This is a genomic window from Klebsiella sp. MBT K-1 (genome assembly GCF_002556465.1).
Taxonomy (GTDB): Bacteria; Pseudomonadota; Gammaproteobacteria; order Enterobacterales; family Enterobacteriaceae; genus Klebsiella; species Klebsiella grimontii.
In genome coordinates this window covers 115,344-173,014 of sequence record NZ_PDEL01000014.1, presented here as the reverse complement: position 1 = coordinate 173,014, position 57,671 = coordinate 115,344, and the positions used below count along the sequence as shown (strand labels likewise).

Annotated in this window: 54 protein-coding genes (2 of these 54 cut by a window edge); 18 read left to right on the top strand and 36 right to left on the bottom strand. The window is 55.9% G+C overall.

What is annotated here, in order from left to right:
- The 18 genes from tssA to CMQ96_RS28695 all read right to left on the bottom strand — a co-directional run.
- Positions 1–242: the 5' end (the start) of a type VI secretion system protein TssA gene (gene tssA / locus CMQ96_RS21105; RefSeq protein WP_098067291.1), read on the bottom strand. 1,366 nt of this gene lie to the left of the window's left edge; the window shows 242 of its 1,608 coding nt (coding positions 1–242); it begins with the start codon at positions 240–242; its stop codon lies off the left edge, out of view.
- A 15-nt stretch (positions 243–257) separates the two neighbouring features.
- On the bottom strand, positions 258–995 hold the full coding sequence (locus tag CMQ96_RS28700) for a hypothetical protein (protein ID WP_176519002.1): 738 nt from the start codon (positions 993–995) through the stop codon (positions 258–260).
- Between the two features lie 198 nt (positions 996–1,193).
- A complete protein-coding gene (locus tag CMQ96_RS21090) occupies positions 1,194–4,562 on the bottom strand; it encodes an ImcF-related family protein (RefSeq protein WP_098067289.1) in 3,369 nt (1,122 codons plus the stop codon).
- Positions 4,555–5,763 carry a membrane protein gene (locus tag CMQ96_RS21085; protein ID WP_049130585.1) on the bottom strand — a complete coding sequence of 403 codons (1,209 nt, stop codon included), beginning with the start codon at positions 5,761–5,763 and terminating at the stop codon, positions 4,555–4,557. Before CMQ96_RS21085 ends, CMQ96_RS21090 begins: the two co-directional genes overlap by 8 nt.
- 2 nt (positions 5,764–5,765) lie before the next feature.
- Positions 5,766–6,029: a PAAR domain-containing protein gene (locus tag CMQ96_RS21080; RefSeq protein ID WP_075210835.1), complete on the bottom strand. Its 264-nt coding sequence runs from the start codon at positions 6,027–6,029 to the stop codon at positions 5,766–5,768.
- Positions 6,030–6,088: 59 nt separating this feature from the next.
- On the bottom strand, positions 6,089–6,523 hold the full coding sequence (locus CMQ96_RS28425) for a hypothetical protein (protein WP_141522400.1): 435 nt from the start codon (positions 6,521–6,523) through the stop codon (positions 6,089–6,091).
- 2 nt (positions 6,524–6,525) lie between these two features.
- Positions 6,526–9,264 (bottom strand): hypothetical protein, encoded by a 2,739-nt coding sequence (locus tag CMQ96_RS28940; RefSeq protein ID WP_255256993.1) that lies wholly within the window; start codon positions 9,262–9,264, stop codon positions 6,526–6,528.
- Positions 9,265–9,276: 12 nt separating this feature from the next.
- Positions 9,277–9,759, bottom strand: coding sequence for a DUF3828 domain-containing protein (locus CMQ96_RS21070; RefSeq protein WP_098067288.1), 483 nt, complete (start codon positions 9,757–9,759; stop codon positions 9,277–9,279).
- A 30-nt stretch (positions 9,760–9,789) separates the two neighbouring features.
- Entirely contained in the window at positions 9,790–12,147 is a 2,358-nt protein-coding gene (locus CMQ96_RS21065) for a type VI secretion system Vgr family protein (protein ID WP_098067287.1), read from the bottom strand.
- A 35-nt stretch (positions 12,148–12,182) separates the two neighbouring features.
- Positions 12,183–13,004 (bottom strand): lysozyme inhibitor LprI family protein, encoded by an 822-nt coding sequence (locus tag CMQ96_RS21060; RefSeq protein ID WP_160183604.1) that lies wholly within the window; start codon positions 13,002–13,004, stop codon positions 12,183–12,185.
- A 66-nt stretch (positions 13,005–13,070) separates the two neighbouring features.
- Positions 13,071–15,731, bottom strand: coding sequence for a type VI secretion system ATPase TssH (tssH, locus tag CMQ96_RS21055; protein ID WP_098067285.1), 2,661 nt, complete (start codon positions 15,729–15,731; stop codon positions 13,071–13,073).
- A 165-nt stretch (positions 15,732–15,896) separates the two neighbouring features.
- A complete protein-coding gene (locus tag CMQ96_RS21050; protein ID WP_049130593.1) occupies positions 15,897–16,388 on the bottom strand; it encodes an Hcp family type VI secretion system effector in 492 nt (163 codons plus the stop codon).
- A gap of 2 nt (positions 16,389–16,390) precedes the next feature.
- Positions 16,391–18,070 carry an OmpA family protein gene (locus CMQ96_RS21045; protein WP_098067284.1) on the bottom strand — a complete coding sequence of 560 codons (1,680 nt, stop codon included), beginning with the start codon at positions 18,068–18,070 and terminating at the stop codon, positions 16,391–16,393.
- Positions 18,070–18,759 (bottom strand): type VI secretion system protein TssL, short form, encoded by a 690-nt coding sequence (gene tssL, locus CMQ96_RS21040; protein WP_064411484.1) that lies wholly within the window; start codon positions 18,757–18,759, stop codon positions 18,070–18,072. Before tssL ends, CMQ96_RS21045 begins: the two co-directional genes overlap by 1 nt.
- Positions 18,756–20,105 (bottom strand): type VI secretion system baseplate subunit TssK, encoded by a 1,350-nt coding sequence (gene tssK, locus CMQ96_RS21035; protein WP_064411485.1) that lies wholly within the window; start codon positions 20,103–20,105, stop codon positions 18,756–18,758. Before tssK ends, tssL begins: the two co-directional genes overlap by 4 nt.
- 17 nt (positions 20,106–20,122) lie before the next feature.
- A complete protein-coding gene (tssC, locus tag CMQ96_RS21030) occupies positions 20,123–21,658 on the bottom strand; it encodes a type VI secretion system contractile sheath large subunit (RefSeq protein WP_098067297.1) in 1,536 nt (511 codons plus the stop codon).
- 40 nt (positions 21,659–21,698) lie between these two features.
- On the bottom strand, positions 21,699–22,190 hold the full coding sequence (tssB, locus tag CMQ96_RS21025; protein ID WP_082236738.1) for a type VI secretion system contractile sheath small subunit: 492 nt from the start codon (positions 22,188–22,190) through the stop codon (positions 21,699–21,701).
- Positions 22,191–22,766: 576 nt separating this feature from the next.
- Positions 22,767–22,916: a hypothetical protein gene (locus CMQ96_RS28695; RefSeq protein WP_158414303.1), complete on the bottom strand. Its 150-nt coding sequence runs from the start codon at positions 22,914–22,916 to the stop codon at positions 22,767–22,769.
- A gap of 91 nt (positions 22,917–23,007) precedes the next feature.
- Between CMQ96_RS28695 and CMQ96_RS21020 the strand changes: the two genes are divergently transcribed.
- On the top strand, positions 23,008–23,571 hold the full coding sequence (locus CMQ96_RS21020) for a DJ-1/PfpI family protein (RefSeq protein ID WP_098067296.1): 564 nt from the start codon (positions 23,008–23,010) through the stop codon (positions 23,569–23,571).
- 92 nt (positions 23,572–23,663) lie between these two features.
- Here CMQ96_RS21020 and CMQ96_RS21015 read toward each other — a convergent pair whose 3' ends face one another.
- Entirely contained in the window at positions 23,664–25,280 is a 1,617-nt protein-coding gene (locus tag CMQ96_RS21015) for an ABC transporter substrate-binding protein (RefSeq protein WP_049085751.1), read from the bottom strand.
- A gap of 189 nt (positions 25,281–25,469) precedes the next feature.
- Between CMQ96_RS21015 and mpaA the strand changes: the two genes are divergently transcribed.
- Positions 25,470–26,183 (top strand): murein tripeptide amidase MpaA, encoded by a 714-nt coding sequence (gene mpaA, locus CMQ96_RS21010; protein ID WP_004139281.1) that lies wholly within the window; start codon positions 25,470–25,472, stop codon positions 26,181–26,183.
- Here the strand turns inward: mpaA and ycjG are convergent.
- Complete coding sequence (ycjG, locus tag CMQ96_RS21005) at positions 26,174–27,139, bottom strand: L-Ala-D/L-Glu epimerase (protein ID WP_004139282.1); 966 nt, start codon at positions 27,137–27,139, stop codon at positions 26,174–26,176. The genes mpaA and ycjG overlap by 10 nt on opposite strands.
- 101 nt (positions 27,140–27,240) lie before the next feature.
- Between ycjG and tpx the strand changes: the two genes are divergently transcribed.
- Entirely contained in the window at positions 27,241–27,747 is a 507-nt protein-coding gene (gene tpx, locus CMQ96_RS21000; RefSeq protein WP_004101479.1) for a thiol peroxidase, read from the top strand.
- A 44-nt stretch (positions 27,748–27,791) separates the two neighbouring features.
- Here tpx and CMQ96_RS20995 read toward each other — a convergent pair whose 3' ends face one another.
- The 9 genes from CMQ96_RS20995 to pspA all read right to left on the bottom strand — a co-directional run bounded on the left by CMQ96_RS20995 (position 27,792) and on the right by pspA (position 35,207).
- Positions 27,792–28,847, bottom strand: coding sequence for an AbrB family transcriptional regulator (locus CMQ96_RS20995; RefSeq protein WP_176519001.1), 1,056 nt, complete (start codon positions 28,845–28,847; stop codon positions 27,792–27,794).
- A 116-nt stretch (positions 28,848–28,963) separates the two neighbouring features.
- Positions 28,964–30,505: a transcriptional regulator TyrR gene (gene tyrR / locus CMQ96_RS20990; protein ID WP_004121199.1), complete on the bottom strand. Its 1,542-nt coding sequence runs from the start codon at positions 30,503–30,505 to the stop codon at positions 28,964–28,966.
- A gap of 244 nt (positions 30,506–30,749) precedes the next feature.
- Complete coding sequence (locus CMQ96_RS20985) at positions 30,750–31,811, bottom strand: YcjF family protein (RefSeq protein ID WP_098067283.1); 1,062 nt, start codon at positions 31,809–31,811, stop codon at positions 30,750–30,752.
- Complete coding sequence (locus CMQ96_RS20980; RefSeq protein ID WP_024360670.1) at positions 31,808–33,205, bottom strand: YcjX family protein; 1,398 nt, start codon at positions 33,203–33,205, stop codon at positions 31,808–31,810. The genes CMQ96_RS20985 and CMQ96_RS20980 overlap by 4 nt, the downstream gene beginning before the upstream one ends.
- Before the next feature lie 100 nt (positions 33,206–33,305).
- Positions 33,306–33,620, bottom strand: coding sequence for a thiosulfate sulfurtransferase PspE (pspE, locus tag CMQ96_RS20975; protein ID WP_064342514.1), 315 nt, complete (start codon positions 33,618–33,620; stop codon positions 33,306–33,308).
- A gap of 33 nt (positions 33,621–33,653) precedes the next feature.
- Complete coding sequence (gene pspD / locus CMQ96_RS20970) at positions 33,654–33,884, bottom strand: phage shock protein PspD (protein ID WP_004101464.1); 231 nt, start codon at positions 33,882–33,884, stop codon at positions 33,654–33,656.
- A gap of 19 nt (positions 33,885–33,903) precedes the next feature.
- On the bottom strand, positions 33,904–34,263 hold the full coding sequence (gene pspC / locus CMQ96_RS20965; protein ID WP_004101461.1) for an envelope stress response membrane protein PspC: 360 nt from the start codon (positions 34,261–34,263) through the stop codon (positions 33,904–33,906).
- Positions 34,263–34,487, bottom strand: coding sequence for an envelope stress response membrane protein PspB (gene pspB / locus CMQ96_RS20960; protein WP_004101459.1), 225 nt, complete (start codon positions 34,485–34,487; stop codon positions 34,263–34,265). Before pspB ends, pspC begins: the two co-directional genes overlap by 1 nt.
- Positions 34,488–34,538: 51 nt before the next feature.
- The gene (gene pspA / locus CMQ96_RS20955) at positions 34,539–35,207 is read right to left on the bottom strand and encodes a phage shock protein PspA (protein WP_004121203.1); all 669 of its coding nucleotides are present in this window, start codon (positions 35,205–35,207) and stop codon (positions 34,539–34,541) included.
- 152 nt (positions 35,208–35,359) lie between these two features.
- Here pspA and pspF point away from each other — a divergent pair, with 152 nt between their 5' ends.
- Positions 35,360–36,349: a phage shock protein operon transcriptional activator gene (gene pspF / locus CMQ96_RS20950; protein WP_024360673.1), complete on the top strand. Its 990-nt coding sequence runs from the start codon at positions 35,360–35,362 to the stop codon at positions 36,347–36,349.
- On the opposite strand, the gene CMQ96_RS20945 is transcribed toward pspF, so the two are convergent.
- On the bottom strand, positions 36,340–37,731 hold the full coding sequence (locus CMQ96_RS20945; RefSeq protein WP_004139300.1) for an MFS transporter: 1,392 nt from the start codon (positions 37,729–37,731) through the stop codon (positions 36,340–36,342). The genes pspF and CMQ96_RS20945 overlap by 10 nt on opposite strands.
- Before the next feature lie 25 nt (positions 37,732–37,756).
- Positions 37,757–38,926 (bottom strand): M20 aminoacylase family protein, encoded by a 1,170-nt coding sequence (locus CMQ96_RS20940; RefSeq protein WP_024360675.1) that lies wholly within the window; start codon positions 38,924–38,926, stop codon positions 37,757–37,759.
- Between the two features lie 169 nt (positions 38,927–39,095).
- Here CMQ96_RS20940 and CMQ96_RS20935 point away from each other — a divergent pair, with 169 nt between their 5' ends.
- The 14 genes from CMQ96_RS20935 to osmB all read left to right on the top strand — a co-directional run bounded on the left by CMQ96_RS20935 (position 39,096) and on the right by osmB (position 54,086).
- On the top strand, positions 39,096–41,402 hold the full coding sequence (locus CMQ96_RS20935; protein WP_098067282.1) for a helix-turn-helix domain-containing protein: 2,307 nt from the start codon (positions 39,096–39,098) through the stop codon (positions 41,400–41,402).
- Positions 41,403–41,571: 169 nt separating this feature from the next.
- Complete coding sequence (locus CMQ96_RS20930; RefSeq protein WP_004139305.1) at positions 41,572–41,856, top strand: hypothetical protein; 285 nt, start codon at positions 41,572–41,574, stop codon at positions 41,854–41,856.
- A gap of 363 nt (positions 41,857–42,219) precedes the next feature.
- Positions 42,220–43,863: an ABC transporter substrate-binding protein SapA gene (gene sapA, locus CMQ96_RS20925; RefSeq protein WP_004139307.1), complete on the top strand. Its 1,644-nt coding sequence runs from the start codon at positions 42,220–42,222 to the stop codon at positions 43,861–43,863.
- On the top strand, positions 43,860–44,825 hold the full coding sequence (gene sapB, locus CMQ96_RS20920; protein WP_098067281.1) for a putrescine export ABC transporter permease SapB: 966 nt from the start codon (positions 43,860–43,862) through the stop codon (positions 44,823–44,825). The genes sapA and sapB overlap by 4 nt, the downstream gene beginning before the upstream one ends.
- Entirely contained in the window at positions 44,812–45,702 is an 891-nt protein-coding gene (gene sapC, locus CMQ96_RS20915; RefSeq protein WP_004139490.1) for a putrescine export ABC transporter permease SapC, read from the top strand. The genes sapB and sapC overlap by 14 nt, the downstream gene beginning before the upstream one ends.
- Complete coding sequence (gene sapD / locus CMQ96_RS20910; RefSeq protein WP_004121219.1) at positions 45,702–46,694, top strand: putrescine export ABC transporter ATP-binding protein SapD; 993 nt, start codon at positions 45,702–45,704, stop codon at positions 46,692–46,694. Before sapC ends, sapD begins: the two co-directional genes overlap by 1 nt.
- Position 46,695: 1 nt before the next feature.
- Entirely contained in the window at positions 46,696–47,505 is an 810-nt protein-coding gene (gene sapF / locus CMQ96_RS20905) for a putrescine export ABC transporter ATP-binding protein SapF (protein WP_098067280.1), read from the top strand.
- Positions 47,506–47,523: 18 nt separating this feature from the next.
- The gene (locus CMQ96_RS20900; protein ID WP_098067279.1) at positions 47,524–48,066 is read left to right on the top strand and encodes a HutD family protein; all 543 of its coding nucleotides are present in this window, start codon (positions 47,524–47,526) and stop codon (positions 48,064–48,066) included.
- A 210-nt stretch (positions 48,067–48,276) separates the two neighbouring features.
- Positions 48,277–49,065, top strand: a complete 789-nt coding sequence (gene fabI, locus CMQ96_RS20895) for an enoyl-ACP reductase FabI (RefSeq protein ID WP_004139494.1) — start codon at positions 48,277–48,279, stop codon at positions 49,063–49,065.
- Positions 49,066–49,247: 182 nt separating this feature from the next.
- The gene (locus tag CMQ96_RS20890; protein ID WP_049085522.1) at positions 49,248–50,405 is read left to right on the top strand and encodes a carboxymuconolactone decarboxylase family protein; all 1,158 of its coding nucleotides are present in this window, start codon (positions 49,248–49,250) and stop codon (positions 50,403–50,405) included.
- Between the two features lie 81 nt (positions 50,406–50,486).
- Positions 50,487–52,421, top strand: a complete 1,935-nt coding sequence (locus CMQ96_RS20885; RefSeq protein WP_098067278.1) for an exoribonuclease II — start codon at positions 50,487–50,489, stop codon at positions 52,419–52,421.
- A gap of 177 nt (positions 52,422–52,598) precedes the next feature.
- Positions 52,599–52,781: a hypothetical protein gene (locus CMQ96_RS20880; protein ID WP_004121231.1), complete on the top strand. Its 183-nt coding sequence runs from the start codon at positions 52,599–52,601 to the stop codon at positions 52,779–52,781.
- A 72-nt stretch (positions 52,782–52,853) separates the two neighbouring features.
- Complete coding sequence (locus tag CMQ96_RS20875; RefSeq protein WP_024359422.1) at positions 52,854–53,603, top strand: DNA-binding transcriptional regulator YciT; 750 nt, start codon at positions 52,854–52,856, stop codon at positions 53,601–53,603.
- Positions 53,604–53,867: 264 nt separating this feature from the next.
- On the top strand, positions 53,868–54,086 hold the full coding sequence (gene osmB, locus CMQ96_RS20870) for an osmotically-inducible lipoprotein OsmB (protein WP_004139496.1): 219 nt from the start codon (positions 53,868–53,870) through the stop codon (positions 54,084–54,086).
- A gap of 97 nt (positions 54,087–54,183) precedes the next feature.
- On the opposite strand, the gene yciH is transcribed toward osmB, so the two are convergent.
- The 5 genes from yciH to pgpB all read right to left on the bottom strand — a co-directional run.
- Complete coding sequence (gene yciH / locus CMQ96_RS20865) at positions 54,184–54,510, bottom strand: stress response translation initiation inhibitor YciH (RefSeq protein WP_004139508.1); 327 nt, start codon at positions 54,508–54,510, stop codon at positions 54,184–54,186.
- Complete coding sequence (pyrF, locus tag CMQ96_RS20860; protein WP_098067277.1) at positions 54,510–55,247, bottom strand: orotidine-5'-phosphate decarboxylase; 738 nt, start codon at positions 55,245–55,247, stop codon at positions 54,510–54,512. The genes yciH and pyrF overlap by 1 nt, the downstream gene beginning before the upstream one ends.
- 192 nt (positions 55,248–55,439) lie before the next feature.
- Complete coding sequence (gene lapB, locus CMQ96_RS20855; RefSeq protein ID WP_004139516.1) at positions 55,440–56,609, bottom strand: lipopolysaccharide assembly protein LapB; 1,170 nt, start codon at positions 56,607–56,609, stop codon at positions 55,440–55,442.
- Between the two features lie 6 nt (positions 56,610–56,615).
- A complete protein-coding gene (locus CMQ96_RS20850; RefSeq protein ID WP_004139517.1) occupies positions 56,616–56,924 on the bottom strand; it encodes a LapA family protein in 309 nt (102 codons plus the stop codon).
- Between the two features lie 135 nt (positions 56,925–57,059).
- On the bottom strand, positions 57,060–57,671 hold the 3' portion of the coding sequence (pgpB, locus tag CMQ96_RS20845; protein ID WP_049086276.1) for a phosphatidylglycerophosphatase B. Its footprint extends 156 nt past the window's final position; the window shows 612 of its 768 coding nt (coding positions 157–768); its start codon lies beyond the right edge, outside the window; it ends in the stop codon at positions 57,060–57,062.

The following is a 57,671-nucleotide window of genomic DNA, read 5'->3' as shown; positions in this document are numbered from 1 at the left end:
AGACACTTCTGGGCCAGCTCGCACAACAGCGCTGAATCGGTACCTGAAAGTTTATTAATCTCTTCACGCATCAGCTGAAAATTATCATCGTATGCAGGATCGTCCCCCGCTTCCGTTTCAGGGTTGATGGGTTTTAACCAGTTATCCCAGAGTGTCAGGGCGTCATTTGCCCGGGAGATGAGGCGCTGCCTCTCTTCCAGGCTGGTGGCGCAGGCAGTTAACAGATCTTCCGGTGAACTCATTCTTTTTCCCGTTTGTTAGTTTCTTTCATAAACCTCACGACCGCTTCCAGACAATCGTCGTCCTTGCCATTGACGATTTGCGATGACTTCCATTTCAGCAGCATACTTTTCTCCTCCCCCTGAGTGGGTTTGCCAGTGGGCTTTTCTGACATGGGGGCGAAGGCGCTGATGGGCGTGGAGGGGCTGTCCCCTGAGGTACTGGCTTCCGGCGCTCGCGGTGCCTGCCTGAGCGCGGAACCGGCCCGGTCGCCCGCAAAAATCTGCACCGGCTTGTCCGGGGGATGAGGCGTTGATGCTTTTCGACGCCTCTTGGCGCTGGTCTCCGAGCAAAGCCAGAACAGCGCGCCAGAATCCACAGATCCCCTCCTCCTGCTGACTGATAGCCGTGGAGACAGGATCGGTTAACGCGAGATACTCCATCCCCATCGGAATGTGCTCCCGGAAAAGCGGATCCTGAGCGAGCGTCAGGGCGAGCAGCGCATCCGTCTGGTTATCATGATCGGCAAGGGTGAAAAATGCGCCCATCAGCGCACCCTGGCCTTCAGCAAAGACCGTGTCAGCCGGAAAATCGAGCCAGAATCCCCAGAATGGCAGGCGGCGAAGCATTTCTCCTGACAGTGCGTCGGTCTGGCGGGTTTCTCCCAGGATCCGAAAGAGAGACTCATCGCAGTGGAGAAGTGTTTTACCGGTTCGCCAGGCCGCAAGCGTCATATAAACGATATGCGGCGAGAAATCTTTCATGAGCGCGGACAAAGGAATCCTTCCTCAGACGCTGGATTATGCTTCAGCCAATCACTGAGCCAGGCCCGACACTACCGAAGGTCATAAACTACCTGGGGGCTGGTGATTCGTCCTCCCGCCACTTATCCACCATGTTGAAAATACCCGGAGACCAGCCTTCCACCTGTTTTGCGAAAGCGAGTGCCGGATGAAGTTTCCCGCCCATCGTTTTTAGCGCTCTTCTGCGCCAGGTGCGACGTTGAAGATAGTGTCAGGCAGCGTGAATCCCTGAAGCTTCAGTAACGCAAGAGGGCCGTTGCCGAGTTCACTGCGCATCACAAACTTCAGAGGATTGCCGTCGGCGGTGATCCACACCAGCTGTGTACGGCTGGCATCGAGTGGTGTGATCAGGGCTGTGTCCAGCAGGCGAATGAAGCCCCAGTTCCCCTGGTTACTGGCGTAGAGTTGCATACCACTGCTTACACTACGCCAGCGGAGGCTGACGCCCGGGTAGTACGTATTCCCCGGCCAGGTAAAGCTCTGCCAGCTTTCCATCTGGTTAAAGAAATCCAGATTTTGCTCGTCAAGCGTCAACTGCATACGGGCTATATCACGGGAAGGACGCGCCATCAGTTCAAAGTGAATACCCGCATCGCCCTGAGCAAAAACGATATCCGCCAGTTCAGCCAGCAGATTAATTGCCCGCAGGAAATCCGGGCTCACCTCCATCCCCTGACTTGCTGAAGGATCGACCACCCAGCGATTCCCCTCCTGGTGAAGGATCCCGCCAAGATTAGTTTTCAGGAAGCTAGTGATTCGCCCCGAATCACTGCGCAGGAACTGAGCCAGTAACGGCAGGGAGGCATCGCTGCCGGTAGCTTTAAACGGATAGCGACCGGCAAACGCTTTGTTCCATTGATCGACAATAGTTGTCTGCCAGCGGTTATTAAGGCTTCCTGCAGCCGGAGCAAGTATCTGTCTCCAGGCCAGATCCAGCGGTTGCACAAACAATGACTGGCCGAACCCGTTCCACTCCTGACCCAGGCTTGCCGCCACCAGACTGCTATAGTCACGCGTATCCGTCAGATCGATAGCTTTACCCTGGAACACAGTCTGGGCCAGCATCTGCGACATAGCCTGCGGATCCGGGGCGCTAGTGACCTGCTGAAGCTTCAGCCTCACCTGGGTAACACGGGCCAGCCAGGATTGGAAACTGAGATTACCGTTGCTACCGGTCCCCTCTTTACCCTCCATCAGACCCATCAGCGGTCCAAACACGCCATCGAGCGGACCTTTAGGGCCCTGTGCCTGTTCAATAAACTGTCTGGCATTTTTTTTCTGACCGATCAGCTTTTTCGCTGAGTCCACTATCGAATCAGCCAGTGCCTCACTCTTCTGCCCCGTTTTCCCCTGCCAGGCCAGCGTGTTCATCAGTGCCACCAGCGGGGACTGGCGGACGTCGCCGATCAGGTTGAGCTGGGCAATAGCTTCTGAAAGTGAAGTTGCATCCTGCCACTGAATGCTGTTGAGCATATTCAGCCAGGCATTGCCAAAATCGGTAAAGTAACGTTCGATCAGCCGGGCCTTCAGCGCTTCCGGGGAAATATCGCTCCCTGTCTGATGGATTTTATCCGTCAGTACCCAGTCGATTTCGTCACGGCGGGTTTTAACGACCTCGTTGATCGCATCCTGTACCTGCTCTTCCCAGGCCTGGCGCGTAAACATACCCGGGACGACTTCGTCCGTGCTGAATACCGTTGAGGCATCGGTATCGCCGGTCATATCGGCAAGCGTTAAATCAGGCCAGTTGCTGGCCACGCGCTTAAGCATGTCCTGGTACAACCCGGACTCAGCGTTACGCTGGCCTATCTGTTTAAGCAGGATCTGGCGGACCGCGCCGATTAATTCAGCGTCAGGCTTAATTTTCCATTCGGGGTGTGCAGGAAGATTCTGCGCATAAAAGCCCAGCAGCTTCGGGGCGAGGTCCTGCCAGGTACCATCCGGTACATTCTGACGTTTCGGCCAGGCGACCAGTACGTTTTTTGCCAGCCAACCTGCGTCCGCTTTATCCGGACGGGCCAGCATCAGATAACTTTTCAGCATGTCATAGGTGTGCTGTGTGCCCTGTGTTCGGGCATCACTGGCAGGAGGAAGTTGCACAAAGGCATTCAGCTGCTGCCTGAGATTCTCTGCGGTGGCATCCCTCATCAGCTGTGCGTTATTTGTAGCATACAGGGGCCAGAGTGCGGCCAGCGTGTCGCTGTCTTGATTAAGACCAAATCGTGTGTACCATGGAGCGCCGGTCGCCTCACGATGTTGCAGACGGGCAATGGCTTGCTGGAGTACGAGCTGGTTGTGCAGGCGTTCAGCCAGTGTTTTTGCAGTATCCGCTGCCTGCCTCGCCGTTTCCTGCGCCTGATAAATCTGGGTACGGTTAACGATCAGGGACAACAGTGTACCGGCCCCCCACAGGACAATCAGGGAAAGCAAAATTAACCGCAGCATCTTTAGCCAGCCGATACCCAGTTTCCTGCCGCTGACCGCATCACAGTCATCAATGACGGCTTTCCATGTCGGGGTGTCCAGACGTGTGTTCGGCACCGTTCCGGCAACAGCCAGTTCAGGGCTGAACATGACCCCCCGTAAACGAAAGGCTGCAGATCCCTGCATCAACCCGCTGAGCAAAACGGTCAGACTGGCTTTCAGTTCCTGCCGCAGGCGGAGGGATAACTGAAGCAGACCGAAATCAGCCGGATTATTCAGTATCTGTGCCATACCGGTTTTTTGCAGGCGCTGAGACAGCGTAGTAAATGCCTTTTCCGCCTCTTTTACAGTACCTTCCGGTCCGAAAATAACCCCTGTAGCAGCCGTTCCCGCATCCTGCTGAGCACCAGTAGCGTTGTCAGTCAGCCACAGCCAGACTGGGGCCTGCCAGCCCAGCAGATGGTCGGCTTTCTGGCGACAGCGCAAAAAGGCATCCCGTTCGATATCCGTCGGGAGGGCTGAGGTACTTATCACCTGAATGATGCTATCAACCGGATGACCAGGACGCAGGCGTTTCAGTTTTGACAGGAAGATCTCATCCGGAAGCGACTGGGCGTCGCCGCCATAAATCAGTACGTTGCCGTCGCCTTCCTGCCAGAGGTCATGACACAGGCCCGGGGCCGCGTTGTGGACGTCGTCCGGGTTGCCCATAACCAAAAGGAGACGCACTTTACGCTTCCAGCGGCGTCCATAGCGAAAGCGCAGGTGTTCGGACACGACGTCTTCGCTGAAAACGGGTTCATCATCGTCTTCTTCACTGGGAATTGGGTTCGTCAACGGAGCGGCAGTCTCAGCCTTTTTCTGCCCCCACTGGAAATACAACCCGGATTTACCCGCGTGGTCGAAAGCCTTCTCTATCAGCCAGCCGAGTAAAAACAACGCGGCAACCAGTATGGCGCAGAATGTGAGTATTCGTTGACCGTCATACGGTCCGAAGCCGGTGCCCGAGGCTACGTTTTCCGGAAAGGCATAAAACAGAAATGCCACGATGACTGTCAGAAAAAAGGCGACAGTCACAACGGAGCCGATGAGTGTTTTTACTTTTACCTTAGACATTCTTAGGCGATTCCTTGCGAACTTCTTCTTTGGTGATGACGGCGATCCAGATGTCGTCTTTATCAGCGGCGGGTTGTGCGGCGATAACCTGCGGGCCTCGTTGTTCAACGTCAGCATTGGCAAGCGTGATGACCAGCCATGGAGCCGCATGGCCCGTGTATCCCAGAACTGGATCGATACTGAAGTTGTCCTCTGAAAGGCTAAATTCCACCCCGCTCTGCTCGCAGGCATTATTCCAGCCGCTTCCAGCGGTCAATGTGGGACCGGAGATCCAGCTTCCTTTGAGTTCATCTGGCCTGGTCTTCGCCCAGAGCAGCGCCCGGGTGAGTGTCTTTGTGAGCGTTGATTCTGCTCCCCTTTCGGGGCGATGAAGGCGTAGTGCATCCGGCCAGGCGTGGGCTTTGCGGTTGCTCAATACCACCATCGAGATGGCATCAGCATCTTCTTCCCGGGGAGACGCGGGTAACGACAGAGTGATGGCAACCAGAATGCTCGGATTGTCCCATCGCTTGTCCAGCCAGGCATCGAGTGCGCTCAACCCTTTTCCGGACATCAGGCGAAAAATCCTGCCGGTCTTTAGTGAGAGAGCGGCCTTAAGCTGCTCTTCAATCAAGGGGTACAGGTCGTTATCACAATCCAGCACCAGCCAGCATGGCAACTCCGGCGGAAGCGGCTGAACGATCCCTTCTACACGCGTGGTCAGTTTAGTCACCGCTGCTGTCAGGGCCTTTGTTAAATCAGCCTGGTATTCTGTTAATGCCGCGTATCTGACCGGTTTGTCACATCCTCTTGGGCGGGAGAAGTCGATAGCGGGTGCTGCGACTTTCATTGCCTCAAGCAGGTCATCGGTTTTGTTTCCGGCCGGGGCCTGAATGTATGTACCGAGGATCCAGGCACAGCGCTGACCGCGAAGAATTTCACTGTCAATAAGCGCTTCTCGCTGTACATTTCGGGACTCGGCTCCCACCTGTTCGGCTTTGTAGGCAAACCGGCGTAAGCCGAAAATAAGCCCCCAGGTGCACAATGGAAGACCCAGCGCGGTGAACCAGAAGACAAATCCGGTTCGCTCTGACGTCCAGCACCATAGCGTGAGCGCTATGCCCCCCAGCATGACAAACGCGAGGAATAGCAGCCAACGGCCGGTGCCGGGACGCGCTACCTTAGGAGCCTTTTCAGGAATGGCATCCAGCCAGACGGGCATAATCAGGCAACCTTTGCTGCGGCAAATGAACTGATCAATGTGCAACCACAGGCACATTTGTGACCGTGAAATGCCACCGGGATACCATGATCAAGATAATCAGGATTGCCTTCTATGATGGTTGTAGGGCCATGTCCCGGAACCGGGCATGACACTTTGTCGCCTTTACGGGCAACACCAATACCGCCGAATTTCATTGTTTCGGAAGCGGTCAACACCGAACCACCGTAGGTTGTTTTATCGCCTTTACGGATAATCTGGAGCATTAATAAAGATCTCTATCAGTTAATATTTGTCCGTGGATGAAAGTAATTGGCAGTCGAACCTATTTAGTGTCATACTCTTCTCCATTCCAGCGTAAAATATATTTAGGACCACAAAAAATATCTTTCAACCCTTTGTGCATATTTTTTGAAACCCCAATAGATGTACACATATATGCTGCATCTATTGATTTTCCATCGTGCATCGTGATTTGGAATGTCAAAGTAGGAGAATTGTCGAGATTTGACATACAATCCGATTCATTACAGGTACCTGGCGGCGTTGAACTCACAAAAGTATATTCGATGATATCTTTTTTACCGTCACCATTTAAGTCTGTTATCACGCGCCCTGTTTGCCCATCAACAAATCCAGAACTCTTAAGTTTATTTGCTGTGACTAACATATCTACATCATTACTTTGAGAGCAATGAGCATATGTTGTTGACGCCATTAAAATCAATGCAGTCAAAGAGTATTTTATTTGTTCTTTCATTATTACCCGGCCTCAGGAATACCTTGCTTATAATTTACGCGTATATTTTCCGCAATTTCATTTTTAGTGATTTTACCATCGTTGTTTCTGTCATGATAAAGATTTTTGCTATACAGATCACCATTGTTTTCTTGGTAAACAATATCATTGGGACCAAGTTTTATTGTTTTTGGACTGAATATAGAATAATAGACATCTTCAAGTGTCCACTTGTCAGTTGAAACACCAACATTGTTCGCCTGCATTTTGAAGTATTTTTCAACGTAATCCATTTGCTCAACGTGATCCATCTTTCTAAGTTTTGCAGTAGTTGTGCCCAACTCGTCTGCTGTGCTTTTCATGAATTGTATTAAACCGGTTGCTGAAGAGCCTGGATTTTTTATGTCGGTTCTAAAGGTTTTTCCTGTCTCAAGTGCTATACAAGCCATGATATAATTTGGGTCAATGCTTAGATTTCTTGATACACTCAATAGCTTCGTTCTAAATGCTTCTGCTTTAGTTATTCCAAATTTCTCTGTGAATTTTTTCATCCATATTATTTTATCTCGTTTAATAAACGCCCCTAAAAATACGATTGGATGCATATGCCAAAGCTCGGGGCCCAGTTTTTCAGTCGTAACATCCTGCATCCATGCCATTTTGTCGAGAAAATCTTCGCTGTACTTCTTCCATTCCGGTGCTTCTTTCTTCAGCGCATTCAGGAACGGTTGCCAGATAGCATCGTCTTTTTTGAAGTACCAGTCGCTGGGATGTTTTACGATAGTTTTCTGAATAACTTCACGATAGTCGGGGTTATGAAGTGCTCTCCAGTACTCCATTGGAGAATAACGGTCGCTTCCACTGTCAATTTTATCCAGCAGGCGCTGATAATTATGCTTAACCAGGGCATGACTGGTTCGCGTATCACCGGTCGCAGCCTCATAGAGCGAGTTGATAAGGCTGCGGAAGAATCCAACAGGCTGGTTTTTTCCATCCAGGTAATCAAAACTGGTAGGCTCTGAGGTTTCAGTTCTGAAGCCTAGCTTCGCCAGATCATACTGTGACAGAAGTTGAGGCTCCGCCTGGCCTTTGGGCACATAGGCATTTTCCGGCCGCAGCTGCCAGTATTCTTGCTTTGTTGAGTTATCAGTTTCAGTTGTGACCTTACTCAACGGTAGAATGCCTATCCGCGTTGTCGACGTCGAGCCCTTTGCGAAGGTGCCCTTCGCAACATCTTTTGTGAAAAGAGCAAGGCCAGGAGAATACTTCAACCAGAGCGGGTTTTTCTCCCCCACTTTTTCTGGGTTGGTCAGGAACTTCTCCAGATTATCATCCATGCTCGTGCATTCGATATGTACCTGGTATCGTGCCTCATAACCACCGTCTTTTGGTGCCTGATAGTAGCCCATGTGGCCAATCGGGTCACCGGCCTTAATAGCAAATGGAGAACTGAGACTTACTATCTTATCAAATACCATGACTTCCTTTGCGGGAGGAAGCAAATGCTGCCACCAGCCTGGACCGGCCCCCGGCGCTGGCTTAATATTGTTGTTATCCACAACAACCCAATAGCGCTGACCAAGTGTGAGGGTACTGCTGGTTTCTTCTGGTAATCCTTTTAGTGTCACAAGGCCATATTTTCGCTTGTTATTTCCTGTGGCGTTAAGATTACTGTCTGCTGGGTCCCACTCCACTCTTGCCCCTTTAGGCATGTGTCCGGAAATTTGTGGAGAAGTTTTATCTGAAATCAGTTTCGCCGTCAGCCCGTCCATTTTAGAATATGCTCTTAGAGTATCCTGAATGACCCACTGATTTTCTGCTTCAGCTTCATAAGCTGAATACGGCGCAAGATGCATATACAGGGTGTAGAAATGCAGCCTGCTGGATTCTTTCTCCCCCGGTTGAATAAAGTGTTTAACCAGAACAAACGAACCGGAAAAGCTCAGTGGGCCGGACTCCCATGCAAGCATCAGATAATCCTTGCAGACACGATAAGCAACCACTTCGCCGTCAGCCATGCATCGCACAGCCTGCTCACCTTTAAAGGGAACCGGGAAATCTAATGCTTCAAGAGGAGACTTGCCACTAAGAGCACACCACGGGGTCGTTGCTTCCGTGATATGGATCCCGCCATGCCACATTCCACTCCGACCAATAGCGTACTGTCCGGTTGACTCCCCGCTGAGGTGCGAAAGGATATCTTCCTGACTACCAAACTCAGTTCCACGGTTGTTAGAGGGGATCGGCCAAACGATATTTATTTTCCCCTTTGTAAAGGCTGTACTTTTATTTTCAGCTGTTGTTCCTGCATAGCGATAAAGTTTATATGCGACACTATTTCCCCTGTACGCTGGGCCTGGATAAAATCCACGGTCCTGCACAAAGTCAGACACCCATTTGGCTCCATCGAACATGGTCATATGGCCATCGGTGTGCTTTCCCACGGCCTGGATGATAGCTACATCACCGGCTTGTTGTCCTGAGATGGAATAAACGCCACCACTAATTACCGTTGTTACGCCTTCAACAGGTTTGAAATTATTCTCAACCAACCAAGGCCCGTAATCTTTTGCTGAGTTAATGCCTGAATTTTTTGCCGAAAGCCCACCAGAAACCAATGCCACTTTTACATAATGCGCACATCTGGACTTTCCGTATTTAAGCTTTTTATCTTTGCCGCTATCAAAGTTCTTTTTGTTAATAGCAGCAATGGCCGCAGCATTTGATTTTAATGTGCTCAGAGCAGTGGTTTGATTGAACATTGTCTCTCTCCTTTAGTTCTCGTTGCAATGACCTGTTTTTCTGGATATGAACTTCACCGAATTCATTAGCCATTTGTCATTCTTGAGAACAAGGCCGATATCATATTTTGATTCACTATCAGCATGTCCAAGCGTTAACTCAGCTGCAACCTTGTTACTGCTCACGGAAGATGTTTTAACCTCGATTTCATTAACCCAGTCAGGACATATTTCCTGAGCGTTGAGTAAATAATCAGCCCCAGTATCATTGTCACTGTTAAGTTGCTGAAGGTGTTGTGTCGTATAGCTATCAATTGCCTTCTGGCTTTTCTCTGCACCACTCCCCACATCAGGGTCGTTCCACGCGGTGAGATAGTCAGAGTAAAATTTTTTAACAACGAATTCTGGACTTTTCGCATCGAGTATCGAGCTGTTATTTTCTCCAAAACTGAACTTTGAAAATATCGCGAAAACAAAAGTCAATAACAGCAATAAATTTTTGAGCGTTGATTTCATAGTCTAAGTTCCCTGTTCACTATTTTTGTATCAGTCATTGAATGACTTACTGCTGATCTTATTTTCCTGGGTAATGTCCGTCAGGCTGAAATTGGGTGTTTCGTTGGGGAGATTTGCGCCCGATCCTGGTACCAGATAGTCCGACGTTTTCATAATGAACTCACCTGATGAACCATGCTCAATACCGTTCTTACTCAGCCTCAGGTAAGATCCGCCACCGTTCAGCGTCAGCGTTTCCGGGGTGCTGATAATAATTTCGTCTTCACTACTGGTCACCGTCAGCTGCTTTTCAGAAAACAGGGCCATCGTGTTGTGCTGAGCCTGAATCTCGATGTCTCCCTGGTTGGCAACCAGCTTAGCCCCGTCTTTATGCACAAACAGACCGAGGGCTTTTTCTACCGTCACGGACAAATTTTTCATCGCACCGATATCAAGATGCTGGCCTGCATTGATCATGGTGTTGCGGGTGCTGCTGAGCTGAAGGTGTTCACCTGAGGTCAGTGCAACCCCCTGCGGAGCGCTACCCAGCAGGACTGCAGACTGGAGGTCCCTGATTTTGTCGGTCACAAAATTTATCTGGGTATTGATATCGCAGACCAGGGCTCCGGCGGCTTCAGCGGCGCTGTTCAACGCCTGCATCTGGCTGTTCGCCTGGTTAATCTGGTTAATCGCAGGCGCCATTTCCAGTACCGGCCCCTGCGCTTTGGCCTGGGCATCCGCCGTCAGGAACAGCCCTTTTGCCGCACGTACAGCGCCATGCTCATCCGTTCGCAGTTCAAAACCGGCCCCGCGCTTTTCACGCTGACCGTTGACCAGGTGTCCCATGTTGAGCTGCGTTTTGCCATATTCCGTCGCGAGCTTGATATGCTCTTCCTGGCGCTTATCCTCCATCCGCAGCTTATTGTTCGCCGGAGTGCGCCACACGTTCCGTGTATGATTGTCACTGGTGACAGGGTCCGGATGCTCTGAATCATGCAGGGCATAAGCGATGTAGGGGCGATCCGGGTCTCCGCCGTCGAATACAACGGCCACTTCCGTTCCGTCGATAAGCGGAGAGTGGAAGCCATAGGTATCACCGGCATAGGGTTTAGCCAGTCGCAGCCACAAATAGGCATTACCCTGTTCAGGGCTGTTATGGTCGAAGTCCAGTTTTACCCGGTAGCGGCCTTCCGGATCGAGCCAGGAATAGGTGTCGCCTTTCTGTGTGCTTTCCACCCGGGCCGGAAGCGAGCCGGATATCACCGGACGATTGAGCAGTACCGGACGCCAGCAGACGGTTTCGCTGTAGGGGATGCCCTCAAACGTCATAGTAAAGCGACTTTTGCGTGAACCGCGAGTGCGCACCGTAGTGATGACGATGCCTTCCCTGACGGCATCGGGTAACGTGCCGTCCGTTTCCAGTACCTGACCCGGAGCCAGATGAGGGCTGGAGGAATGCCCGCTGACGCGATACTGCGCGTTCAGAATGCGTTCGTGACGCAGACGGGCGAAGTATGCCCCGGTCTCCGGGCTTTCAGCGTCACCTGCCGTCAGGAAGGGTTCAGCATAATGGTACGTTTCTCCGGTGGTGATCCCTTCCTTGCTGAAAATGCTCTCGGCACTATCCTGAGGTTGTAGCGTTTCACGGTAGTTGTAGTCCCGGGTAGACACACTTCCGCTCACCACGTTATATGCGGTCTGAATACCCCAGATGCTCTCCTGCCCGCTGTCACTCATCCCGGCCTGGTTGCGTAATGGGAGCGTGACGCCAAATTCATACTGCTGCTGGCTGTCCTGGAAAATCACCACGTCCTGTTCAAGACGGCTGTCCATTTCATAGCGCCAGTAAATCCCCACCTCCGTCAGCAGGCGCTGAATAAACTCAAGATCGGTTTCCCGCCACTGGGTGATGAGCTCCCGGGAGGGATATTCGCGGGAGAGCCGGAACTCAAAATCAGGCCCTTCCAGACCGTGTTTACGCAATACCTGTTCAACCACTTCAATAACCGACTGATTGAGGTAGATTTCGCTCCCTTTCGTATAGTCCAGAAGGGCGATACGGGGAACGATCGTCAGTGCGTAATGGGTCTCATCATTCGAGGTGGACACGCGGCGAAAGGACTCCACCACGCCGAATACCGTCCTGACCGGCAGGGCCGGTGTCCCGTCAAACACGGGTGTCTGGAAAGTGAATGACGCGGGCTTCAACAGTAACGCGTCGCAGGCAATATCCGCAGAAGAGCAGGTGACCGCCACGTCATACCGCCAGGGCTGACTGAGGGATTCAACGGCGTTGTAATGCAATACATCCAGGAAATGGCTGCAGTCATGCACATCAACCCGGTAGCGCGATAGGCCCAGGGCTTCATCCATGGCCTTATGTACCAGACTGCTTAAACTTTCAATCATGGTTCCTCTCCCTGCAGCATACTACTGATCGTCAATTAATTACCGCCACCCAAAATAGTGATTCGCTCATTAGTCATTTTTGTCTGGCAGTTAAAGATATTTACCTTCGTAGCAATATCTGCGGTATTGCCCGTTGCATCACTAATTTTCCCGCATTTCACTGCTTTGTCTTTCACCCATGCCAACTGGGAGGATTTCATCGAAGCACGTATAGAATCAGGCATATTTTTCCACAGGATATTTAACTCGGTATCCGCTTCGTTATATTCATTTTGTGCAACCTTGATTTTTATGTCATTATTTTTGTCAATGAGTTCATTTTTGTTAACAGATGACAATGTAATAAAATACAGCTCAGAGGAAGCACTGTCTTTCATGAGATCTGTTACAGAAATATCTTTTTTATCATCTGAGAGTTTCAGGTTATAGCTATAATCCTTCCATATAACAGCGTTGTTATAAAAAGATTCTTGTCCCGACTGGAGACGAGCAATTTGCTCCGGGATAGCATGAATGACATCAATACTTTCCTGCGGTAATAATATACTTACCTTAGCTTTACACGATACTTCCGTAGGGCTGGTGTTACCGATCGTAGACGCCCCCTTAACATCAACTGTAATGCTGTTCATCTTTTCTGAATAGACATTAACCGGCTTATTTAAAAGTATCTTTGCATTTTGGATGGAATCATGCTGAAGCATTTCTGATGCCCCATCTCTTATGTACTGCTGTAGCGCTTTAACAGCATCATCTCGACCACATTTGAATTCATCAGATGAACTAAAGAATCCAGCATATGAATTGGCAGCGCAGGTAAATGTGATAAGAGCCGTAATATATTTCATAAACTTCATTGTTAGGGTTCCTTTTATTAGTTGTAGCGGCAACATACGTTGCAAAATGAATACGTTAGGATCGCTTTATGATCTTTCTATTCCAAACTCCAGTACGATTCCTTCTTCCTCATCCCAACTGAGCATCACGGAGTGTGGTTTTTGTTTTGCCGCCATATGGCTTAATAACTGCTGGCTCAGAACCGGCAGGATCTGCTGGTTAAGCAGGCTGTCCACGTTGCGGGCACCGGTATCCGGCAGCAAACACGCCTTCGTCAGCGTGTCGATGAGACTTTCTCCAGTGTGAGTGGAAATACCGTAGTGGCGTTGCAGACGCATGCTCACCTGTGCCAGCTTCATGCCGACGATGGTGCGCATGGCATCCATTGCCAGCGAGCGGTATATCACCGTCTGGAAGCGAGCCAGCAGCGCTGGCTGGAAATGATCGCGCAGGATCGGGCGTAACAACTCATGCAGATCGCTCTCAGTGGCTTCTGGTTGCTCTTCCAGTAACTGCATCAGCGGGTCACTTCCCAGGTTGGACGTCATCAGGATCACGGTATTGCGGAAATCAATTTCACGCCCTTCCCCGTCCCGCATAAAGCCCCGGTCAAAGACCTGATAAAACAGGTTCATCACATCCCGGTGAGCCTTCTCCACTTCATCGAGCAGCACTACGCTGTATGGCCGCTTACGGACTGCCTCGGTGAGAATGCCGCCCTGACCATATCCGACATAGCCCGGAGGTGAGCCTTTCAACTGCGAGACCGTGTGCGGCTCCTGGTATTCAGACAGGTTGATGGTAATGAGCGATTTCTCACCACCATACATAACGTCAGCAAGTGCCAGCGCTGTTTCGGTTTTGCCCACTCCGCTTGGCCCCACCAGTAAAAATACACCCTGCGGTCCGTTCTCCGGCGTCAGACCGGTTTTTGACGCTCGCAGTCGTTGGGCTATGGCATTCAGAGCTGAATGTTGGCCGACAACACGGGTTGCCAGCTGCTCTTCCAGCGTCAGTAATTCGGTTTGCTCATCCTTCATCAGGGACGAGAGGGGAACCCCTGTCCAGTCGGCGATAACGGTCGCAACGGTGCGGACATCAACATCCAGACCCAGTAATGGGCTGTTATTTTGTACCTGCGCCAGCTCCTGCTGGAAGGCGGAGATCTCCTTCTGGCGGCTGATATCTTCACGGCAGGCTTTCAGCGAGTCGGTGAGCTGCTTTTCGGTCTCATATTGTGACTGAAGGGCAGTTTTCTGCTGGTTGAGATCCAGAGTAAGGTGCTCGATCTGAGGCAGACGGCTGGCATCAACAGCGTTACCCAGGGAGATATCTTCCAGCAACTCCTGCTGCTCCATGGCCAGCGCAGTCAGCCGGGCCTGCAACCGGGTAAGCTGTTCTGGCTGCATGTCCAGACTCATCCGCACCCGGGCCGCAGCGGTATCCAGTAAGTCCACCGCTTTATCAGGCAACTGGCGCCCTGTCAGGTAGCGGCGAGATAGCGTCACCGCTGCCCGGACGGCCTCACCGGTAATGTGTACGCCATGATGTTCGGCATAGCGGGATTTAAGACCGCGCAGCATCAGGCAGGCCGTGTCATCATCGGGCTCATCAACCTTAACCATCTGGAAGCGGCGCTCCAGGGCAGCGTCACGTTCGAAATATTGCTTGTATTCACTCCAGGTAGTGGCCGCTATGGTACGCAATTCGCCACGCGCCAGCGCCGGTTTCAGCAGGTTAGCCGCATCTGCCCCGCCCGCCTGATTACCCGCCCCGATAATGGTGTGCGCTTCATCAATAAACAGCAGCACCGGCACCGGGGATTGCTGGACGGCGTCGATGATATTTTTCAGACGCTGTTCAAATTCACCCTTTACACCGGCGCCCGCCTGCAGCAAACCCAGATCCAGTGTCCTGACGATGACAGGCTTAAGACTTTCGGGCACATTCCCCTCGGCAATACGTAGCGCCAGGCCTTCAACCAGGGCCGTTTTGCCCACGCCTGGCTCACCCACCAGAATGGGGTTGTTCTTCCGGCGTCTTGAGAGAATGTCCACCATCTGGCGGATTTCGTTATCGCGGCCAAAGACCGGGTCAATCTTTCCTTCCCGGGCACGGGCGGTCACATCAACCGTAAAACGATTGAGAATGGACTCCACCTGTGAAACGGCAGGCTGCGCAATTCCACCCTCAGCATGCTTTTGGGCTTCATGTTGTAATGGCGGCGCCCGGCCAATAATGGAGGCATTGCCAGCCTGCTCGCTGAGCGCAACGTCATGCCGCTCATCCGACTGGGCTTCCAGTAAGGGGCGTAACCTCTCCAGCTGGCTGGTGGTCAGCGTCATCAAAGGCCAGAGGCCATCGCAGCGCGTCAGCCCTGACGTTTCAATCATGGCCGTAAGCAAATGTATGCTGCGGATCTGCTCATCTCCGACGAGCGTGGCGGCAAGCCATGCCTGTTTCAGCAGCGTCTGAAGGGACGCAGAGAGCTCTGGTCGGGTGCGAACTGAACGAGGCTGTACATCCAGCCAGCTCAGGAGTGACTGCCAGACGGCATCCATGTCCCATTCATAGCGGCGAGCGAGAACGGTCAGATCACCTTCTCCCTGCTCCAGCAACTTTAACAACCAGTGCTCTGGCGTAATTTCTGCATGTGCACGGGTCTGACATAAAGAAGCCGCCCCCTCCAGTGCTCTGGCGCAATAAGGGTTAAGTCGTCGTAGCAGGACTGCTGAATGATGTTCCATGTCGTTCCCTCTTGTTCAAGCACGCTACCGCCCCTGGCCGTCAACCGATGCCCATAAGGTTCATGCCGATAAATTGTGAGACTGCTCTGCAAAGCGTCCGTCTGACAGGCGCTGTGCGGAGCAAAACAAAAATGGCGGACAGAAAGGAGTCTGTCCGCCAGGGTCTTACGCCGTGGTACGTTCGTTCCAGGAATCGGAATGAATGATGTTGCCGTCTTTGTAGGTCCAGGTGATTTTTTCGTAGCGCAGCTCGATCTGCTCAAGGTGGTTATGCTTCTCGAAGGAGGCATCCTTGATGTCGTGCATTTTCGGTGCGACTTTCACCACCTTGACGTTTTCCAGTTTGGTGTTGAAATACTCAACTTCCTGACCGGCGTCGTTGATTTTGTACCACTTGAATTCAGCAGACTTCAGGGTCTGGCCGGTGGTCACCGCTTTGTACAGATACGGGCTGGAAGAGTCGATTTCTTTGGTAAACAGGAACGGCGTGTGAATACGGGTTCCAGTCAGTTTGCCAGTGTTGTTATCCGTCGGGATATACAGGGTGTGTTCCTGAGCAACAACTTCGATACTTCCTTCGCGATCTTTCACATCTACGGAACCTTTGATGTCAGCGCCGCCGTCGTCTTTCAGCCACAGATAAACTGGGATTGCCATGTTTACTTCTCCATTTCTTGAGTTGAAACGTCACGTACATCCTGTGACGCGTGCTTTGCGCCTGGCAGACGACAGGCGTCAGCCTGCGGTACCAGGCTGATCTCGACACGCCGGTTATGCGCGCGGCCATCAGGCGTATCGTTTGATGCAATCGGTCGGCTGTCACCGTAACCCTGCACGGCAAAGCAACTTTCCGGTACGTCTCCGGTATCACGCATCCAGTTACGGACGGCCTCCGCTCGTTGCAAAGACAGAGTCTGATTGAGTTGTATGCTGCCGGTATTGTCTGTGTGGCCGCTGACCACGATCAGCCAGCCTGGCTTGGCTTTGATCCCCACCAGTGCGTTGACGAGTATTTTGGTTGAGCCGTCTTTGAGTGCCGATTTGCCGGAATCAAACAGCGACATGCTGTCGAGTCGTACAATTTTCGCTACCGGTTTCGGTTTAGGGGCGGGGGGTGGTGTCCAGGTATCGATAGCCTGCTGCAAGGCCAGCCACAGGCGTTGCCCCGGGTAATAACCCAGGCTGTAACGTAAAGGCTCTCCCTGACGCTGCCAGCGTTCAAGCAGGAGCGCATCCTGTTTCAGCGCGGCCAGTGATTCCGCTTTAGGCCGGTAATGATCCATGGGAATGGCGTTCCAGCGCTGTAAATCGGCACTGACGTGACGGATAAGGTAACGATTATTGAGCGCGGAGATGCCCAACGCCGTCAGAATGCACAGCCACATCAGCAGAACCAGACGACGGGTACGCTGGCCCCCCTGTACCCTCGACGCAAACGGTGCCAGAAGGGGCAGAACCGCATCCGGGAAAAAAACTGTCGGGATTGAATGCCCGGGGTCTCGGGAAAACTGTAAACAGGTGCGGGAATAGAGCCAGTCGGACCAGACGGACTGAGTCTCAGGATTGACTACACCCAGGCGCATTGCAACGGAAAATGCGCGTACAGGTGGCGTAAACCGATCAGGTTTCTCCAGCTCATTTGTCAACGTATTACGGATAAAGGAGAATGCCTGACTAACCGCTGGCAGCGCCAAGATATTGTCTTCCGCCTGCTGCCAGTCAATGAACGCCTGCGGTGAATCATTAACCGGGCATACAATCGGCTTATCACCCCAAACGATTATCCACGGCGTTTCAGGCCCGGAAAATTCGGCACTCAACACAACCGGCAGTGTGAAACCCGTCAGGGATTTAATCTGTTTACATTGCTGGCGGAGCGTTTTCAGCGCGGAACGAAGAACGGCCTCATCCTGATGATGGTCTGGCAGGCAGCGGTACATCACCGAGAGCTGACCGACCTGGCGCGGGAACTGCGTCTGTATGCTGCGGACAACGTCAGTTAACCGGCTGACGTCATCGGTCCGTAGCCACCATCCCTGCGCTGTTTTACGCAGAGGGCTTCCCTGAAACAGCGCATCCAGCATGTCACCACACACCAGTACAACGGGGACATGGGTGTCGAGTAATGGCAGTTCAGCAGCCGGGAGGGTCGCGTCGGATGCTTGCTCCTCACGCCGACAGCTTTTAAAAACATACCAGCCTGCCAGAAGGAGAATCAGCAGAGTGGTCAGGCATTTAAAAACGTTACCTGTCGGGATGAAATACCACAGCAACCACAGCAACGTGGCAACGGCTGCTAAAGTGTGTAGGGCTACCGGAATGATGACTGATCTACGCATTAGCCATGCAGCTCCGGTATTTGTGCTGACAACAGAGCCTGAAGCCACAGATGGCCCCCCCACCAGATACCCCCGGTAAGAATGACGGCTAGCGCTATCCAGAACCAGACTGAGCGCATCAGGCTCCAGCGATGTTTCCCCGGCCGGTGAACAACCAGAGACAGGCCTGCATCAGGCGGAGAAACCCGCTCGGAAAGGGCTTTCACTACCTCATCCCGCTGCGACTGGCTGACCGCCTTCAGGCTGTATAATCCTTGAAAGCCCAGCGCTATCACACGGTGATAGCAGGTTAAAACGGCCGGATTCGGTGAGGGCTGACGCAGAACCTCGGCAATGCAATCCCATAACGCTTCACCTGCCCGAAGTGAGCCAAAAAAACGGGCCTGAAGCGGAGCTTTACGCCAGGCCATTTGGCCTTCATCAACTTTCGGCTCCACTCCTTCTTCGCTTTTTCCGGGCTTACGGCTCATCACCGTTTCGTCCAGCAAGGCACATTGCGCGTAGGAAATATGCTCCACGCTGGCGTCGTCATAACCGGCACGCTCCAGCGCTTCCCGCACACTTTCCACCTGTTTAACGCATTTGTTGTAAAGCGCAGGGCCATTAAGCGTGACGGCGCCTTTTTTAAGCATGGTGACGGTGAGCCAGGTCTCCGTCATCAGTTGGTCGATATCGATATCCTGTCTCATGAGCGCAATACCGCAAACAGTTCAAGTTCCAGAGCGCCAAGTAACTCAGGCACATAGAACATACATACCCCCTGCTCCTGCATTTCATGCGCAGCAGGGCTTTCCATATCAAGTGCGAAGTACTGGTTTTCCATGCGTACAGGCAACGCAGCCGGGACCCTGCTCACAGGGATCAAAGGGATCCCCTTGAGCGCCGCACCATAGATCTCGCTGACATCATCAGGAGATCCCGCCTGACAGAGCGCAGGGAATTTCTCGGCAACCTGCCAGGCCGGGATATCCGAGCGCACAGAGAGATAGAGGTCGGCCTCTTCACGCAGACGGATATCGTGAAGGTTGGCCTTCCAGGTCTGTCCATCCGGGCGGGACATTTCCAGAGCAATAACCCGGGATGGCAGACTGGCCTCCAGCAAACCCGTTATCAGATCAAACAACGGAGGAAACGTATTACCCGGTTCCTCGTGGTCATAAGCCGGTATGGCGTCAAGATCATGGTCCAGGGAAAAGGTCAGCATACTGCCTGCCAGACGAGCGAGCTCCGCCCACACCTGTTCAGGTGGACGGCCAGGAAAACGTTCGTATTCCGTCAGCACCCTGGCGTGAGAATTCAGTGCATTCAGCAACCAGAAAAGAGAAACATCGGCGACGGCAAAATCGGCGAGCCTTTCGTTGCTTTCACGACGCATCGTCATCAGACGCTGGCGTCGGGAGCGTAACTGGCGATTGAGCAACACCAGACGTTCGCGAAGGACCGGGTTTGCCCCAAATGACGCCACTGGAGGAATAAAAGACGGATCCTGTCGCCACGCATTTTGCCCATCCCGGATCAGCCTTGCTACCGGGCACACTTTCCATGAATCATTGCTTTCATGGGCAAACCGGATGGTGAAATTAAATCGGGCAACTGCCATGGATTCGTCTTCAGAGCCAAAGGCATCCTGTAACGTCACCCACTCTTCACGATAGCGAAGCGGCCGGTCTGAATTGACGCCTTCCTGTTCAACGTTGATCACACCTGGCTGCATGTGAGGCAGGGCGATGACAACGGTTACCGCATCAAGACCTGCCAATTGGCTGGCATCTAACTCACGCGGCGCCGGAGGCAGATCGCTCCTTTGCGCATCAATAAGAGTTCCATCTTCCAGCCAGAGGCGTAACTGCGTAATCTGGATCAGCCCGGACGAAAGAAGACTGTCATTAAACTCAATCTTTTCCACACCCCAGGGGAATGGGGATGCCAGCGCTAATGCGCCGGCAGTGCGAAAAGACTCCCATTCAGCCTGCTGCTGGAACTGTTGAGGAGACAGTAAAGCCCCCTCATTCCACAGTGGACGATAAATTTTCATCCCTGATTTCCCTCGCCTTACGATTTGGCTTTCGGCATCTGAGAAACCAGCGACAGGTTGACGTCCATCCCTTCCACCTGGAAGTGCGGCACCGCGAACAGCTTCACGCGGAAGAAGCCCGGGTTGTCCTCAATGTCTTCCACCACCACCTTCGCGTCGCGCAGCGGGTGAGAGGCCTGCAGCTCGTCGCCCGGGTCGGTCATTTCGGTGACCAACCCACGCACCCAGGTGTTGAGCTCCAGTTCCAGCAGACGACGATCCTTGGTGGTGCCGATGTTTTCACGCTGGATAAGCTTCAGGTAGTGCGCAATGCGCGACAGCAGGAAGATGTACGGCAGGCGCGCGTTGATCCGGCTGTTGGCGGTGGCGTCGGCGGTGTCGTACCGCGCCGGTTTCTGGGCGGAGTTCGCCGAGAAGAAGCAGGCGTAGTCGCGATTCTTGTAGAACGACAGCGGGATAAAACCGAGGCCGGCAAACTCAAACTCGCGGGTTTCCGGGATCATCACCTCGGATGGGATCTTCACCTGGTTGCCGGTACCCAGATCATAAAGATGGATCGGCAGATCTTTCACCGCCCCGCCCGCCTGCGGGCCGCGGATCTGCACGCACCAGCCGTTATTGATAAAGCTTTTCACCATGTTGGCGGCGAAGGAGAACGACGCGCTGGTCCACAGGTATTTCTCGTGGTCCGGACCTTTCACCTGCTCGACGTAGTTAAAGCTGCGCACCGGCACGGTGTCCGGACCATACGGCAGGCGGCCCAGCACGCGCGGCATTACCAGGCCGATATAGCGCGCATCGTCAGTATCGCGGAAGGATTTCCACTTGATGTACTCGGCGCGGTCGAAGTAGTTGCCGATATCCTTGATCGCGGCGACCTCTTCCATGGAATCTTTCAGGAAGAAAGCCGGGCCGACGGCGCCGATAAACGGCATATGCGCCGCGGATGAGACGTTAGATATGTTACGCAGCAGCGCCATGTCCTGCGGGCTAGCGTCGAACTCGTAAGCGGAGATCACCGATCCAATGGGCTCGCCGCCAGGGGTGTCGTACTCCGCGGTGTAGGTATGCCAGTAGAGGCCGCTCTGGATCAGCTCCGGCGCGTCTTCGAAGTCCTGGCGTAGATCGTCTTTCGATACGTCCAGAATTTCGGTTTTCACGTTCTGACTATAGTCGGTGCTGTCCACCAGTTGCTTCAAGCCGCGCCACAGGGACTCCACTTTCTGGAACGCTTCGTGGTGCATGATCGCATCCAGCTGGCGGCTAATCTGGTAATCCAGCTCCGCGATATGGTGATCGATCAGGGTCTTATCGAGCTTCTCCACCGGCTGGCCGGCCTTGCGGATGCAGTCCATAAACACCTGCATCGCCGCCGTCAGACGCTCGCCCGTCGGGGCGTCAGACAGTGCGGCATCGTCCAGAAAGTCGTTAATATCCCCCAGGCGGGATGCCGGGGTCAGGTTGATTTTTTCAAACAGGGAGGCGTACACGCCCTCTTTTTCCAGTACAGCAGTCTGCCCCTGCGCGGAGGCGGTTTCAGTATTTACAGACATCAGCATATTCCCGGTTAATCCATTAAATAACACACGCCGTTTATTTCGGGGCCAGTGCGCTCATTTCATCGCGTAATTCCTGAGACAGCGCCGGGTCTTTCAAAATCTTTTCGAGCTCTTTTCGGAAAGTGGCGTTATCAAGAAGGTTGGATTTGAGGTCGCGCAATAAATTACGCATCGCCAGCATGGCGCGAAGCTGCGGGATTTGACGGGCAACCTGCTCAGGCTCGAAGTCTTTCATATCGGCGAAGTTCAGCTTAATGCTTTCCTCCGTGCCATCTCCGGCCAGGGTATTCTGCACGGTCAGGTTTATTTCTGGATTGAATTCCGCAAGGACGCTGTTGAAGTTATTTTTATTGATGTTGATTTTTTCTCTTTCAGATAATGGCCGGTCCTCTTTACCATTACTGAAATCACCGAGGGTGAGAAGCTTTAGCGGTAACTCGACTTTCTTCTGTACCCCCCCTGTATGCAGAGCCAGCTTTAAATTAATGCGTGCCTTTGGCACTTCATTCTGGAAACTATCAGCCATAGCGGTCCCTTCCCTTGAGGAATATTTGTTAAAATAACGACGTTTGATGACAAAACCATAGTAGAGCAAAGCATCAGAAAATATCAACCTGTCAGTTCTAAAGTTCAATACAAGACTTTCCTTAAGCATTTTAATCCAAATATAAAAAATCAAAAGCATTAGACGAACAAAGCCAATATGAAATACCAACCATTTACTTACAATAAGGGCAGGATTTACGCCTGCCTAATGAATAAATAATGAATTTACATCTCAACAAACCTGTTTAGTTGATAAGAATCAATATAGAACGGTAATAATGATTATTTCCAGTATTGAGAAGATGGCTGATAACAGAAAGAAAAATAGAATTATTTTTACCGTTCACAAACTGTTCATGAGTCCTGAGCCGAAATTAATATAACCATAGCAAATGACAGACAGGATTAGTATAAAAGTTACAAATAATTTTTATCAGATGTCCTCTTTTGATTATTAAACCTGACGGGACCTTAATGATCAGTAAGTGCAATGAAATATTGGCATTTCATTCAGCCGGTATATTTAAATACGGCAGACAATAATGCTCATCGCCCATTAGTCCCTTCCCGCCGCCTGATTACTGGCGCCAGGTAACGTGAGTTTACTGGCTAAACGCCCAAGTAGCAGAGGTTGCCAGCGCCCTTCGAAAGCAGCGCGCCCGCTTCCCGCCAGCCAGGTCGCAAAGGATTGCAGCTGCGGATTCATTGTTTTGTTGTCCTGAGCCGAGTTGCGGTTCGCATTCCCTCTCCCGCCAGGCTATATCTTAGACACTTTAATTCATACAGGAGTGAATATGATGGGCAAAAAGATTCTGATGCTGGTGGGCGATTACGCCGAAGATTACGAGACCATGGTGCCGTTCCAGGCACTACAAATGATTGGACATCAGGTTGATGCTGTCTGTCCTGACAAATCCAAAGGCGACTACATTATGACCGCCATCCATGACTTTGACGGCGCCCAGACCTACAGCGAGAAACCCGGCCATCGCTTTATTCTCAACGCCGATTTCACAAGCGTGAAAGAGGCGGATTATGACGCGCTGTTGATCCCCGGCGGGCGGGCGCCAGAATATCTGCGCCTGAATGCGGAAGTACTTAAACTGGTGCAAGCGTTTGACGCGGCGCGTAAACCGATTGCCGCCGTTTGCCACGGCCCTCAGCTGTTGGCCGCGGCAGGCATATTAAAAGGCCGCACCTGCAGCGCCTATCCAGCCTGTGCGCCGGAAGTGCGGCTCAGCGGCGGGCATTTTGCCGACATTGGTATCGATCAGGCGCATATTGACGGCAATCTGGTTACCGCCCCCGCCTGGCCCGCCCATCCGCAATGGTTGGCGAAATTTGCCGAATTGCTGCGGTAGAAAAACAACCGGATAACAGCCTCCATGAAGACCGTCTGAAGGAGGCGCTGGCGCTAAAATCGCGCCAGCTCCGGGCTAAATACCAGGACCCATCAGTGCTTCACGATATACATTGTGCGGCTATAGGCCACGTCCTCCGGATTGGCTATCGGATACCCTTTCAGCCACGGTTTAATCAGACGCCCGTTGGTGTACTGATATATCGGCGCGATGGGCGCTTTCGCCATAATGATTTTTTCCGCCGCGTTGTAATCGTCATTGCGCGCTTTTTCCGACGTTTCCAGCGCCGCCTGGGTCAGAATTTTGTCGTAGGCCGGATCGTTGAAACGGGAGATATTGCCGCTATGGGTTGAGGTCAGCAGCGACAGAAACGTCGACGGTTCGTTGTAATCCCCCACCCACGAGGCGCGGATCACATCGAAATTGCCGGTATTGCGGCTGTCGATATAGGTTTTCCACTCCTGGTTTTGTAGCTTCACGTCGACGCCCAGATTTTTCTTCCACATTGACGCCACCGCAATCGCGATCTTCTGGTGGTTCTCCGAGGTATTGTACAGCAGCGTCAGCTTCAGCGGACGGTTTGGACCGTAGCCCGCCGCCTGCAGCAGCGCTTTCGCCTGGGCATTCAGTTCGGCCTGGCTCATGCTTTCGATTTGCGTCGGCTGCGGAGTAAAGCCTGCGGTCACGTCCGGAGTAAAGCGCCAGGCCGGTTTCTCGCCGGTACCCAGAATTTTCTCCGCCATCAGACGACGATCGATAGTCATGCTGAGCGCCAGGCGGACGCGCTCATCGGCGGTTGGCCCTTTCTGAGTGTTAAAGGCGTAATAATAAGTTCCCAGCTGCGGCGGAGTATAAACCTGCCCCGGAATATCCTTCAGCAGCTTCTGATACAGATTTTTCGGGAACGACTCGGTGATATCGATATCGCCGGCCAGATAACGTTTGGTGGCCGCTGACTCCTGGTTAATGGGCGTAAATGTGACCTGCTGGATCACCGTTTTGCCGTTATCCCAGTAGTGCGTATTGGGGACCACCACCAGCTTTTCATTCACTACGCGATCTTTTAAGACATACGCGCCGTTGCCAACCAGGCTTCCCGGACGCGTCCAGTTGTCGCCGCTCTCCACGTTAGCCTTCTGCACCGGATAGAAAGCAAAGCTGGCCGTCAGATTACTGAACCACGGCAACGGTTTATCCAGCTGCACGCGCAAGGTACGCGCGTCCACGGCGGTGACGCCGAGGGTGTCCGGCGCGGCTTTACCATCAATAATATTTTGCGCATTGGCGATTCCGGCCAGCGCAGCAAACCAGGCAAACGGGGACGTGGTTTTAGGATCAACCAGCCGCCGCCAGCTATAAACAAAATCCTCTGCCGTTACCGGCGTGCCGTCGGACCAGCGGGCGTTATCGCGCAGGGTAAATGTCCAGACGCGATTATCATTGCTCTGCCAGCGAGTCGCCACGCCCGGGATCAGGTTGCCTTTCTCGTCCTGATTGACTAAACCTTCAAAAAGATCGCGGATAACCTGAATTTCAGGCAGACCGACGGCTTTCGCGGGATCTAAGGAGGCGGGCTCGTCTTTAATGTGCCGCACCAGCACCTGGTTTTCGGCTAAAACGGTGCCCGGCGGGACATCAGCTGCCCAGGCAAGAGAAGAGACGCTGGCTAACCACAGCGCGCCGCATGTCAATGTGACAGGATACTTCATAAGATCCCCTTTAAAATAAAAAAACCAGAGCTGGCAGTGCGATAATTATTTGTTTCATCACCTGAAATTGCAAACGGCTTGTGAAAGAAAGTTGACGTCTATGCTGATTTCACTATCGCTGGAAACTATTTGATTCCGGGACGGTTTTACACAACACTGCTGAAAAATAATCGGATAACAGGATGCCCTATGCCCGTTTCTCGTCCTCGCCCCCAGCGTGGTGATTTTCCGCCAGGAACACAACGCTACGGCCAGTCTCACCTTGGCGCGCCGCTGCTGTGGTTCCCGGCGCCGCTGGCCGATAGCCGCAGCGGCCTGATTCTTGCCGGAACCCACGGCGATGAAGGTTCATCCATAGTCACGCTTTCCTGCGCGCTACGTACGCTCAAACCCGAGCTGCGCCGCCATCACGTGGTGCTGGCGGTCAACCCGGACGGCTGCCAGTTGGGGCTGCGCGCCAACGCGCGCGGCATCGACCTGAACCGGAATTTTCCGGCGGCGAACTGGAAAGAAGGCGAAACGGTTTATCGCTGGAACAGCGCGGCGGAGCAGCGCGATGTAGTCCTGCTCACCGGCGAAAAACCCGGTTCAGAACCGGAAACCCAGGCGCTGTGCCAGCTGATCCACCAGATCCACCCCGCGTGGGTGGTCTCGTTTCACGATCCGCTGGCCTGTATTGAAGATCCCGGCCACAGCGAACTGGGCCAGTGGCTAGCCGATGCGTTTAGCCTGCCGCTGGTGGGCAGCGTCGGCTATGAAACGCCCGGCTCCTTTGGCAGCTGGTGCGCGGATATCGGCCTGCCCTGCATTACCGCCGAATTCCCGCCGATATCCGCCGACGAAGCGACGGATAAATACCTGGCGGCCATGACGGACCTGCTGCACTGGCGCTCTCAAAGATGAAGCACGCCGGTGCTGAAATGCAGCGCCGGTTCGACGTCCACCGCCAGCCAGGTCGGGCCATCGAGGTCGGCAAAACGGGCAAGCGGCGCCAGCGGCAGCGCCGCGCTGATGGCTCTTGAGGTACACAGCATGCAGCCCAGCATCCGCGCAAATCCCAGGCGCTCCGCCTCCTGCGCCAACAGCAGCGCTTCGGTCAGGCCGCCAGTCTTATCAAGCTTGATATTGACCATCTCATAGCGGCCGCGCAGCGCCGCCAGGCTGTCGCGAGTATGGCAACTCTCATCGGCGCAAATGGGCAGCGGGTGGATAAAATTCTCCAGCGCCTCATCGGCCCCAGCCGGGAGCGGCTGTTCCAGCATCGCCACGCCGATATCCGCCAGCAGCTGGCAGCGCTCGGCCAGGCCATCGCCGCGCCAGGCTTCGTTAGCATCCACGATGAGCGTGGCCTGCGGAACCGCCTCGCGAATGGCAATCAACCGCTCGCTGATCAGATGGTCGTCGAGCTTCACTTTCAGCAACGTGGCCCCTTTCTCCCACAGCGCCGCAGCGCTGGCCGCCATCTGCTCCGGCGTGCCGATAACCACCGTCTGCGCCGTGACCATCCGCACCGGCAGGGCCACGCCTAAAAGCTGCGCGATGCTCTTACCCGCGCTGCGCGCCTGCCAGTCCCAGAGCGCGCAGTCCACGGCATTACGCGCTGCTCCTGGCGGCAGCAGGCGCTGGATCTCCTCACGGGAGACGCCGCGCTCAATCTGTTCGCCAATCGCCATAATCTGCGCCATCACCGAAGCAATACTCTCCCCGTAACGAGGATAGGGCGTGCACTCACCTGTGCCCTTGACGCCATTCTCTTCAATTTCCACCACCACGACTTTTGCCTCGCTGCGGCTGCCGCGGGCGATCACAAACGGGGTATGTAGCGGCCAGGCTTCTTCATAGACTCGCAGATTTCGCATTCCCTGAACCTCGCAGGTAAGTATTAAAAGGATTTGCCGTGCCGATGACGGATGTCATACACTAGCCGCGACGTTAACTATATGTAAACAGGAAGATAACCATGTCACAAACCGTGCATTTCCAGGGCAACCCCGTTTCTGTTCAAGGCACCATTCCGCAGGCAGGCGCTAAAGCGCAGCCGTTTACGCTGGTGGCCAAAGATCTCTCTGACGTCGCGCTGAGCCAGTTCGCAGGCTCCCGTAAAGTGCTGAACATTTTCCCAAGCATCGATACCGGCGTTTGCGCGGCATCGGTACGTAAATTTAACCAGCTGGCGTCTGAACTGAACAACACCGTGGTGCTGTGCATTTCCGCTGACCTGCCGTTCGCGCAGTCTCGCTTCTGCGGCGCGGAAGGCCTGAACAACGTTGTCACTCTGTCTACCCTGCGCGGCGCGCAGTTCCTGGCCGACTACGGCGTCGCTATCTCCGCGGGCCCGCTGGCCGGCCTGGCGGCGCGCGCTGTGGTCGTGATTGATGAAAACGACCAGGTTGTTTACAGCCAACTGGTGAATGAAATCACCGAAGAGCCGGACTACGACGCCGCCCTGGCCGCGCTGAAAGCGTAATAACGCCGCCAGGCCACGTAAGCCCTCGTTAACCGGGGGCTTTTTTATTCCCGCGCCGCATAGCGGGAGATAAAGCGCGCAATCGCCGGCCCGGTCAGTAAGATGGTGAACAGGCGCAGCGTCTGCATCGCCATAATAAACGACATATCCGCCCGCGTACCGGCGGCGATAATCGCCACCGTGTCCAGCCCGCCCGGACTGGTCGCCAGGTAGGCGGTCATAAAGTCCAGCGGCAAAACCTGCGTCAGCCCAAAAGCCATCAGCGCGCACAGCAGGATCAGACCAATAATCGATGCGAGGATCTGCGGCAGGGTTTTGAGCGCCAGCAGGAAAATCTGTTTATTAAACTTTAGACCAACGCTCCAGCCAACGGCGGCATAAGCCAGCGCCAGCAGCCACTCGGGAAGTTCAAGCTGCAGCCAACCTTCCCCCTGCGCCAGCGCCCCGATCAGCATTGGAAAGAGCATCGCGCCGGATGGAAAGCGCAGCCGTAGCCCCAACCACCCCGCTACCGCCGTCAGCAGCAGCGTGAGCGGTAACTGCCAGCTCACCGGAGGAAACCAGGCGACCTGCTGAGTCATCTCCTGCGCTTCACAGCCGAGCGCGACGCGAACGACCAGCGCCGCGGCCCCCGCAACAAACAGCACCCGCAGATACTGCATCAGCGCCACCAGCCGGACATCGGCGCCGTACTCCTGGGCCATAATCACCATCGCCGAGGCGCCGCCCGGCGAGCTCCCCCACGCCCCGGTGGCGCCGGGCAGGTCGCTGTAGCGCACCAGCAGCCATCCCGCCAGCGCGCTGATAGCGAGTGTAGAAAAGAGAATCAACAGCACCAGCGCCCAGTTCGCCAGCAGAACGCCGAAAATGGATGGCGTCAGGCTGCGGGCGATCATGCAGCCGATAATCGCCTGGGCGGCAATAAAAAAGGGACGGGGTACGCGAATTTCCGCGCCGCGCAGGCTGAGGATGATTCCGGCAATCATCGGCCCCAGCAGCAGCGCGGCGGGAAGGTGAAACCAGAACAATACAAAAGAGAGCGCGCTGGAGAGTACCAGCAGTTTCATCCATTGAAAAAAATCACTACGCCAGATCCGCATGCGTATTCCTGCCAAAAAGAGGGTAAAGACGAAGTATATACAGAATCATTCTACACCTGGACCCCGCCCTTTTCTGGAAATACCAACCGCCTGCCCGGGCAGACGGTTGGTGAGCATTACTCGTCGCCTTTTTTCTGGCTTAGGCCATATTCGCGCAGCTTATTGGCGATCGCGGTGTGCGAGACGCCAAGGCGCTTAGCCAGTTTACGCGTGCTGGGAAAGCTGCGATAAAGCTGGGTGAGCACCGAGCGTTCGAAACGGCGGGTAATATCATCCAGAGACCCCTCCATCGCTTCTTCGCCAACCGCCAGCGACGAGACGTCGTGATCCGGCAGCAGGATATCCTGAGGACGCAGCTCAAACCCGTCCAGCTGAGTCAGCGCGCGATAGATCGCGTTTTTCAGCTGACGCACGTTGCCCGGCCAGCTGTAGCGCGTCAGCACGCTATTTAAATCGGCTGAGAGTTTCGGCCGCGGAATGCCCTGCTCATCGGCAAAGCGCGCCACGAACAGTTCGGTCAGCGGCATGATGTCCTGCGGGCAGTCGCGCAGCGGCGGCAGATACAGCGTCAGCACATTCAGGCGATAATAGAGATCTTCGCGGAACAGCCCCTTTTGCACCAGCTCCACCAGGTTTTTCTGGGTCGCGCAGATCACCCGCACATCAACGTGGACCTCATGATCTTCACCGACGCGGCGGAAGGTGCCGTCGTTGAGAAAGCGCAGCAGTTTGGTCTGCATGCGCGGCGACATTTCGCCAATTTCATCCAGCAAAACCGAGCCGCCGTTAGCTTGCTCGAAGAAGCCCTTTTTCCCCTGGATGGCGTCGCCGAACAGCTCGCTTTCCACCGCGTCTTCCGGGATGGAGCCGCAGTTCAGCGCCAGATAAGGTTTCCCTGCGCGCGGACTCGCCAGGTGGCAGGCGTGGGCCAGCAAATCTTTCCCTGTGCCGGTATCCCCGACGATTAGCAGCGGCGCGCTGAGCATGGCCAGCTTGCGGGCCTGCTCGACGACATGGCGCATTTTCGGACCAACGGCGAGGATCTGGCTAAAGGCGCTGGTATCCTGAATGGTCATGGTTTGCAGCTGGCGCCCCATGCGGACCGTCGAACGCAGCATCGCTACCGCGCCGGTTAGCACCTTCTCGCCGTGCTCGCCTTCCAGGTAGACCGGGGTGATCTCCAGCAGAAAGTTCTGCCCGTTGACCACCACGTGTTCCGCATGCGACTCCTGAGGATCGTTTTCCAGCCAGCGCTGGACGTTAAAATCGGTAATCAGCTGCGCGACCGGATGGCTGCGCAGCTTATCCTGACTCTGGCCAAACAGCTGGCAGCTGGCCGGGTTAGCCAGTTCGACTTTTCCTTTGGTATCCAGAGACAGCACCGGTTCCGGCATCGCCACCAGCAGCGCGCTGAGCGCCAGGTGCTCCCGCTCTGACGGCATCCACGCCACGGTGCGCACGTCGGTGACGCCGGCGATACGACGAATTTCCGCCATCAGGCTGCTGAAGCTAGCGAACTCCAGCTCGGCGAAATTGAGATAAATTCGGCCAATAGGGTCAATGTCGATACCCCGCAGGTCGATACCGCGCAGCACCAGTAAATCGAGTAATTCACGAGTCAGACCAAGACGGTCTTCACAAAAGACTTCAAGACGCATAGGAGTTTTCACCCTAAAGAGGCCAATGACGGATGAATAATAGGACAGTTATGTGCTGGCGTGAAGCCAGCTGTCAACAATTATTGACAGTATGGCGGAAAAATGGCCTTTCTGCCGTAAAGTTATGCGCTACAGGGAGAATTCCCGGCTTGCGGCGCGAACGCCTTAGCCGGGCTACCAACTTATCAGGGCAACCGGCCGTAGCCCGGCTAAGCGTAGCGCGAGCCGGGAATGCCCAAAAACGCTATTTCTGCGGCGCGTTTTTGCTCTTCTGCAGAGTATCTTTTAGCTGACCGATCAGCTCGCGACGAAAATCCCCCAGCCGCGGTTTATCGTCGGCGATCCACGGCAGCGGGCGGCAGAGTTCCATCGCCTTAATACCCAGCCGCGCGGTCAGCAGCCCGGCGCCAATCCCCTGCGCCGCGCGCGCCGATAGCCTGGCCGCCAGATCCTGCGACATCCAGTCCATCCCGACTTCCCGCACCAGCTCGCTGGCGCCGGCAAAAGCGATATTCAGCAGCACCAGACGGAACAGGCGCAGGCGGCTGTAGTAGCCCAGCTCAATACCGTAGAGGGTGGCGATGCGGTTGATCAGCCGTAAATTGCGCCAGGCGATAAACGCCATATCCACCAGCGCCAGCGGACTGACGGCGATCATCAGCGTCGACTCCGCCGCCGAACGGCTGATTTCACGCCGCGCCTGCGCATCCAGTACTGGCTGTACGATCTGCGCGTACAGGCTCACCACTTCACGATCGTTCTGCGTTTCGTGGATTGCCGCATACCAGCGCTGCAGGGCCGGGTGGGATTGATCGAGCCCCGCCTGCAGGGCCAGCTTCTCGCAAAAGGCGCGCCCTTTGCCGACCGCATGGCTGTGCATCAGATCCCGCGCCTCATCTCGCTCGTGGGCACGCTGGCGTAGCCGCCACAGCCGGCGCCACTCGGTGGCCACCGAACCGACGCCCGCGCCGACGATCAAGGCGCCGGCAGCGCAGCCGCCGAGGGCGATCCAGTCCTGCGTTTGCCAGGCGGTCATCGTCCACTGCACGCCCTGCGCCACCACGCTGACGCCAAAGATAGCCAGCCCGGCGCTAACCATTTTTCGCCACAGGCTGCGCTTAGGCCGCAGCGCAGACTCCACTACCGCTTCCGCCGCGCCCTCTTCATCTTGCAGAACGTCAAGCCGCGCGGGAGCGAATTTCGCCGCGTCGGCGCCGTCAAACGCGCGCGCGGACTTGAGAATTTGCGCCTTTTCCTCCTCCAGCGGGCCGTCGAAATCGATACGCGGTTTTAAGGGTTCGGTCATCGCAATTTATCTCCGATCAAAAATTCCAGCGCCGCATCGAGGCGAATATGCGGCAGCGGTTTATCAACGTCCATCACCTGAGGGCGGAAGTTTTCAAACTGAAAGCCCTGCTGTTCCCAGAAGGCCTGGCCCGGCAGACGGGCGGGCACCTCGCCGGGGTAGACGGTCAGCGGCTGGCCGTCGCTCAGCCTGTGGCCTCGCAGCGCAGGGATCTTTTCGCCGTTCACCTCAATAAGCCCGCTCTGCGTCGCCTGAATCGACGCCAGCCCCAGGCAATCCATACTGATGCCTTCAAACGCTGCGTTCTGCCAGGCGTCCTGTATCAGTTGCTGCAGCAGCGACACCATATTGCTGTGCTGATCGACGGTCACGTGATCGGCTTTAGTCGCGGCGAACAGCAGCTTATCGATAACCGGTGAGAACAGGCGACGAAACAGCGTGCGCTGGCCATAGTGAAAACTTTGCATCAGCTGCGTCAGCGCCAGGCGCATATCGTTAAACGCCTGCGGCCCGCTGTTCAACGGCTGCAGGCAGTCCACCAGCACGATTTGCCGATCGAAGCGCAGGAAATGATCTTTATAGAAGCCCTTTACCACTTTCTCGCAGTAGTATTTAAAACGCTCGCGCAGCATTCCGGCATTGGTCTGTTTGTCCGCCTGCGCCAGCTTAGCCTCACCGGCGGCATCCACATCCGGCCAGGGAAAGAACTGCAGCGCCGGGGCGCCGGCCATTTCACCGGGCAGCACAAAGCGCCCTGGCTGAATAAAGTGCATCCCTTCGCGCTTACAGGTGTGCAGATAATCGGTCCACGCCGCGGCGATCTCCGCCAGACGGGTTTCATCGGCGGGCGCCAGCGGATCCAGACCTTCGCATAGCTGTCGCCAGCGCGCCGACCACTCCGCCCTCTGCCCCTGCAGTAGTCCGGTCATCTGCCGTGACCAGGTCAGATAGTCCTGGGCCAGCATCGGCAGATCCAGCAACCACTCGCCGGGATAATCGACAATCTCCAGATACAGGGTTGAGGTCTCTTTAAAATGGCGCAGCAGCGAATCGTTAGAGCGATAGCGCAGAGCAAGGCGGATTTCGCTGACGCCGCGGGTGGGCGTCGGCCAGACCGGCGGCTGACCGTAGAGCTGGGCCAGCCCTTCATCATAGGTGAAGCGCGGAATACCAAAATCCCGCTGCGGTACGCGCTTGACGCCCAGCAGGCGCTCTTCTCTGGCCGCGCTGAGCAGCGGCAGCCGCGCGCCGGCGTGAATATTCAGCAGTTGATTGACCAGCGCGGTGATAAAGGCGGTCTTGCCGCTGCGGCTAAGGCCGGTGACAGCCAGACGAAGATGCCGATCAACCCCACGGTTGATCAGCGCGTTAAATTCTGTTTTGAGTCGCTTCATCGCCATCCTGTTGAGCCTGAAGAACGAGGGAAATAGACATGAGGGCTAAAGAGATAATTATCAATAGATTGCATTAGCCCCGCTGCGACGGGGCCAACGATTATTTGCTGGCGCTTTTCGGCCTGGCTATCTCACTGAGGCCGCCGGCGTTAACCACCTGCGTGTAGCCCATTTCGCTCAGCAGCTGCTGAGCCTGGCCCGATTGCCGGCCAACGTTGCAATAAACGTGAATGGTATCGTTTTTATCCGGTACTTCCGCCGCAATCCGCGTTTTTAAATCCGCCAGCGGGATATTCACCGCCCCGACGACGTGCTCTTTTTGATACTGCTGCGGGACGCGGACATCGATCCAGTGCTCTGCCGCGAAGGCGGGTAAGGCCATCGCCAGCGCTAAACCCAGAAGGAGTTTTCGCATGTTATCATCCTGATAGTGTGAGTGTTTAGGCACTCATAACATACGCCATCCGCGACGTTTAGAAAACCGCTGCGCCGCCCGGCTGAGCATGGGTTCCAGAACAAGCATCAGCAGCATTTTCAGCGGCCGACGCGCGACGGATTTTACCGCCCAGCCAGCGACGCCCGCCGGGCCGTAGCGCAGCGCGGTGAGCAGCACCAGTTTGCCTGCGATTTTCAGACCCGGTTTGACTTTTTGCCCGGCCTGCTGCCATTTCATGTTCATCATTAACCTCAACTTTCAGTTATAGCTGGCGGAAACGACTGCGCAGCGAAAAGGTATCAGAGGTGACGTAGCGCTCCATTTCGCGCAGACGACGCTCCCCCGCTGCCAGTTCCTTATCCGCGGCGGCCAACAGCTCTCCGCTGCTCGGCGTTTTTTCACCATACAGCTCGCTTTCCGGCATCGGATCCAGCGCAAACGAGAGAATGATGTAGGCCACCACCACAAACAGGAACAGGCCAAAAATCATTGCCAGTACGGTAATCAGGCGCACCAGCTTTACCGGCACGTCCAGATACTGCGCGATACCGGCGCAGACCCCTTTCACCATGCCCTGCTGCGGAATGCGCCACAGTTTTTTACTCAGATCCAGTCCGCCCATTATTTCTCTCTCCAGTTCGGGTGCTCAGCGTCAAGAATCGCCTCCAGCGCCTGAATACGCTCGCGCATGCGCTTCGCGTCATCGGTCAGCTGCAGCAGGCGCTGCTGTTCATTCTGCGATAGGCTGCCGCTGGCGGTACGGTTGTTGTAGTGCAGCCAGAGCCAGACCGGCAACACAAACAGCACAAACAACGTCAATGGGATGGCGAGAAAAAGCATGCTCATATGAACTCCTTGCAGATGGCGGCGGCACGTCTTGGTGCCGCCCGAATACGATTACTGATTATTTTGATTCATTTTGGCTTTTAACGCCGCCAGCTGCTCGCTGATTTCATCGTCCGCTTTCAGATCGGCGAACTGCTGATCCAACGACTTATCTTTGCCGAAGCGGTGGCTTTCCGCTTCTGCTTCCATATGGTCGATACGACGTTCAAATGATTCAAAACGCGCCATCGCCTCGTCAATCTTGCCGCTGTCCAGCTGACGGCGAACGTCGCGGGAGGAGCTTGCGGCCTGATGACGCAGCATCAGCGCCTGCTGGCGGGCGCGGGTTTCGCTGAGTTTGTTTTCCAGCTCGCCAATCTCTTTTTTCATCCGCGCCAGCGTTTCATCAACTAGCTGCGCTTCGTTTTCCAGGCTGCCGATAAGGTCGGTCAGCTTTTGCTTTTCAATCAGCGCCGCACGGGCCAGATCCTCTTTCTCTTTGCGCAGCGCCAGTTCGGCTTTTTCCTGCCATTCCGCCTGCTGGGCAACGGCCTGTTCAATACGACGGCTCAGCTGTTTCTTTTCAGCCAACGCTCGCGCGGAGGTCGAACGCACTTCAACCAGCGTGTCTTCCATCTCCTGAATCATCAGTCGAACCAGCTTCTGCGGATCTTCCGCTTTCTCCAGCAGGGAGTTGATGTTGGCGTTCACGATGTCGGCAAAACGAGAAAAAATACCCATAATTTCAATCCTCATAGTTCTGGTGTCAGGCACCGGCCTGTGCCATGACTAATACAAATGCCGTGCCAAGTTTTTATCTTATTGATTTTAATGGAAGTGGTTGTTATCTGGCCAGCGCATTGCTAAAGTGACCTGGTGAATCACACTACTAAATGGCGAAATTCATCATGGCGGATTACAAGGACAACCTGCTCGGCGAGGCCAATAGCTTTCTTGAGGTGCTTGAGCAGGTCTCAAGACTGGCGCCGCTCGATAAACCGGTGCTGGTGATTGGCGAGCGCGGAACCGGCAAGGAGCTGATCGCCAGCCGTCTGCACTTCCTCTCTTCCCGCTGGCAGGGGCCGTTTATCTCACTGAACTGCGCGGCGCTCAATGAAAATCTGCTCGATTCGGAGCTGTTCGGGCATGAGGCCGGCGCCTTTACGGGGGCCAGTAAACGTCACCCGGGGCGCTTCGAGCGCGCCGACGGCGGTACCCTGTTTCTCGATGAGCTGGCCACCGCGCCGATGCTGGTACAGGAAAAGCTGCTGCGCGTGATTGAGTATGGCGAACTCGAGCGCGTCGGCGGCAGCCAGCCGCTGCAGGTTAACGTCCGCCTGGTGTGCGCGACCAACGCCGACCTGCCGCAAATGGTGGAAGACGGGCTTTTTCGCGCCGACCTTCTCGACCGTCTGGCCTTTGATGTGGTGCAGCTGCCGCCGCTGCGCGAGCGCCAGAGCGATATCATGCTGCTCGCCACCCAGTTTGCCATCCAGATGTGCCGCGAGCTCGGATTACCACTGTTTCCCGGCTTTAGCGAACGCGCCGCCGAGACGCTGCAAAACTACCGCTGGCCGGGAAATATCCGTGAATTAAAAAACGTGGTTGAACGTTCGGTCTACCGCCACGGCAGCAGCGAGCGCGAGCTGGATAATATTATTATTAACCCCTTCCGCCAGCAGCACACGGCGACGCCCGTCGAAGTGGAGAAGACGCCTGGCCCCACGCTGCCGCTCGATTTACGCGCTTTCCAGCAGGAGCAAGAAAAAAGCCTGCTCGAGAGAAGCCTCGAACAGGCGAAGTACAATCAAAAGCAGGCGGCCGAACTACTGGGCCTCACCTATCACCAGCTGCGGGCGCTGCTGAAAAAGCATCAGCTTTGACCTGTACGCGGAAGCAGCAGCGCGCTCAGCGCCATTGACCCAAGACAGAGCGCGGCGTTAAACCACAGCGCGTACTGCGCCGCGCTGGCCATCCCCAGCGGTAAGAACAGCGCAAAAAGTGACGCTGTCACCGCTATCCCCATCGCCCCGCCGAGCGAACTCCCCATCTTATAGATCCCCGAGGCCACGCCGACCTTATTCTCAGGAGCGTTGACCACCGCGGTATCCGTTGACGGGGTGGCGTAGCAGCCCAGCCCAAAGCCAAACAGCACGTTGCTGAAAAAGACCGTGACGATATAGGTCGATTTATCGAGAAAGGTACAGGAGATAAGCAGAATGCCAACGGCGGTAAAGACCGGGCCGATCATCATCGGCAGACGCGCGCCGTAGCGTTGCAATAGCTTCTCGCCGACGCGGATCATCGCCAGCACGGTGACCAGGTAGCCAAGCGTCATCATGCCGCTCTCCAGCGGGCTCAGATGATGCCCCTGCTGGAGCCAGATACTGGCAATCATCATGGTACCGATGGCGCCGTTGAGCATAAAGTTTGACAGCACCGCCGCGCTGTAGGCCCGGTTGCGAAACAGCGCGAAATCAATCAGCGCCGCGTCGCCCTTACGCTGGCCGTTGCGGATAAAAAACAGCCCCGAGGCCAGCGCGCCGGCCAGCATCGCCAGCGAGGTTGCGCTGGTCCAGCCCCAGCCGTGGCCTTTGCTGATAAACAGATTTAACAGCACCAGCGCAAGGATCAGGCTAATCAGGCCGCTGATGTCCAGCTTATGCTGCTGCGCGCTGGCGCTACGGCTTTCCGGCGTACCGCGCAGCAACAACAGCGCCGCCAGCGCTACCGCGATGGAGAAAACAAAGATCCAGCGCCAGCCCAGTCCGGTAGCAATCGCCCCGCCGACAAACGAGCACAGCCCGCTGCCGCCCCAGGAGCCGATGACCCAGAAGCTGACCGCCCGCTGGCGCGCTTTGCCCTCGTACCAGGTTTTAATTAACGCCAGCGTCGCCGGCATGATGCAGGCGGCCGACAGCCCCTGTAAAACGCGCCCGGCCAGGAACAGCGCGGGCCCCTGCGACAGCACCAGCATCGCGCTGCCGACAATGCTGAGGATCAGGCCGAACGAGGTCATACGCATGCGGCCGAATTTATCCGCCAGACCGCCGCTGGCGACCACGAAGCAGCCACTGAATAAGGCGCTCAGGCTCACCGCCAGGGTCAGGGTTTCCAGCGAAATATCGAGGCTGCTTTTCATCGCCGGAACCACGTTAATCACCGACTGGGCAAACAGCCAGAAGGTCAGAACGCTCAATACAATACCCGCCAGCAGACGATCGGTGCCGACGAACTGCGCTTCGCTTAGCGATACAGAACTCATAGCAGGGTCCTCTTCGTTGCGGACATTAACGCAAGTAGTGTTCCGTCAGGGCGCACCACAGCGCGGCGCCTTTCAGCAACAGCGCATCGTTGAAGTCGTATCCGGGGTTATGCACCATGCAGCGATCCGCTTCGTCCCCGGCCCCGAGGGTGAAATAGCAGCCGTTCGGATTGCGCTCAAGCATAAAAGCAAAGTCTTCGCTGCCCATAAACGGTTTCACCTCGCCGACCTGCGCCTCGCCAAACAGCGCGGTCGCCACCGTGCGTACCATCTCATTGGCTACCGGATCGTTCCTTAAAACCGGGCTACCGTTTACGTGGGTTAAGGCGGCGCTGGCGTTAAAGCTCTCGGCCTGAGCGACGGCGATATCGTGGATGCGCTGCAGGACGGTCTCGCGAACCTGTTCGTTCAAGGTGCGAACCGTGAGCTTCATTAACACCTTGTCGTTGATAATGTTCGGCGCGTGCCCGGCCTGAATGCTGCCCACGGTCACCACCGCCGGTTCAAACGGCGTGATGTTGCGGGAAACAATCGATTGCAGCGCCAGAGTGATATGACAGGCCACCAGCGTGGCGTCGACGGTATGCTCCGGCACCGCGCCGTGGCCGCCCACCCCTTTGACTTCAATATGGAGAGTGTCCGAGGAGGCCATCATCGCTCCATCGCGCAGGCCAACTCTACCTAACGGCTGCCCCGGCATATTATGCAGGCCAAAAATGGCATCGCAGGGAAACTGGTCAAACAGGCCGTCTTCGAGCATGACCCGACCGCCGTAGAGCAGCTCTTCGGCGGGCTGAAAAATAAGCTGTAGCGTGCCGTTAAACTGTCGGGTACGCGCCAGATATTCCGCGGCGTACAATAGCGTGGTGGTATGGCCGTCGTGGCCGCAGCCGTGAAAACGTCCATCGACCCGGCTGGCCCACGCCTTGCCGCTCATCTCCTGCATCGGCAGCGCGTCCATATCCGCCCTTAGCCCCAGGCGTTTTTTGCCGTCGCCCGCGCTTAAGGTAGCGACCACGCCGGTGCCCGCCAGACCGCGGTGAACCTGATAGCCCCATTCGCCGAGCAGGCGGGCAACCTCTTCGCTGGTTTTATGCTCTTCAAAACCGATTTCCGGCTGCTGATGGAAACGGCGGCGAAGCGCGACAAACTGCGCCTCGTTAACCTGTAATGCCTCAATAATCGGGTGTGTCATTTTTATTATTCCTGTGTTGTGTTTGCACGACACTTTCGAGTTTATGCATCCCTGACGGCTTTAAAATGCGCTTTTTTGTTTTATAGTGACGGATTATTAATGAGTGTTTTTCATACAAAACGGTTATGACAAAAAATGACGTGCTGTTTTTTGTCTCCAGGAGGCGACGGTGGACCAGCATTCAGGCGACTTTCAGGTAGCGGTTCGTGATATCCGTCAGTGTCGCGAAGAGGAAACCGATGCGCTGACGTTGATATGGCTGCTGGAGGGCAGCGCCGAGCTCCACAATGAAGAGACGGGTCGATACCTTCAGCAGGATGAGCTGGCGATAGTCAACCGCAGCCACCGCTGGCGCCTGAGCAGCAAGACGGCGAATGTAGTGATGACGCTGTCGCTCAGCGCCGGGTGGCTAACGCGCCTTGATGGCGATTTTTTTGCGGCCGACTACCAGATCAGCAGCGAAACGCGCGATGCCGAGGACACGCTACGTTATCTGATGCGCCAGCTGCTGGTCCTCGGCCTGGTCAATCCGCAGGCCCACTATCGGCTGGAGGCCAACCGCTGGCTTAGCGAAATCGCCCTTCTGCTGGCGTCACGCTTCAGCCGTCCTCTGACCGCCCAGGCGCCTCGCGGCGCCGAACGCTGGAGTCAGCGAATTAACCGAGTGGTGGCGCGAATCGACGCCAACTATCAACGGCGCCTGTCGCTGCAGGAGATTGCCGCCGCGGAGTTTGTTTCCGAGGCCTGGCTGTCGCGTCTGTTCCGCAAAGAGGTAGGCGTCAGCTTTATGCAGTACATTACCGGGCTGCGCCTGCGCAAGGCCGCCGAGCAGCTGACGGCCACGCGCAGGTCGGTGCAGCAGATCGCCCAGCAGCATGGCTTCGCCAGCAGCCGGGTGATGAGCGACCTGTTTAAACGCGAGCACGGCCTGACGCCGCGCCAGTTCCGCCAGCAGCACCCGCAGAAGCCGGTCGAATCTCCCCGCCCGCACCTACAGCAGACCGAGCGATGGCAGCCGGTGTCAATCGATCGGCTGTACGCCCGGCTCAATGCGCCGCAAACCAACGGCCTGGATAGCCCGCCGCTGCGGCTCAATCCCCAGCAAACCCGCCATCTTGATGTGCGTGAACTGCCGGCGCGTGCCACGCCGCTGCGTCACACCCGCATGGTCGTGACCGTTCGTGAACTGGACGATCTGCTGCGCGAGGATGTCCGCCGCGAGCTGGAACAGCTGCACGGCGCGCTGCCGATATTCGCCATCGATATTCACGATCCGTTTCTCAGCAGCCGTCTGTTCAGCACCGGCTGGGACGATCCGCAAATGGCCGGCTACGCCTGCTGGTATAATCTGCAGCGCATATTTAGCTGGCTGGCGACAATGGGCTGGGCGGTCATACTGCATACCGGGCTCACCACCCGCGGCGATCTGCTGCAACGCTTTCTGCGGCTCTCCGCCAACCATTTTCCGCCGACAACCCTGGCCAGCTGGCGCTTCGTCTGGCACTGGTCCCCCCAGGCCAGCGACGAGGCGCGCCAGCACGCCTGGCGGCAACAAAAAGCGATCCTGCAGAGGCTATCGCCGCAGTCGGCGCTGGGGATCTGGCACCGTTTTCCCCAACAGGTAGAGGACGATCCCCTTCTGCGCTCACCGCTGCTGGCCGAGGCGGATTTTCTTGCCTGCCAGGCCGATGCCAACGAACTGCTGGATCTGGCGCAGATTGACAGCCAGAAGCTGGCCGCCAGCGAAAACTATCCGGTACACAAATTACGCAAGCTCCATAGCGCCCTACGTCAGCGGCATCTCCTGCTGCCGCTTTGGCTGCTCTCGTGGAATACCCTCACCGGTGATACCCGCGATACCAACGGCCGTTTCTTTCGCGGCGCGCTGCTGATGGATAATTTGCTGGGACTGGCGGATCGGGTTTGGCTGGCAGGGTTCTGGCTGAATTCCGGATTGCAGGGAGAAGCCCGGGCTAACGGCAAGCTGGATACCTCCAGTCTGGCGCTGCACTATCTCCACGGTCTGCCGCGACCGGTCTACTGGGTATTGTGGCTATGGCGCAGACTGCGGGGCGAGGTGTTGATCAACGACAAGAACTTGCTGCTGTTGCGCCATCACGGCCATTATCAGCTGCTGCTGCGCAACACGGTGGTGTTCAACCCCTGGCTCTCCAGCGAGGAGGCGTTTACCCAGCGCTTCAGTCAGCCCTGGAGCGTGCGGCTCCTCGGCCTTGAGGGGCGCTGGCGAATCAAACAGCATCTGTTCGATCAGCACCATGGCGCGCTCTTCCCGCTATTCGAGGCCTTTCGCAGCCAAAGCGGGCCGGACGAGGAGGACTATCGCTGGCTGATGCACCGGGCGCGCCCGGCGCTGCGCGTCAGCGAAGAGACGCCGGATAGCGACCGCTGGCAGCTTGTCGACACGCTGGAGAGCAACGCGCTGGCGCTTTATGAATTCACGCCGCTCACGGACTAAAAGTGACAGCGTCACATTGAGATTTCTTCCCGCAAGCGACCTGTGCCGTGGAAAATGGCGTTTGACTGCGCGGGAGCCGGTTCCCATGTAGTTAAAAAATTGTAACTAGCAAGATATCTTCATGTGAACTATCATCGGCGCATCATGACTCAATGGACTGAAAATAAAGATGATTCCGGTTAATCCTTCTACGCTTGGCCGCTATGCGGCGCACGTCAGCCTGGTCCATACCATGAAAAGCCACCGCGCGCCGGCGCTTTCGGTCATGATGATCTTTTCGGACCTGCTTATCCGCTCAACCGAAGATTCATATCGTCAACAGGGCTGGACAATTACGCCGCAGAACAGCGGCCTGGTCCTGCGTACCTATGTCGCCATCCATCACGATGGTGGAAAGCTGGAAATAAATCCCAAAGATTATATCGCCCGCTATAACCGCCTCCTTCCCCTCTAACGCCTCAACATCCAGCGAGCCGTGCGGATACGGCTCGCTGGAGAAACCGCAAATAAAAAGATACCATGTGGCGAAAATCGGGGCTGCGGCGCAAATAAGCGCCATGCTCAATACCCATAGCATTCTCAAGCCGTGCAGCAGATGAATCGAAAATACGCGTCGCTCAACCCCTTGCTTGCCTGATGCCAAACGTCGGGTGATTTACGAGGTATACTCGAAGTTAATAAGCGGTATGAACTTGAATCCGTTGGTCAAATAACCGACGCAACCATCGCTTATATTATCTCCATAAGCAATAAGGTGGTGGTAAATGTTATTTAATATTAATAAGATAGAGCCTTGCTCTATAATCAAAAAGAAACTATGCGCCTGAAATTGTCTTCTCTCCTGGCAGCGGTATCTATGCTGTGCGGGCAAGCTTTTGCCGCGCCCGCGCTGCCTGCGCACGCCGACATTCGCGATAGCGGCTTTGTGTATTGCGTCAGCGGTCAGGTCAACACCTTTAACCCACAAAAAGTCAGCAGCGGCCTGATCGTCGATACCCTGGCCGCCCAGCTCTACGACCGCCTGCTTGATGTCGATCCTTATACCTATCGTCTGGTCCCCGAACTGGCTGAAAGCTGGGAGGTGCTGGACAACGGCGCAACCTACCGCTTCCATCTGCGCAACAACGTGCCTTTCCAGACCACCGCCTGGTTCAAACCGACCCGCAATTTTAATGCCGATGACGTGATTTTCACCTTTGGCCGCATTTTTAATCGCGACCACCCGTGGCACAACGTTAACGGCAGCAGCTTCCCCTATTTCGATAGCTTACAGTTTGCCGACAGCGTGGAAAGCGTGCGGAAGCTGGATAGTCATAGCGTCGAGTTTCGCCTCAAACGCCCGGACGCCTCGTTCCTCTGGCACCTGGCCACCCACTACGCCTCGGTGATGTCGGCAGAGTATGCCGCGAAGCTGGCGCAGAGCGATCGTCAGGAAATGATCGATCGGCAACCGGTCGGCACCGGTCCGTTCCAGCTGGCGGAGTACCGCAGCGGTCAGTACATCCGCCTGCAGCGCCATCCGGCCTACTGGCGCGGTAAACCGCTGATGCCGCAGGTGGTGGTCGATCTCGGCTCCGGCGGCACCGGTCGCTTGTCGAAACTGCTGACCGGCGAGTGCGACGTGCTGGCCTGGCCCGCCGCAAGCCAGCTCTCTATTCTGCGCGATGACCCGCGCCTGCGCCTGACCCTGCGTCCGGGAATGAATATCGCCTGGCTGGCGTTTAACACCGCTAAGCCGCCGCTCGATAACCCGGAGGTACGCCACGCGCTGGCGCTGGCCATCAACAACCAGCGCCTGATGCAGTCGATCTACTACGGCACGGCGGAAACCGCGGCGTCCATGCTGCCTCGCGCTTCATGGGCCTACGATAACGAAGCCAGGATCACCGAATATAATCCCACCGAAGCCCGCGCCCGGCTGAAAGCCCTGGGGCTGGAAAAGCTCACGCTTAAGCTGTGGGTGCCCACCAGCTCGCAGGCCTGGAACCCCAGTCCGCTAAAAACCGCCGAGCTTATCCAGGCGGATATGGCGCAAATTGGCGTGAAGGTGATTATTATGCCGGTCGAAGGCCGTTTTCAGGAGGCCAGATTAATGGATATGAACCACGACCTGACGCTTTCCGGCTGGGCAACGGACAGTAACGATCCGGACAGTTTTTTCCGTCCGCTCTTGAGCTGCGCGGCGATTGCCTCGCAAACCAACTATGCTCACTGGTGTCATCGCGAATTCGACGAGGTGCTGCAAAAGGCGCTCACTTCGCAGCAGTTGGCCTCGCGCATCGAAGCCTATAAAGAGGCGCAGCGCATTCTTGCCGATGAACTACCGGTGCTGCCGCTGGCCTCCTCCCTGCGTTTACAGGCCTATCGTTACGATATGAAAGGCCTGGTGCTGAGCCCGTTTGGCAACGCCTCTTTTGCAGGCGTCTCGCGGGAAAAAGAAGACGAGGTGAAAAAACCATGATTATTTTTACCCTGCGTCGCCTGCTGCTGCTGCTGATTACCCTCTTCCTGCTGACCTTTGTCGGTTTTAGCCTGAGCTACTTTACGCCCCACGCGCCGCTACAGGGCGCCTCCCTGTGGAACGCCTGGCTCTTCTGGTTTGAGGGGGTGCTGCACTGGGATTTCGGCGTTTCCAGCATCAACGGACAGCTGATTTCCGAACAGCTTAAAGAGGTCTTTCCCGCTACCATGGAGCTCTGTATCCTCGCCTTCGGTTTTGCGCTGGTGATCGGGATCCCCGTCGGTATGCTGGCGGGGATCATGCGCAATAAGTGGCCAGATACCCTGATCAGCGCCCTGGCGCTGCTGGGCTTTTCGATTCCCGTCTTCTGGCTGGCGCTGCTGCTGACCCTGTTCTTCTCCCTCACCCTGGGCTGGTTTCCGGTTTCCGGGCGCTTCGACCTGCTCTATGAAGTGAAATCGGTCACCGGCTTTGCGCTGATCGACGCATGGCTCTCTGATTCGCCGTGGCGTCATGAAATGATCGTCAGCGCGGCGCGGCACATGGTGCTGCCGGTACTGACCCTGGCGGTGGCACCGACGACGGAAGTGATCCGTCTGATGCGCATCAGCACCAGCGAAGTGTACGACACCAACTATGTCAAAGCCGCCGCCACCCGCGGCGTATCGCGGCGGACAATTTTACACCGCCACGTCCTGCACAACTCCCTACCGCCGGTGATCCCACGCCTGGGGCTGCAGTTCTCCACCATGCTAACGCTGGCGATGATTACCGAAATGGTCTTTAGCTGGCCGGGGCTCGGCCGCTGGCTCATCAACGCCATTCGTCAACAGGACTACGCCGCGATCTCGGCGGGCGTGATGGTCATCGGCGCGCTGGTGATTATTGTGAACGTGATATCCGATATTTTGGGTGCGATGGCAAACCCACTGAAACATAAGGAATGGTATGCCCTACGATAGCGTCTATCTGGAGAAGCGCCCGCCTGGCGCGCTGCGCACCGTATGGCGAAAATTCTACGGCGATACGACCGCGATGATCGGCCTGTACGGCTGCGCGGCGCTGGCGCTACTGTGCGTTTTCGGCGGCTGGTTCGCCCCTTACGGCATCGACCAGCAGTTCCTCGGCTATCAGCTGCTGCCGCCGTCATGGTCGCGGTACGGCGAAGTGTCGTTCTTTCTCGGTACTGACGATCTCGGTCGCGATGTCCTGAGCCGCCTGCTGAGCGGCGCGGCGCCAACGGTCGGCGGCGCATTTGTGGTAACGCTCGGCGCCGCCCTGCTGGGGCTGGTGCTCGGCGTGATTGCCGGGTCCACTCACGGCCTGCGGTCGGCGGTGATGAACCATATTCTTGACACGCTGCTGTCGATCCCGTCCCTGCTGCTGGCCATTATCGTGGTCGCCTTCGCCGGGCCGCACCTCAGCCACGCGATGTTCGCCGTCTGGCTGGCGCTTCTGCCGCGGATGGTGCGTTCGGTTTACAGCATGGTGCATGACGAACTGGAAAAAGAGTACGTTATCGCCGCCCGCCTTGACGGAGCCTCGACGCTAAATATTTTATGGTTCGCGGTGCTGCCGAACATTACCTCTGGCCTGGTCACTGAGATCACCCGCGCGCTGTCGATGGCGATCCTCGATATCGCCGCGCTGGGCTTCCTCGACCTCGGCGCGCAGCTTCCTTCTCCCGAATGGGGAGCGATGCTCGGCGACGCGCTGGAGCTGATTTACGTGGCGCCGTGGACGGTGATGCTGCCGGGCGCGGCAATCATGATAAGCGTCCTGCTGGTTAATCTGCTGGGCGACGGGATCCGCCGCGCCATCATCGCCGGGGTGGAATAATGCCGTTACTCGATATCCGAAATTTAACCATTGAGTTCAAGACCAGCGAAGGCTGGGTAAAAGCCGTCGATCGCGTCAGCCTGACTCTCGCCGAGGGGGAAATACGCGGCCTCGTCGGGGAGTCCGGCTCGGGTAAAAGCCTTATAGCTAAAGCGATTTGCGGCGTCACCAAGGACAACTGGCGGGTGACCGCCGACCGCATGCGCTTCGATGATATCGATCTGCTGCGTCTGTCGGTGCGCGAGCGGCGTAAGCTGGTAGGCCACAACGTCTCAATGATTTTTCAGGAGCCGCAATCCTGTCTCGACCCTTCCGAACGTATCGGCCAGCAGCTGACGCAGAATATCCCCGGCTGGACCTTTAAAGGACGCTGGTGGCAGCGCCTGGGCTGGCGCAAGCGGCGCGCCATCGAGCTTCTGCACCGCGTGGGGATTAAAGACCATAAAGATGCGATGCGCAGCTTCCCCTATGAGCTGACGGACGGAGAGTGCCAAAAGGTCATGATCGCCATCGCGCTGGCTAACCAGCCGCGGCTGCTGATCGCCGACGAGCCGACCAACGCCATGGAGCCGACAACGCAGGCGCAAATTATCCGCCTGCTAACGCGGTTAAACCAAAACAACAACACCACCATTTTGCTGATCAGTCACGATATGCAGATGCTCAGTAAATGGGCGGACAAAATCAACGTGATGTACTGCGGGCAGACGGTGGAAACCGCACCGAGCGAAGAGCTGGTGACGATTCCTCATCACCCCTACACCCAGGCGCTGATTCGGGCGATTCCCGATTTCGGTAGCGCCATGCCGCACAAGAGTCGGCTCAATACCCTGCCGGGGGCGATCCCACTGCTCGAACAGCTGCCCATCGGCTGCCGGCTCGGGCCGCGTTGCCCTTATGCCCAGCGCGAATGTATCGAAACGCCCCGGCTGGTAGGCGCACGTAACCACCTCTATGCCTGTCATTTCCCGCTGAACATGGAGAAAGAGTGAAATGGTCGAAACATTGCTTGAAGTGCGCAATCTGAGTAAGACCTTTCGCTACCGCACCGGCTGGTTTCATCGGCAAACGGTGGAAGCGGTCAAGCCACTAAGCTTTACCCTGCGCGAGCGCCAGACCCTGGCGATTATCGGCGAGAACGGTTCCGGCAAGTCAACGCTGGCGAAAATGCTCGCCGGAATGGTCGAACCCAGCACCGGCGAACTGCTGATTGACGATCGCCCGCTGGCGTTTGGCGATTACTCTTTTCGCAGCCAGAAGATTCGCATGATCTTTCAGGATCCGTCGACCTCGCTCAATCCCCGGCAGCGCATTTCGCAAATCCTCGATTTTCCGCTGCGCCTGAATACCGATCTCGAATCCGAAGCGCGGCAGAAGCAGATTATCGAAACGTTGCGCATGGTCGGCCTGCTGCCGGACCACGTCAGCTACTACCCGCATATGCTGGCGCCGGGACAGAAACAACGTCTGGGCCTGGCGCGCGCGCTGATCCTGCGCCCGAAGGTCATCGTCTGCGATGAAGCGCTGGCGTCGCTGGATATGTCAATGCGCTCGCAGCTGATTAACCTGATGCTGGAGCTGCAGGAAAAACAGGGTATCTCCTATATTTACGTGACTCAGCATCTGGGCATGATGAAGCACATCAGCGATCAGGTGCTGGTGATGCATCAAGGGGAAGTGGTCGAACGCGGCAGTACCGCGGACGTGCTGGCCTCTCCGCTGCACGACCTGACGAAACGCCTGATTGCCGGCCATTTCGGCGAGGCGCTCACTGCCGATGCCTGGCGTAAAGACGGCAAATAATCTGAGGCGTAAACTTCGATGATTGTTCCGGTTCAATTTTCTACCCTGCCCGTGACGCCGTGGAAAAATGGCCGCGGGGAAACGCGCGAAATCGTCAGCATTGCCTCGCCGGACGCGCCGTTCCTCTGGCGCGCCAGTATCGCCACGCTGGAAAACGACGGTCCGTTCTCCCCTTTTCCCGGCGTTGACCGGGTCATCACCCTGCTTGAGGGACAGCCGCTGTGGCTACGGGGCGATGATATCGCCCAGCGCCTTGAGCTCTGGCAACCGTGGGCGTTTGCCGGCGAGTGGCCTATTGCCAGCGAAGGCATCAGCGGACGCGGTCTGGACTTCAATATTATGACCCAGCGCACGCGCGCCGCGGCGCGCGTGAACGTCGTCGCGGAAGGACAGCGGCCCGCCGCGGAGGGCATCGCATGGATTCTCCAGGGTAGCTGGCGGCTGGCTGACGCGGTTTATCAGGCCGGCTCCGGGATCTGGTGGCAGGACGAATCGCCAGGCGAGCTGTTACCGCAGTCTGCGGACGCCCGACTTTTACTGGCGGAAATCGTTCGCCGCTAGCGCCGCGTCGCCGCAATTTCAGATGGTATACTCTTGTATACACGGTAGCCAAAGCGCGATATGACGTGGCGAATGGCAGAAAAATATCGTGACACAAGGGGTCGTCAGTGGGATATAATTCCCGGCTAAATTTGAGTTATTTTGAAATGACAACGCTAACTAAATGATTGTTAAAGTAAAAATACGCAATAACGATAAGGATTAAAAGCTATGGGTTTTCTTTCCGGTAAGCGCATTCTGTTGACTGGCCTTGCCAGCAAACTGTCCATCGCCTACGGCATCGCGCAAGCCATGCACCGTGAAGGGGCTGAACTGGCGTTCACCTATCAGAACGACAAACTGAAAGGTCGTGTGGAAGAATTTGCCGCCGCGCTGGGCTCTAATATCGTCCTGCCGTGCGATGTCGCGGAAGATGAGAGCATCGAGTCTCTGTTCACCGAACTGGCAAAAGTATGGCCGAAGTTCGACGGTTTCGTTCACTCCATCGGCTTTGCGCCAGCAGACCAGCTGGACGGCGACTACGTTAACGCGGTGACTCGTGAAGGTTTCAAAATCGCTCACGATATCAGCGCCTACAGCTTTGTGGCGATGGCGAAAGCCTGCCGCGGGATGCTGAACCCGGGCTCCGCCCTGCTGACGCTCTCCTACCTGGGCGCAGAGCGCGCCATCCCGAACTACAACGTGATGGGCCTGGCGAAAGCCTCTCTTGAAGCTAACGTGCGCTACATGGCGAACGCCATGGGCCCGGAAGGCGTTCGCGTCAACGCCATCTCCGCCGGTCCGATCCGTACCCTGGCGGCATCCGGTATTAAAGATTTCCGTAAGATGCTGGCGCACTGCGAAGCGGTCACCCCGATCCGTCGCACCGTCACCACTGAAGACGTCGGCAACAGCGCAGCCTTCCTGTGCTCCGACCTGTCTGCCGGCATCTCCGGCGAAGTCGTTCACGTTGACGGCGGCTTCAGCATCGCCGCGATGAACGAGCTGGAACTGAAATAAGTTCTTCACCCTCCTCGCATCCGTGAGGAGGGTTCTTTCCCCCGCGCTTTCCTGCTGTTATTCCAATCCGCTATTTGTTAGCACGTATCAATATTTTCTCCCGCTCCAGGGTTAAGCCAGGATAGTTCCGCATAGCATGACCGCGAAACGGCGGTTTGCCACATACCGAACAAGGAACGCCCATGGAGCAACGCCGCGTTTACGGCAAAAACCACTGGTATCATGAGACCCAGTCAACAATCTGCCCGGTGGATGTATTGCCGCTCGTCCCAGAAGCCGCCCACGTCGAAGATCGTTTTCTACTCGATCTGACGCTCCCCGAAGAGCTGCTCGAGGCGCATGCGCGCTGGCTTACGCCCGCCCGGCGGCTGGCAGATGTCCTCTTCCCCACGTCAGTGACGGTTAATCGTCTGCAGACGTTTAGCGCCTACGATCGGCTGAGTACGGCACTGACCGTCGCCCAGGTTTATGGCGTACAGCGCCTGTGCAATCACTACGCCGCCCGGCTGGCGCCGCTTCCCGGTCCGGACTCCTCGCGCGAGAGCAACCGTCGCCTGGCGCAGATTACCCAGTACGCACGCCAGCTCGCGAGCTCTCCTTCGCTGATTAACGCACTCTCCCGCAGCCAGCTAGATGAAGTTGGGCTGACCAGTCGCGATATTATCCTCATCAATCAGATCATTGGCTTTATCAGCTTCCAGGCTCGCGCTATCGCCGCATTCCATGCCGCGCTGGGCTACCCGGTGCGCTGGATCCCCGGCATGCCGCAGCAGGAAGATGCTCCAGAAGCGCTTTTCGACACGAGGGGGAGTGATTGGCAGCCAGGGCTTGACGATTCCGACTTGCGCTATGCCGACGATGATCGCCAGTCTCTTTTAGCGAACTGGCAAAAACATCCGGGCCTTTTCGAACTGGCTCCGCTGCTGGCGGCCCAGGAACCTCCGCTGGCGCTACAGGAACAGCTTCTGACCCATCTTAGCGGCCAACAGCCGTTCGCCGCGCAGGTGGCGCTGATAGCCGCGCGGATTAATGGCAGCGTCAGCTGCTTTAACGCCTGGGCTTCGCGATGTCCAGATTTGGCCGATCTCACGGACGCTTTGCGCGGTAATGAATCCGGCGTCCAGGCATGGGGAGACACCCCGTCAATTGAGCGCCAGCTTTTACAATCTGTACAGCTTTTGACCCGCGCGCCCGACCGCTTCAGCGCCGCCCAGCTAACTCCCCTCACTGAATACGGGCTTTCCCGCAGCGCGGCTATCGATCTTCTCGCCTGGTGCGGGCTGTGCGGTTGGATGAATCGGCTGAAAATCGCCCTCGGCAATGTAGGTCAGGAGACATAAATTGCTGAAACAGCGCTTGCTGCGGCAGGCATATTCGCGTAAAAATGTCAGCCGCTCTTTTAGCCACGAAAATACGAAATTATGTTTCAGGACAACCCGCTGCTAGCGCAGCTTAAACAGCAACTGCATTCCCAGACTCCGCGCGTTGAAGGGGTCGTTAAGGGGACGGAAAAAGGGTTTGGCTTCCTCGAAGTCGACTCGCAGAAAAGCTATTTCATTCCGCCGCCGCAAATGAAAAAAGTGATGCATGGCGATCGTATTATCGCCGTGGTCAATACTGAAAAAGAACGCGAAAGCGCTGAACCGGAAGAACTGGTTGAGCCGTTCCTGACGCGTTTTGTCGGCAAAGTTCATAAAAAAGACGATCGTCTTTCTATCGTTCCTGACCATCCGCTGCTGAAAGATGCCATTCCCTGCCGCGCCGCGCGCGGCGTAGAGCATGATTTTAAAGAGGGTGACTGGGCCGTTGCCGAAATGCGCCGTCATCCGCTGAAAGGCGACCGTGGTTTCTACGCTGAGCTCACCCAGTACATTACCTACGGCGACGATCATTTCGTACCATGGTGGGTCACCCTGGCGCGTCACAATCTGGAAAAAGAAGCGCCGGACGGCGTGGCGACCGAGATGCTTGATGAAGGTCTGGAACGCCGCGATTTAACGGAACTGGCTTTCGTGACCATCGATAGCGCCAGCACCGAAGATATGGATGATGCGCTGTACGTCGAGCAGAACGCTGACGGTAAACTGCACCTGACCGTCGCTATCGCCGATCCGACCGCCTGGATTGCCGAAGGCAGCAAGCTGGACAACACGGCGAAAATTCGCGCCTTTACCAACTATCTGCCTGGCTTCAACATTCCGATGCTGCCGCGCGAGCTCTCGGACGACCTCTGCTCTCTGCGCCCCAACGCGGTTCGCCCAGTGCTGGCCTGCCGCATGATCCTCGCTGATGACGGAACCATCGAAGACGATATTCAGTTCTTCGCGGCGACCATCGAGTCGAAAGCGAAGCTGGCCTACGATGATGTTTCCGACTGGCTGGAAAACAACGGCAGCTGGCAGCCGGACAGCGAGACTATCGCCCGGCAAATTAAACTGCTGCAGGAGGTCTGCCTGCGTCGTAGCGAATGGCGTAAAAACCACGCGCTGGTGTTCAAAGACCGCCCGGATTATCGCTTTGTGTTGGGCGAAAAAGGCGAAGTGCTGGATATCGTTGCCGAACCGCGCCGCATCGCTAACCGTATCGTTGAAGAGTCAATGATCGCCGCCAACATCTGCGCCGCCCGCGTGCTGCGCGATAAGCTCGGTTTCGGCGTTTATAACGTGCATACCGGATTCGATCCGGCCAACACCGAACAGCTCGCGGCCTTACTGAAGACGCACGACGTGCACGTTGACCCGGTGGAAGTGCTGACGCTGGAAGGCTTCTGCAAGCTGCGTCGCGAGCTGGACGCGCAGCCGTCCGGTTTCCTCGACAGCCGTATTCGCCGCTTCCAGTCGTTTGCAGAAATTAGCACCGAGCCGGGCCCGCACTTCGGCCTCGGTCTTGAGGCCTATGCGACCTGGACCTCCCCGATCCGTAAGTACGGCGATATGATCAACCATCGTCTGCTGAAAGCGATTATTAAAGGGGAAGCGATCTCCCGTCCGCAGGATGATGTTGCGGTACAAATGGCTGAACGCCGCCGCCTCAACCGCATGGCGGAGCGCGATGTCGGAGACTGGCTGTACGCCCGCTATCTGAATCCGCAGGCCGGTACCACTACCCGCTTTGCGGCTGAGATTATTGATGTCAGCCGCGGCGGCATGCGCGTGCGCCTGGTTGATAACGGCGCGGTTGCCTTTATCCCGGCGCCGTTCCTTCACGCCGTGCGCGATGAGCTGGTGTGCAGCCAGGAAAACGGCACCGTGCAGATTAAAGGCGAAGTCGTCTACAAAGTCACGGATGTTATCGATGTGACGATTGCCGAAGTCCGTATGGAAACCCGTAGCGTGATTGCGCGTCCTGCCGCCTGATAACTGCCCTGTGCGGCTCCCTTAAACGGAGCCGCATTTTTATCCCTTCCAGCTGTTTTTCTGCGCGTTGCCTACGAATCATCGTAGATGGATTAGTTTGTGCGTTTTTTTCGCTTCTCTTTTTCATCCGTTTTTAGCATCATTGATTTTATTCATATTTGTAACCAGGATAACGCCATGTCAGATCTGAATGCCCGCCTGCTCGCCCAACGAATCGATACCGTGCTGGATATTCTGGTTGCCGGGGATTATCACTCCGCGATCCATAATCTGGAAATCCTCAAAGCTGAGCTGCAGGCGCTTTCCAGCGACGAACAGGAAAATAAACCCGGTCAGCCTAAAGCCCCGTGGGAAATTTGATAATCTCCATCGCCGCAATCGGCCACCCAGGGCCGATCGCTCGCCCAAATAGCCCTTAACTGCGAAGTTGCTATGAACGCCCGACAACAAAGTATTTTGCAAATGGTCATCGACAAAGGCCGTATGAGCGTGGCCGATCTCGCGAAGATGACCGGTGTCTCTGAAGTCACCATTCGCCAGGATTTGAATTCACTCGAGAAGCAGAGCTATCTGCGCCGTACTCACGGCTTCGCGGTTCCGCTGGATAGCGAAGATGTGGAAACCCGCATGATGACCAACTTCGCCATTAAGCGAGAGCTGGCTGCGCGGGCCGCAACGCGCGTTTCGTCCGGAGAAACGGTGTTTATCGAGAACGGGAGCTGCAACGCCCTGCTCGCCCGTACGCTTGCCGAGCGCGGTGATATCACCATCATCACCGTCAGCAGCTATATTGCGCATCTGCTGAAAGAGACGCCCGGAGAAGTGATCCTGCTGGGCGGGATTTATCAAAAGCGCAGCGAAAGTATGGTTGGCCCACTGACCCGCCAGTTTATTCAGCAGGTCCACTTCAGCAAGGCCTTTATCGGCATTGACGGCTGGCAGGCTGAAACCGGATTTACCGGACGGGATATGATGCGCGCCGACGTGGTTAACGCGGTGCTGGAAAAGGGCTGTGAGGCGATTGTGCTGAGCGACAGCTCTAAATTTAACGTGGTTCATCCCTATCCGCTCGGGCCGATAGAACGGTTTAACCGTATTATCACCGACGATAATCTCAATGATGCCGTGCGCAGCCAGTTAATCGAATGCGGTTTAGCCGTCGATATCGTTAACCACCCCTGATCCTGCCCTCACTTTGCCGGGGCTGCCCGGCATCGCTATCGTCTGAGACTTTTCTGACACCTGAATTCAGACTTTTTACCTGCCTGAAAAATTTATAGAAAGTAGAATTAATGTTAGCGATATAACAGGGAGTAACTATCACCTGCGTGATTAGAGTAACACCTGCGCAACTAAAGCTTCATGGAATAACCCCTGAGCAAGAGTAACAAGCTATGCTTAAGGGAAGTTGTATCCATGAATAGATTATTCAGGAGAAAAAAAATGATGACTTCAATGAACAAAAAAATGGCCGCGGTAGTTCTGGCCGTCACTGTTGCAATGTCTCTGAGCGCTTGTTCTAACTGGTCTAAACGCGACCGCAACACCGCTATCGGCGCAGGCGCCGGCGCGCTGGGCGGTGCGGTATTAACTGACGGTAGCACCCTGGGCACCCTGGGCGGCGCGGCAGTCGGCGGTATTATCGGCCACCAGGTGGGTAAATAATATTAACCACGAACAATAATATGAAAGTTTATATTAGCTGACGAGTACACCAGCACAAAAATGAAGGCCACGATATTTATCGTGGCCTTATTATTAATTAACCGCCTGCCAGCTTAACTTTCATGCCTTTGGCTTCCAGAAGCGATTTGAGCAAGTCACGCTTATCGCCCTGAATCTCAATCACGCCATCCTTAACCGCTCCGCCGCAGCCGCATTTCTTTTTCAGCTCGGCAGCAAGCTTCGCCAGCGCGTCGTCACTTTCATCAATACCGCTAATCAGGCATACGCCCTTACCCTTACGCCCGCTGGTCTGCCGCTGAATACGTACGATACCGTCCCCTTTCGGGCGCGCTTGCGCCGGTTTAGGTTCATCAATACGGCCGCTGTCCGTTGAATACACCAGACGGCTGTTGGAATCGTTCATCATGCCCCCGTGTTCAACGATGCGTTAATGCCGCGCAGGGTGGCGGCAGGATCGGCAGACTGCGTTACCGGACGACCAATCACCATGTAATCAACCCCCGCCGCCTGCGCCTGTTCCGGCGTCATAATGCGCCGCTGGTCACCCGCATCGCTACCTTGTGGACGAATGCCGGGCGTCACCAGCCTGAACGCCTGGCCCAGCTCTTGCTTAAAGCGAACCGCTTCCTGCGCCGAGCAGACTACGCCATCCAGTCCGCAGCGCTGGGTCAGCGCCGCCAGCTTCGCGGCGTAGTCAGCCGGAGAAAGCGTAATGCCCAGATCCAGCAGATCGCTGGCTTCCATGCTGGTTAATACCGTGACCGCAATCAGCAGCGGCGCCTCTTTTCCGAATGGCTGCAGGGCTTCACGCGCGGCGGTCATCATACGCGCACCGCCGGAGGCATGAACGTTGACCATCCAGACGCCCAGCTCTGCCGCAGCGGCGACCGCACGCGCCGTGGTATTCGGGATATCGTGGAACTTCAGATCGAGGAAAACCTCAAAACCGCGCTGGTGCAGGTCGCGAACAAACTGCGGCCCCAGCAGGGTAAACATCTCTTTGCCCACCTTCAGGCGGCAGTCGCGCGGGTCGATACGGTCGACAAACGCCAGCGCTTTATCACGGTTATCATAATCGAGAGCAACGACGATGGGAGAGGATGTGACAACGCGGGAAGAAGATGAAGCAGTAGACGTCATGACCGGACCTTAATTGTTGATGAGCGCCGGTTCGGCGCAAAAAAGGTAAACGGGCAGCATTCTACCTGCGATAAGCCGAAAATAACAGGCTGCATTTCCCTTCCTGCCGGACGACGTGTGCGCCATAGCTGGAGGAGATGACGCAAATACCCCCAAGTATGTTGTAACTAAAGTGCGGTTTTTTTTTTAAATTTACTGCCCGTCCAGTCCGCGAATGGGCTTAATCGTTGACCACGACCGGCAGGACGGACAGTGCCAGTACAGCGTATGAGCGGTAAAACCACACTTCTGGCAGCGGTAGCGCGGTTTGCTGCGGACCTGCTCGCCCACCATATGGCGCAGAACGCCCAGGCTCTCCTTCGCGCGCCCCTCTTCGGCTTCATTGATATGGTAGTCGATGAGCTTATGGAACACGCGCATCGTCGGATGGCGCTCCAGCTGGCGAGTCACGTAGTTTTGCGCGGACTCGGCACCTTCCCGCTGTTCAAGGATCTGCGCCAGCATCAAGTCCGCTGTCGCGCCGGTATTTTCCTCTGCGCAGCGGCGTAAAAAGGCTTCCCACTCGTCGATTTTACCCAACTGCTGGTAGCAGGTTTGCAGCATCTCCAGGGTTTCACCCACCAGCTCTTTATCCTGCTCAATCACCCGCTCAAGGCTCTCTACGGCTTTCGCATAGTCGCCCTTTTCCATCCAGACCCGGCCCATCATGATCGAGACGCGAGCGCTATTGCGGTCCGCGGCGGCGCCCTTCCTCAGCAGCGCCATCGCTTTGTCGAGATCGTTACCCGCCATTTGCTGCAGCGCCAGTTCACACCAGAAATTGGCGATTTCACCGCGATGCTTATCTTTGCCCAGCTTAACCAGACGTTCGGCCACTTCTATCGCCGACTGCCAGTCGCTGGTCGCCTGATAAATTTGCAGTAGCTGCTGCAGCGCGCTCAGGCGAAAATCCGTCTCGTCTACCAGCTGTTTAAACATCCCCTCAGCCCGGTCATAGAGCCCGGCGGCCATATAATCTCGCCCCAGCTGCTGGACGGCCAGCAGGCGCTGGTCGTAGGTTAACGAGGCGCTTTCCATTAAGCTCTGATGGATGCGAATAGCGCGGTCAACCTCACCGCGCGAGCGGAAGAGATTGCCCAGCGTAAGGTGGGCTTCGACGGTGCCGGTGTCCTCTTTCAGCATATCGAGGAACAGATCGACGGCTTTATCCTGCTGATTGCTCAGCAGGAAGTTAACCCCTGTTACGTAATCACGCGACAGACGGCTCGCATCGTCCTGTTTGGACTGTTGTGCACTTCTGCGCCCCATATACCAGCCATAGGCTGCGGCCACGGGCAAAAGCAGAAACAACAACTCCAGCATAAATGATTATTCCTTCACCGCAGGAACGCCGGCTTCGGCAGGCGTTGCGCTGGCTGGCGCGATCTGGTGCTCCAGACGTTTAATTTTACGCTCGGCGCGCGCCAGAGAGACGCGAACGCGCAGCCAGAAAAGGCCGCATATCAGCCAGCCGATAGCAAAACCGGCAGCAAAAAGCACGGCCAGCAGCGTCGAAATACGGAACTCACCCTGCGCGAGGAGATAGTTGAACGTGACCAGCTGGTCATTCTGCGCGCCCAGGGTCACCGAAATGACGAAGATGGCTAACACCAGTAAGAAAATAAGAAAATATTTCACATGACTTCCCGTTCTGTGGGTTGCGCGAAAAAATCCCGCGTTCAGCCCTATAAAGTATCATTTTCGCCGCAGCGGTGAAATGGAAATGCATGACACCCGTTAAGGATATGCGGCCTGATACGGCTAATATCAACATTATTCCGGCGCTGCCGCCCTTTTTTTAATATCCTGCGCCTCTTCTCCCGGCGGCGATAGCGGCCCGCAGAACCGCTGGGCAAGCCAGGTCGCCAGGGTCACCAGCAGCCAGGAGATCAGCGTCGCGACGATCAGGTCCTGCGGCCAGTGCATGCCCAGCGCCAGGCGGCTTCCCATCACCGCCGTCGCCCACGTCAGCAGCAGCGCAATGGTGACCCAGCGACGGCGCGGCCACAGTAAGCCCACGCCGAGCAGCGCCCAGCTGGCGGCGAACATCGTATGGCCTGAAGGGAAAGCGAAGCCGGTCTCTTTTTGCCAGTGCTTACGCAAAAATTTAGGAATCTGCTGCTCTTGCGCCAGCTGTTCATGCACCAGTTTAGCGCGATCTTTGCGTTTCAACGCGTAGAATTGCGTGACCGGCACCTGCCGCGTCTGTTCCAGCCAGATAACAAAGGGACGAGGCTCCTGTACGCGGTCTTTGAGCCACGACTTCATCCCCTGCCCAACCAGTATCGCTGCGGCCAAAATGAGAAACAGCACTATCGCCGCTCGCAGACGAAAACGCAGGCACCACAGAAACCAGGCACATAAGATAACGTGCGTGATAATCCC

What these genes read in the sequence shown, in the direction of transcription:
- ycjG (WP_004139282.1), bottom strand. Translation starts at nt 27,139, where the DNA reads ATGCGAAATCTGCGAGTCTATGAAGAAGCCTGGCCGCTACATACCCCG.
- CMQ96_RS21045 (WP_098067284.1), bottom strand. Translation starts at nt 18,070, where the DNA reads ATGCGTAGATCAGTCATCATTCCGGTAGCCCTACACACTTTAGCAGCC.
- tssK (WP_064411485.1), bottom strand. Translation starts at nt 20,105, where the DNA reads ATGAAAATTTATCGTCCACTGTGGAATGAGGGGGCTTTACTGTCTCCT.
- pspC (WP_004101461.1), bottom strand. Translation starts at nt 34,263, where the DNA reads ATGGGCGGACTGGATCTGAGTAAAAAACTGTGGCGCATTCCGCAGCAG.
- CMQ96_RS20995 (WP_176519001.1), bottom strand. Translation starts at nt 28,847, where the DNA reads ATGCGGATCTGGCGTAGTGATTTTTTTCAATGGATGAAACTGCTGGTA.
- sapC (WP_004139490.1), top strand. Translation starts at nt 44,812, where the DNA reads ATGCCCTACGATAGCGTCTATCTGGAGAAGCGCCCGCCTGGCGCGCTG.
- pspB (WP_004101459.1), bottom strand. Translation starts at nt 34,487, where the DNA reads ATGAGCATGCTTTTTCTCGCCATCCCATTGACGTTGTTTGTGCTGTTT.
- pspA (WP_004121203.1), bottom strand. Translation starts at nt 35,207, where the DNA reads ATGGGTATTTTTTCTCGTTTTGCCGACATCGTGAACGCCAACATCAAC.
- CMQ96_RS20940 (WP_024360675.1), bottom strand. Translation starts at nt 38,926, where the DNA reads ATGACACACCCGATTATTGAGGCATTACAGGTTAACGAGGCGCAGTTT.
- fabI (WP_004139494.1), top strand. Translation starts at nt 48,277, where the DNA reads ATGGGTTTTCTTTCCGGTAAGCGCATTCTGTTGACTGGCCTTGCCAGC.
- CMQ96_RS20890 (WP_049085522.1), top strand. Translation starts at nt 49,248, where the DNA reads ATGGAGCAACGCCGCGTTTACGGCAAAAACCACTGGTATCATGAGACC.
- sapB (WP_098067281.1), top strand. Translation starts at nt 43,860, where the DNA reads ATGATTATTTTTACCCTGCGTCGCCTGCTGCTGCTGCTGATTACCCTC.
- CMQ96_RS21080 (WP_075210835.1), bottom strand. Translation starts at nt 6,029, where the DNA reads ATGCTCCAGATTATCCGTAAAGGCGATAAAACAACCTACGGTGGTTCG.
- tssB (WP_082236738.1), bottom strand. Translation starts at nt 22,190, where the DNA reads ATGGCTGATAGTTTCCAGAATGAAGTGCCAAAGGCACGCATTAATTTA.
- CMQ96_RS28940 (WP_255256993.1), bottom strand. Translation starts at nt 9,264, where the DNA reads ATGTTCAATCAAACCACTGCTCTGAGCACATTAAAATCAAATGCTGCG.
- tssH (WP_098067285.1), bottom strand. Translation starts at nt 15,731, where the DNA reads ATGGAACATCATTCAGCAGTCCTGCTACGACGACTTAACCCTTATTGC.
- sapF (WP_098067280.1), top strand. Translation starts at nt 46,696, where the DNA reads ATGGTCGAAACATTGCTTGAAGTGCGCAATCTGAGTAAGACCTTTCGC.
- CMQ96_RS21070 (WP_098067288.1), bottom strand. Translation starts at nt 9,759, where the DNA reads ATGAAATCAACGCTCAAAAATTTATTGCTGTTATTGACTTTTGTTTTC.
- CMQ96_RS21060 (WP_160183604.1), bottom strand. Translation starts at nt 13,004, where the DNA reads ATGAAGTTTATGAAATATATTACGGCTCTTATCACATTTACCTGCGCT.
- pspE (WP_064342514.1), bottom strand. Translation starts at nt 33,620, where the DNA reads ATGCGAAAACTCCTTCTGGGTTTAGCGCTGGCGATGGCCTTACCCGCC.
- tyrR (WP_004121199.1), bottom strand. Translation starts at nt 30,505, where the DNA reads ATGCGTCTTGAAGTCTTTTGTGAAGACCGTCTTGGTCTGACTCGTGAA.
- lapB (WP_004139516.1), bottom strand. Translation starts at nt 56,609, where the DNA reads ATGCTGGAGTTGTTGTTTCTGCTTTTGCCCGTGGCCGCAGCCTATGGC.
- pspF (WP_024360673.1), top strand. Translation starts at nt 35,360, where the DNA reads ATGGCGAAATTCATCATGGCGGATTACAAGGACAACCTGCTCGGCGAG.
- pspD (WP_004101464.1), bottom strand. Translation starts at nt 33,884, where the DNA reads ATGAACATGAAATGGCAGCAGGCCGGGCAAAAAGTCAAACCGGGTCTG.
- tssL (WP_064411484.1), bottom strand. Translation starts at nt 18,759, where the DNA reads ATGAGACAGGATATCGATATCGACCAACTGATGACGGAGACCTGGCTC.
- CMQ96_RS20875 (WP_024359422.1), top strand. Translation starts at nt 52,854, where the DNA reads ATGAACGCCCGACAACAAAGTATTTTGCAAATGGTCATCGACAAAGGC.
- CMQ96_RS20945 (WP_004139300.1), bottom strand. Translation starts at nt 37,731, where the DNA reads ATGAGTTCTGTATCGCTAAGCGAAGCGCAGTTCGTCGGCACCGATCGT.
- osmB (WP_004139496.1), top strand. Translation starts at nt 53,868, where the DNA reads ATGACTTCAATGAACAAAAAAATGGCCGCGGTAGTTCTGGCCGTCACT.
- tpx (WP_004101479.1), top strand. Translation starts at nt 27,241, where the DNA reads ATGTCACAAACCGTGCATTTCCAGGGCAACCCCGTTTCTGTTCAAGGC.
- CMQ96_RS21020 (WP_098067296.1), top strand. Translation starts at nt 23,008, where the DNA reads ATGGGCAAAAAGATTCTGATGCTGGTGGGCGATTACGCCGAAGATTAC.
- CMQ96_RS21015 (WP_049085751.1), bottom strand. Translation starts at nt 25,280, where the DNA reads ATGAAGTATCCTGTCACATTGACATGCGGCGCGCTGTGGTTAGCCAGC.
- sapD (WP_004121219.1), top strand. Translation starts at nt 45,702, where the DNA reads ATGCCGTTACTCGATATCCGAAATTTAACCATTGAGTTCAAGACCAGC.
- CMQ96_RS20930 (WP_004139305.1), top strand. Translation starts at nt 41,572, where the DNA reads ATGATTCCGGTTAATCCTTCTACGCTTGGCCGCTATGCGGCGCACGTC.
- CMQ96_RS20980 (WP_024360670.1), bottom strand. Translation starts at nt 33,205, where the DNA reads ATGAAGCGACTCAAAACAGAATTTAACGCGCTGATCAACCGTGGGGTT.
- CMQ96_RS20885 (WP_098067278.1), top strand. Translation starts at nt 50,487, where the DNA reads ATGTTTCAGGACAACCCGCTGCTAGCGCAGCTTAAACAGCAACTGCAT.
- mpaA (WP_004139281.1), top strand. Translation starts at nt 25,470, where the DNA reads ATGCCCGTTTCTCGTCCTCGCCCCCAGCGTGGTGATTTTCCGCCAGGA.
- CMQ96_RS21090 (WP_098067289.1), bottom strand. Translation starts at nt 4,562, where the DNA reads ATGTCTAAGGTAAAAGTAAAAACACTCATCGGCTCCGTTGTGACTGTC.
- tssC (WP_098067297.1), bottom strand. Translation starts at nt 21,658, where the DNA reads ATGTCTGTAAATACTGAAACCGCCTCCGCGCAGGGGCAGACTGCTGTA.
- CMQ96_RS28695 (WP_158414303.1), bottom strand. Translation starts at nt 22,916, where the DNA reads ATGAATCCGCAGCTGCAATCCTTTGCGACCTGGCTGGCGGGAAGCGGG.
- CMQ96_RS21065 (WP_098067287.1), bottom strand. Translation starts at nt 12,147, where the DNA reads ATGATTGAAAGTTTAAGCAGTCTGGTACATAAGGCCATGGATGAAGCC.
- pyrF (WP_098067277.1), bottom strand. Translation starts at nt 55,247, where the DNA reads ATGACGTCTACTGCTTCATCTTCTTCCCGCGTTGTCACATCCTCTCCC.
- CMQ96_RS21050 (WP_049130593.1), bottom strand. Translation starts at nt 16,388, where the DNA reads ATGGCAATCCCAGTTTATCTGTGGCTGAAAGACGACGGCGGCGCTGAC.
- yciH (WP_004139508.1), bottom strand. Translation starts at nt 54,510, where the DNA reads ATGAACGATTCCAACAGCCGTCTGGTGTATTCAACGGACAGCGGCCGT.
- CMQ96_RS20880 (WP_004121231.1), top strand. Translation starts at nt 52,599, where the DNA reads ATGTCAGATCTGAATGCCCGCCTGCTCGCCCAACGAATCGATACCGTG.
- CMQ96_RS28425 (WP_141522400.1), bottom strand. Translation starts at nt 6,523, where the DNA reads ATGAAAGAACAAATAAAATACTCTTTGACTGCATTGATTTTAATGGCG.
- CMQ96_RS21085 (WP_049130585.1), bottom strand. Translation starts at nt 5,763, where the DNA reads ATGCCCGTCTGGCTGGATGCCATTCCTGAAAAGGCTCCTAAGGTAGCG.
- sapA (WP_004139307.1), top strand. Translation starts at nt 42,220, where the DNA reads ATGCGCCTGAAATTGTCTTCTCTCCTGGCAGCGGTATCTATGCTGTGC.
- CMQ96_RS20900 (WP_098067279.1), top strand. Translation starts at nt 47,524, where the DNA reads ATGATTGTTCCGGTTCAATTTTCTACCCTGCCCGTGACGCCGTGGAAA.
- CMQ96_RS20985 (WP_098067283.1), bottom strand. Translation starts at nt 31,811, where the DNA reads ATGACCGAACCCTTAAAACCGCGTATCGATTTCGACGGCCCGCTGGAG.